The sequence below is a fragment of the Vibrio sp. EA2 genome (genome assembly GCF_033042495.1).
Lineage (GTDB): Bacteria > Pseudomonadota > Gammaproteobacteria > Enterobacterales > Vibrionaceae > Vibrio.
In genome coordinates this window covers 287,765-344,822 of sequence record NZ_JAWLID010000003.1, presented here as the reverse complement: position 1 = coordinate 344,822, position 57,058 = coordinate 287,765, and the positions used below count along the sequence as shown (strand labels likewise).

The following is a 57,058-nucleotide window of genomic DNA, read 5'->3' as shown; positions in this document are numbered from 1 at the left end:
CTTAATACGACGGTCAAAATGACGGATGGAACCAAGACGGCGATAGGAGAAATTTTCGTTTCTTTGTGCCCGTTCTCTCCCGGAATATCATCCAGCAATGACTGCTTGAGATCCGATATCAGCTCTTCCTCACTCTCGACTAAGCCTTCTTCAGACTCTTCTTGCAACTCTGATAAACGATCTTTGTAAAACGCTTTGTTTAGTTCATCACGTAATACTTCATCGTTGTTCGCTTTTTGTTTTAACAATGGCATGGCTACCAAGGCACAAGCGATCAGCGTAAGAACAACAGTAGAAATCCAAAATAGTGTCATTACTTCTTATCTCCGTCGTTCTCTTCTTCAAGCAAAGCTTTAAGGCGGGCTTCTTTTTGCTCGTCCCATTGTTCATCACTATTTGCGACGACTTTTGCCTTTGTTTTGCGACTACGTAATACGATCAAAGCAAAACCTCCCAGAACAACGGCAAGGGGCCCCAGCCATAAAATAGCCGTAGCAATCGTAAATGGCGGATTGTAAGTCACAAAATTACCGTAACGCGCGACCATGTAGTCGACTATCTCTTGCTTGGACTTACCCTCTTTGGTCATTTCATAGACTTTATGGCGTAAGTCTTGAGCAAGCTCGGCGTTAGAATCAGAAATCGTGTTGTTTTGACACTTAGGGCAACGCAACGTGTGGCTTAACTCTTTGAACTGCTGTTCTTGTTTGAGGTTGTCAAACTCGTACACTTCAATGGCAGCATGAGCCGCTAACGAAAATGTCAGCGCTGCAAATACGGCTAGAATCAGCTTTCTCATAGCTTCGCCTCCTCAACCAACTGATTGTAAAGCGGCTCTAATGTCTCAGACCAGTTACGTGGATTAACATCCCCAACATGGCGATAACGCACAACACCATTAGCATCAATAATGAAGGTTTCTGGTGCCCCATAAACCCCAAGGTCCAGGCCCAACATACCGCTGCCGTCAAACAAACTGATCAGGTAAGGGTTACCTAAGTCATTCAACCAACCCACCGCTTTTGTGCGATCATCTTTGTAGTTCATACCGATGATCTTGACACCTTTGTCAGCCAGTTCATTCAGATACTTATGCTCTGCATAACAGGTTGGACACCAGGTAGCCCAAACGTTAAGCAACAAAGGTTCGCCTTTGAAAATAGATTGATCATATTCTTTGCCTGGCTCAGCCAGATCTTCGAGATGAAACGCAGGCACAGGTTTCCCAACGAGCACAGACTCCAATTTTGTCGGGTCATCACCCTCTTGGTTACGCATCAACTGAGTTGCAAAGATCCCGGCTAAAATCATGAAAGCGATTAACGGGATAAACAAGACTTTCTTATTCATATTGCGCGACTTGCTCCTTTGACTTAGTGCTCTTCTTAGATGACGACTTACGGAAGCGGTAACGCTTATCGGAAATAGCCAGACCACCACCGATTGCCATAATCAAAGCACCGGCCCAAATCCAACGGACGAATGGTTTGTAGTAAATACGTACCGCCCATGAGCGGTTATCTTCTAAACGCTCGCCCATGGCAATGTAAAGATCGCGAGTAACACCGCGGTCAATAGCTGCCTCTGTCATCATCGATTTAGCCGTTGTGTAAAAACGTTTCTCAGCATGCAGAGAGTTAATGTAGTTACCATTATGCGTGACTTCAAAGTCAGCAATGTAGCCATCATAGTTCGGGCCATCTTTATCACGCAGGCCTGAGAAATAGAAATCGTAACCCTGGATCTGGAAATTCTCTCCCGGAGCCAAACGCACGTCACGCTCAATGCTGTAGTTTTGTACCATCGCGATACCGATAATGGTTACCGCCAAACCAATGTGACCTAACATCATTGCCCAATGACTGCGCTGCAACTTACCTACGCCTTCCACGAAGTTGTGTCGGTGAGTCGCACGTTCATGCAGCTCGAAGCCGTGCATGACGATGATCCAAATTGCCATTACCCAGCCGATATAAGCCATAATTTGGAAGAAGTCTGCGAATAGGTATACGCAAACCGCTGCCAGTACCAGAGCAGTCACGCCAGAAATCATCATAGGCTTAACGATTGAAGACAGCTGATCTCGTTTCCAGCGAATAAGCGGACCAATACCCAGCAAGAAGGCAAATGGCATCATCAGCCACGCAAATAGCATGTCAAAGAATGGCGCGCCAATCGAGACAGACCCAAGACCAATTTGCTTATGTACTAGTGGTAGCAACGTACCTACTAAGACAACAACCAGTGCTGCGATCAACAGTACGTTGTTGCCAAGTAAAACGTTCTCTCGCGATATCAAATCGAAGTTACCACGAACACGAACCGATGCGCCTTTTACCGCGAACAGTAGCAGCGAGCCGCCGATAACAAATACCAGGAAAGCAAGAATAAACATGCCGCGGGCCGGGTCAGAGGCAAACGCATGCACTGAGACCAAAATACCTGAACGTACCAAGAACGTCCCCAGTAGACTCAATGAAAATGCAGAGATTGCCAGCAGTACTGTCCACGCTTTAAAGGTTCCGCGTTTTTCAGTAACGGCCAAAGAGTGCATTAATGCGGTACCAGCCAGCCAAGGCATAAAGGAGGCGTTTTCTACTGGATCCCAGAACCACCAGCCACCCCAACCTAATTCGTAATATGCCCACCAAGAGCCGAGTGCGATACCTAATGTAAGAAATACCCAAGCCGCGGTTGTCCAAGGACGGGACCAACGAGCCCAGGCGGTATCAAGACGGCCCGTCATCAAAGAAGCAATAGCAAATGAGAACGCAACTGAGAAGCCAACATACCCCATGTAAAGCATTGGGGGATGCACGATCAGACCCGGGTCCTGAAGAAGTGGGTTCAAGTCACGACCGTCAATCGGGAAGAACGGCAAGGTACGTAGGAATGGGCTTGATGTGAAGATAATAAACATCAGGAAGCCGACAGAAATCATCCCCATCACCGCCAGTACGCGAGCGACCGACTCTTGAGGCATACCACGGCTGAACGTCGCGACGGCAACCGTCCACGCAGCCTGGATTAATACCCAAAGAAGTAATGAACCTTCGTGAGCCCCCCACACCGCAGTTAAACGGTAGTACCAAGGCAATTGGCTGTTTGAGTTACTGGCTACGTATTGCAACGTAAAATCGTTGACATAAAAGCACCAGCATAAAATAACGAATGAGAACAACAGCGTGAGAAACATCGACCACGATAGCGGGCGCGCAGTATTCATCAGCATGGTGTTGTTATTTGATGCACCCCATAATGGCAGTATGCTTAACAGCACAGCCATCGCAAGCGATAGTATGAGGGCAAAGTGACCGATTTCTGCAATCATTGGCCGCTTCCTTGTGTCTGCTCAGAGCTGTACTTCATCGGTGCATGCGTCTTTTCCATCGCTGCTGCGATTTCTGGCGGCATGTAATCTTCATCGTGTTTTGCAAGTACTTCAAACGCTTCAATAGTGGTCGCATCACGCAACACACCTTGTGCAACAATACCCTGCCCCTCACGGAATAAATCGGGAAGGATACCTTCATATACAACAGTCACTTTCGGACCGATATCGTGCAGGTCAAAACTGACTTTCAACGAGTCCGGATCACGACGAACCGAGCCATTTACGACCATGCCACCGATTCGTAGACGTTGGCCAACTTCAGGCTTAGTGCCATCTTCTTTACCGTTAACCAATTCCGTCGGCGTGTAGAAAAGGTCCATATTCTGGTTAAGCGCGTAAAGCATCAAACCAATGGTTGCACTGATACCGATAAAGATAGCCAGTACAATACCTAGCCTCTTTTTACGTCTCGGGTTCATAGGGTGTTCTCCATATTCTTCGCTGCGTCAATACGAGCTTGACGGTCAATTTTTGCTTTCACTTCATTCAATAACGCATCACCGCGACGAAGGCTGGTGATTAAGAGAATTAGCATCGATAGAAAAGTGATACCAAACGAGCTCCATACGTATGATGCGTAGCCACCCATGGCAAAAAAGTCGCTCAGAGATTCAAAATGCATAGTTAACTACCTCACTGAGTTTTTTCGGTTGCAATTTGGCGTACCCACGGACGGTGACTCTCTTTACTGATGATTTCATTTCTGAAACGCACCATAGTCACAGCACCGAAGAAGAACGCAAAACCAAAGATGTTCAGCAGCAGCGGCCAGAGCATGTCAGCTGAAATGGATGGTTGTTCGAATTTAGTGATAGTTGCGCCTTGGTGTAGCGTATTCCACCACTCCACAGAAAAGTGAATGATTGGCAGGTTCACAACACCAACGATCGCTAAAATACCTGCGGCTTTTGCTGCCGTCTTTTGATCGTCAAAAGCATGGTACAGCGCGATAACACCCAAGTATAAAAACAGAAGAATGAGTTCGGAGGTAAGGCGCGCGTCCCATACCCACCAGGTTCCCCACATCGGCTTACCCCATACTGCGCCAGTCACAAGCGCAATAAAGGTATATACCGCTCCGATTGGCGCCATCGCTAAGGCCGCCATATCAGAAAGTCGAACTTGCCATACCAGACCAATGAAGGCAGCAATCGCCATCGACAAGTAAGCGCCCATCGACCACATCGCGGAAGGAACATGAATATAGATGATACGGAAACTGTCGCCCTGTTGGTAATCTGACGGTGCGAATGCTAGCCCCCAAATGGTACCTACCGTTAAAAATACGAGGGCCAATACAGAGAACCAAGGCAGCAACTTACCACTAAGGCGGTAAGCCACTTCAGGCTTGGCATAAGGATGTAGCCATTTCCACATTTTTCAATCTCACTCTTGCTATATAGGGGCACAGTCTCTCAGGCCAAAACCATCGCTGTGCTTTAATCATTATTGAAGTCCTTTAATACCAATGGTAGTAAAGGACTATTGGTTAATGTTAGTTAACACTAACTCGCAACGCTGCACTGATTGCAAATGGTGTGAGTGTCATCGCTCCCATAAGCATCGCTCCTAACACCGCCAACTGGCCGTTATACGCTACACCGAGCGCTGCTGCATCAATGGCAGACGTTGCAAAAATCAGAATTGGGATATAGAGCGGAAGAACAAGCAAACTTAAGAGGACCCCCCCTTTTTGCAACCCAACCGTCAGTGCCACACCGATGGCACCAATAAAGCTTAATGCCGGTGTACCGATACACAATGTCAGTACCACCGCCAACCAAGTATCAAAATCTAGAGTAAGTAAAACCGCCAATAAAGGGCTGATCAAAATCAACGGTAAGCCTGTTAACAGCCAATGTGCTATGACCTTCGAAATCACAACAAGCTGCAATGGAATCGGCATCAGCATCATTTGTTCTAACGCACCATCCTGAAAGTCGTCACGGAATAGACGTTCTAATGATAATAATGCAGACAATAGTGCGGCAACCCAAACAATGCCCGCTGAAATACGTGCTAACAAATTTGGCTCGGGGCCAATACTCAGTGGAAACAGAGTAATAACAATAATAAAGAACCAAAGCGGGTTCAGAATGTCGGCTTGACGGCGGTAGGCAATCAAGAGTTCGCGACGGATAATCGTGGTCATGGACGAGATCATATCAATCACCCAATTTTATTTTTCTAAGTTTCGGGCTATCAGAAAACATATCTTGGTGTGTGGTTAGAATCACAATACCACCATTGTCCGCATGACTAGCGAACAGTGCCTCTAGCACTTTGACACCTTGCTTATCGATTGCCGTAAGTGGCTCGTCCAGAATCCATAAAATTTGTTTGCTTAGCCATAATCTCGCCAGAGCTACGCGTCGTTGCTGGCCCGCTGAAAGTTGTGCGACAGGAATATCTTCTCTTCCTGCTAGACCAACTTGAGTTAACGCAGAAAAGATTTCTTCATCGGAGGTTTGGTTATTATGAATAGACTGATAAAAACGTAAGTTTTCTAATGCAGTGAGTTCACGTTTTACGCCAGTTTGGTGTCCTAAAAACAGTAGATCTCGATGAAAGATGTCCCGAGACTTTTCAACCTCTTCGCCCTTCCATTTGATAATACCATCCTCTCTGTCGCCTAACCCTGTAACAATGCGTAACAACGTTGTCTTACCCGTTCCGTTTCGCCCTTCAATCTGGACTAGTTCGCCTGGTTTTATGGTAAATTTCAGGTTCTCAAACAGGACCCTTTCGTCACGGATCGCAGTAAGGTTAGACACTTCTAACATAGGGCTTCAACTAAATAATGAACGAGCGGCTATATTAGCACAGCTTAGTTAAGACGAAATAGGACAAGAGACCAGAGATGTAAGTAAGTTCATGAATTTTTGTTAACTTACTTACACAATTCGATAAATTTAACCATAAATGGCTATATAGATTAATGAAGATAGCGCCTTAATTTTATAAGAGGCAAAACGTGCATTTCTGGGGGTACTGAACGAAAAAAGAAGCCGAAGCTTCTTTTTCTACTCTAACGTTGTCTTGCGAGCGATGAATAACTCGTTTCGTCAGCAGGTCGGCTACTGAGTGGCGGGATTTTCTCTTTGCCAGCCAATTTTTTCTGTAGCGATAGCATTAGCTCAGCTTCCGCTTTGGGCAATTCGCACTCTTCGATTAACTCGTTGATGTCCGCGCCCAGTTGAACCATTTTAGAGGCTCGGCTGTACAAACGCCCATCCGTATCAGCATGTTCCAGCTCTCGGATACGCTCGTTCAGGTGCTGGATAACATCTTGCTGCTCGGTGACTTTTTGTCCTAAACCAACAACCACAGAGCGAATTTCCAGCAACTGCTTGCTAAGCTTTTGTACTTCTTTGTCAGCTTGACGAGCCTGTGCTCGCTGCTGATCAATTTTCTTGTGCAAACTCGATCGAATACGAAGTTGCAGAACAAGCAGCACGAGTACAACGAAAGCTACACCACCAGCGATGACGGGTACGGATAACAAATTCACTTCAGCCATGCTCATTCAACCCATCATAGATGAGCCATCTCATCCCATTCGTCATCAGTTAACAGCTTGTTCAAATCAACCAGGATAAGAAGCTTCCCATCACGATTGCTAACGCCTTGAATGAACTTCGCACTCTCGTCAGTACCAACAGAAGGGGTAGTATCGATCTCAGACGAACGCAGGTAAACCACCTCCGCTACACTGTCGACCAGAATACCAATCACCTGATGCTCTGATTCGATCACGATAATACGGGTATTATCGGTCACTTCGCCTTCCATCAGACCGAAGCGAGAGCGCGTATCGATAACCGTTACGACATTACCACGCAGATTGATAATACCTAATACGTAATCAGGCGCACCTGGAACTGGCGCAATTTCGGTATAACGAAGTACTTCACGTACCTGCATAACGTTAATGCCGTACGTTTCTTCTTCTAGTTGGAACGTCACCCACTGAAGCACTTCGTCATTTGTGGCATCTTTCTTCACTTCAACTGCAAAAGCTTGAGACATAGTTAATCCTCGTTAATGTCGTTGCCGACTTCATTCTAATTCATTGATTTCACGTCTAAACCAGCGTTGAGCATCTCAATAAGCGCTTGGACGTGAATTAAAGCACACATTTTTTCTTTCACCATGCCCGCAAGCCAGGGGCGCTTCCCCGCCTGTTCACGCCAGCGAACGTTGTCGATATTGAGTGTCTCAGTCCCCGCTAACTGGTTACTGGCTAATCCCCACATGCTTTCACCGAGCATGACGACATATTGGTAATTCTCTTTATATTCTTCATCGCAAAGCTTGTCGGCCATTACCCACTTAGCGGTATCGACCACATCAAACTTTTGCTCGCGATTGGTCTGCAGCCCCAAGTACCAGTCAGGTTTGCCAATTAAATGATTCAGTTCAGCGATACGATGAATACCACCTAACTCATCAAGCGGTACTGCGAACATGACTTGGTTAACATCGAAGTAAAGCACTTGAAAGTCTTCCGTTCGTTGCGTGCTTTGCCGTGGGTTGGGTAAAGCTGAGTTAGCCTGGGGCTCATAATCTATTGCCCGTTCTGGCTCAGTTTCGATAACCCATTCCTGAACTTCTTCCTCGACTTCAACAGGTTGCGACACCGCCACTGAACCCGGCTTAGCTTGCAGAGCAATATCCATGGTGTTCTGAGCCAGAATCTCATCGATATCTAACTCATCAACCACATTGCTCGACTCAAGCTGGCTTAATAAGCGCTCAACGTCTTCTAAGTTAGGGGCATCCAACTCCGGAGAGAGAGTTTCTCGAACTGAGTAAGGTTCCGCCTGAACTGGCTGTAACTGTAATTCTGGCTCTGGCTCTGGCTCTGGCTCTGGCTCTGGCTCTGAAGATGCGAGTTCTTGAGCAAGTAAGTCAAATTCTTCATCCAGCTCTTCAAGCTCAGTGTCTTCGTCTAGCAATGCGCAGAAGTAATCATCAAGTGCCTGTTCACTGGATATGACATCATGATTACTCATCGAGCGCTAACCTCTGCAGATAAATCAGTAACTGCTTATACGCAAAGACACCGCGACTACCAGATGCAAAGTGCGAAACGGGCAGATGCTTCAGGCTCGCATCACGAAATTTCGTATCAATAGGAACAGCCGACGACCACACTTGGTTCGGGTAGTCCTGCTTCAATTGGGTCAGCGTCTGCAACGAAGCTCGGGTCCGCTTGTCGTACATGGTTGGCACTATCGTGACGTTAAAGCCATTCGGACGTGATTTTTTCATGATACTCAGGGTGCGCATCATGCGCTCAAGCCCCTTCATCGCCAAAAACTCTGTCTGCACCGGAATCAAAATACGGTCACTGGCGGCAAGCGCATTAACCATCATCACACCAAGAATCGGCGGACAGTCAATCAGCACGTAATCATAATCTTGGGAAACCGCTTTGAGCGCTCGCTTGAGTATCAAGCCCATGCCGCTACGATTACCCATCACGCGATCCAATGTCGCCAGTGACATATGGGCGGGAATGATGTCCATACCGTCCAGTTCCGTTTTAAGAATCAACGGCCTCACGGTTTCATGTGTAAAGGCTTTGAGCTGAAAAAGGTCGAACAAGCTTGATGCCACGTTATCGGAGTCATAGCCGAGATAAGTCGTGAGCGATCCGTGAGGATCGGTATCGACCATGAGCACACGATGACCTTTCTGGCTTAAAAGACCGGCTAATGTCACAGTAGAGGTGGTTTTGCCTACTCCACCTTTTTGGTTAGCTACACTCCAAACGATCATGATCTATCCTACGCAAGCCCCACTTCCACCAGCATGCGTTCAGCAATATGGTCCAGGGGTAAATCTTCAGACGAAATACCCGCTTTGGCAACAGCCTGAGGCATACCGTAAACCACGCAACTCTCTTCATCTTGTGCCCAAATGGTTGAACCTGCCGACTTCAACATGCGTGCACCTTCCCGGCCATCTGCACCCATTCCGGTTAGCACTAACGAAAGCACTTTATCTCCGTACACTTTAGCCGCAGAACCAAAGGTCACGTCGACACACGGTTTGTAGTTCATTCGGTCGCCGCCATCAAGAATACGCAGTCGCGCCACACCAGCACGGCCATCAACCATCATCTGTTTACCGCCAGGCGCGAGATACGCCACACCCGCTTGTAGTACATCCCCATCTTGCGCTTCTTTCACTTGGATCTTACACAGCGTATTCAGACGACTGGCGAACGCGGCGGTGAAGGTCGCTGGCATATGCTGAATTAGAACGATCGGATGCGGGTAATTGACTGGCAAACGGGTCAAAATCTTTTGCAGGGCCACAGGGCCACCAGTAGACGTACCGATGGCGGTTAGCTGATATCTTTTACCGGATGCTCGATACTTCGCCACCGAAGAGCGAGGCTTTGATGTCGCCGGTATCGGATCGCGCGTTGCAAGCGGTCGAGTCAATGGCGTAGTTGCCACCGAAGATGTACGCGTAACAGGACGACGTAAGAAAGCACGCTTGGAGGCAATCTGGATCACACGTTGCTGAAGTAGCGATACTGCTTCATCACGGTTGCGTGCGATGTCTTCGAATTTTTTCGGTAAGAAATCCAGAGCGCCAGCATCGAGCGCATCCAACGTTGCTTTCGCCCCATCATGCGTCAGTGACGAAAACATCAGGATTGGCGTCGGCGACGCCGCCATAATTTCACGAACTGCCGTGATGCCATCCATCACGGGCATTTCAATATCCATGGTAATGACGTCAGGCTTCAGAGATTTGGTCTTTTCAACCGCTTCTCTGCCATTCACCGCAACGTCAATCACCTCTAGGCGCGATTCTGAGTTGATGATTTCGCTTACGCGACGACGGAAAAAACTCGAATCATCAACGACTAGTACTTTAATCGCCATTTTATTCCTTTTCTAAACGTCCGCTTCGATTAAATGCGTGAAGCCGATGCGTATCGCGTAAGTAGGTCAGGAACATCAAGAATCAATGCGATGTGACCATCACTGGTGATAGTTGCGCCCGCCATACCCGGCGTACCTTGCAATAATTTATCCAGCGGTTTGATCACCACTTCTTCCTGCCCTATCAGCGTGTCGACAACAAAGCCCACTCGCTGACTGCCTAACTGGACGATCACCACATGACCATGACCAGTGCGCTCCTGAACTCGTGGAGACTTAGCCGCCAACCAGTTTTGCAAATAGAACAGTGGGATAGACTTGTCACGAACTATAATCGTGAGCTGACCATCGACGACGTTGGTACGGCTTAAATCTAAATGGAAGATTTCACTTACTGATGCCAAAGGTAACGCGAACGGATGACCACCGACACCAACCATCAGCGTTGGTAATATCGCCAGCGTCAACGGTACTTTGATGATAATTTTAGTGCCTTTGCCAAGCTCAGAATCGATATCGATTGAACCATTAAGGGTATTGATAGCAGTTTTCACCACATCCATACCTACGCCGCGACCTGAAATATCAGAAATCTTATCTTTGCTTGAGAACCCAGGCGCAAAGATTAGGTTGAAGCACTCTTTATCGGTTAAGCGACCAGCGGCATCTTCATCCATCATTCCGCGTTTAACAGCGATACCACGAAGCTTGTTTGGATCCATACCGCCGCCGTCATCAATGATCGACAGTTCAATATGATCCCCTTCCTGAGACGCAGAAAGAATGACTTTACCAGTGCGCGATTTGCCCGCTTTCACTCGGTCATCTGGCATTTCGATACCATGGTCTACCGAGTTGCGAACCAGGTGAATCAATGGATCGGCCAAAGCTTCAACCAGGTTTTTATCCAGATCCGTTTCTTCACCGCGCATTTCCAGCACGATGTCTTTATTCAGGTTACGCGCCAAATCTCGAACCACACGCGGGAATCGGCCAAACACTTTTTTGATTGGCTGCATGCGCGTTTTCATCACCGCACCCTGGAGATCGGCCGTTACAACGTCTAAATTCGAGACGGCTTTCGACATTTCTTCATCGTTGCTGTTAAGTCCAAGACTTAACAGACGGTTACGAACCAATACCAGCTCACCCACCATATTCATGATGGTATCGAGCGTTGAGGTATCCACGCGCACTGTCGCTTCTGCTTGTGGTTTCTTGACCACAGGTGCCGAGGCTTTAGCTTCTTCCTTCACCGCGTCTGGTTTGGCAGTTGGCTGTGGTGTCGGTGTTGTAGGTTCCTTTGGCACTTCGGGTCCTGCACTGGCAGAAACTGGCTTCGTCGCCATCTCGAGCTCTTCAACCGATGGTCCTTTGCCTGTACCATGCAGTTCATCCAGCAGTTTCTCGAATTCTTCATCCGTCATCAGATCGCTGTCAGTCTCTGTTGATGGTGAAGAACTGACTGGCGCAACCGATTCCGGGGCCTCTGGTGGTTCAGCTGACGCAGATGTCGACGACGATGGGCTTTTGCCGACACCATGAAGTTCATCCAACAGCTTTTCAAATTCATCGTCGGTTATGTCACCGCTATCACTGACGGCAGACTCGGCCTGCACTGGTTTAGAAGGTTCAGGTTTAGATACACCCGGTGCACTGCCTTTACCATGCAATTCATCCAACAGCTTTTCAAATTCGTCTTGAGTAATTTCGTCTACAGAACCAATACTTGAACCAACGACTGGCTCTGGAGTGACGGGAGTTGAAGGAGTGACAGGCTCTTCTATCGCACTTGTCACTGCTTCGTCTTCTGCTTCTGGTTTACACAAGCGATGCAACTCTGCAAGGAGTGTTGGGTCAGCGGCTTCAGGCACTTCACGCTCTTGTACCGCCTGGAATTGAGTATTAACCGTATCCAGCGCCTTGAGCATCGTATCCATCAGACTTGAGGTGACGGAGCGTTGACCATTACGCAATACGTCGAACACGTTTTCCGCACCATGACACGTATCAACAAGCTCAGCTAATGAAAGGAAGCCAGCGCCGCCTTTTACTGTATGGAACCCACGGAAAATTGCATTGAGTAAGTCTTTGTCTTCTGGATTGTTTTCTAATTCTACTAACTGCTCGGATAGCAGATCGAGAATTTCCCCCGCTTCAATGAGGAAGTCCTGAAGAATATCTTCGTCTAAATCGTAGCTCATACGTTACCTTTAAAATCCAAGACTGGACAACAAGTCATCGACTTCGTCCTGCGATGAAACCGCATCTTCTCTCTGTTCAGGATGAAGAATCGGGCCCTCGGCTGCACTAGATGGTTTACTCTTTTTATCTGCCAGTGTTGCAAAAACTTGAGCCTGTTCATCTGGTTTGTTGCCAGAGAAAACGGTGAGGATGTCCACTAAACGGCCTTCAACTTCATTCACCAGCGTGATAACACGGCGAATGATTTGGCCAGTTAAGTCTTGGAAGTCTTGCGCCATGAGAATTTCGGTCAATTGACCGCGCAGTTCGGTACTGTCGCCTTCAACCTGAACCAATAGATTGTCGATACGGTGACAAAGTGCTTTGAATTCACTTAACTCAATGCGACCACGCATCAGCTCGTTCCATTGGGGACGAACTTGCAGAAGGCCTTCATGCAAGTTATCGGCAATGGGAAGGCAGCAATCGACAGCATCCATCGTTTTGTTCGCTGCCAGTTCGGTTTTCTCAATCACGTAATTGAGACGATCCCGTGCATCGGGGATTTCGTCTTGCGCAATTTCGGTCATGCGCTGATCGAAATTGAACTGCTTGAGTGAATCGTGAAGATCGCGAGTTAACGCTCCAATTTCTTGAAGCATTGGATTCTCAGCGCCGTCATATAACGAAGCAACGAGCATATTGGCTTGCTCTTGTTGCCCGTTCTCTAACATTTGAACGAGCGACTTTGCCTGCTCTAGTGAGATCATTCTGAATAGACCCTTTACGTTTAGTTCTTCTTATCGCTTTGGGAAACACGAATCGAGTCATTATTAAGGTTTTTTATTTGATATGGATGACTCGACTAACAAAGAATAAGAGAGTTATAAACGCTCGAAAATTTTCTCTAGTTTTTCTTTTAGTGTTGCAGCGGTAAATGGCTTAACGATGTAACCATTAACGCCAGCTTGAGCAGCTTCAATGATCTGCTCACGTTTCGCTTCAGCCGTAATCATGAGAACAGGAAGGTGCTTAAGCTCAGCATCCGCGCGGATATGTCTGAGCAAATCGATACCTTGCATACCTGGCATATTCCAGTCAGTTACCACAAAATCGAAGTCACCTTTTTTCAGCATTGGTAATGCAGTTAAACCGTCGTCCGCTTCTTGAGTGTTATTGAACCCCAAGTCACGAAGCAGGTTTTTAACAATACGGCGCATTGTTGAGAAATCATCAACAATAAGGATCTTCATGTTTTTATTCAAAATTGCCTCCACTGAATCGTAAAGTCAGTGTTTTTAATTATTTTGTGTCCACGCACTTAGCTTGGTGCGTAAACGTTGCATCGATTGACTCAGAATTTGACTTACGCGAGATTCGCTTACGCCCAACACATCGCCAATCTCTTTTAAATTGAGTTCTTCGTCATAATAAAGCGAAAGTACCATAGCTTCACGCTCTGGAAGCTGTTTTATTGATTCAATCAGTGACTTACGAAAAGATTCATCAGCGACACCTTTAAATGGGTTGCTGTTATCACTTTCGTCAGCTGGTGAAATTACATCATCTGAAACGCCTAAATCCTCAATACCGACTAACTTTGAGCAGTTTATATCGGTTAGTGCACTATGATATTGATCCAGAGTCATTTCTAGATGGGCTGCGACTTCTGCATCCGTCGGATCACGGTTCAGAATGCCTTCCAACGCTGCGATCGCTTGATTAATTTCACGATTATTTTTATGAACCGAACGTGGTACCCAATCGCCTTTGCGCATGTCATCTAACATTGCACCGCGAATGCGGATACCAGCATAGGTTTCAAAGCTCGCACCTTTAGTACCATCATAGTTTTGCTGAGCTTCGATAAGGCCGATCATGCCGGCCTGAATTAAATCTTCTACCTGAACACTCGGCGGTAAGCGGCCTAAAAGGTGATGAGCAATGCGCTTAACCAACACAGAGTAACGCTCTATGAACGCCTGTTGACTGTTTACTTTCCCGCGTTGGTCGTAGGTTACTGCATTATTCACCAAATGGATCCTCTGTGAATTCGCTACGATTTAGCAGCCTCTCAACAAAAAACTCCAAGTGTCCACTTGGTGTCTTTGGTATCGGCCACGTTAATGCTTTATTAGCTAAAGTACTGATAGCTAAAGCTGCTGGGGAGCGTGGGAATGCATCGACAACTATTTTCTGACGCTTCACCGCCTGACGCACTTTATCATCCAGAGGAATGCAGGCGACCAGCTCAAGACTGACATTCAGAAATCGCTCTGTGACCAGGGTCAGTTTGGCAAACAATTCGCGGCCTTCGCGGTAGCTTCGAACCATATTCGCGACGACTTTAAAGCGCTGAACCTGATGCTCTTTACTCAAAAGCTTAATCAATGCGTACGCATCCGTAATAGACGTCGGCTCGTCACACACGACCACAACCACATCTTGGGCTGCACGCGAGAAACTGATAACCATGTCTGAAATACCTGCAGCGGTATCAATCAACAAGACGTCCATTTCATCTTCAAGACTGCCAAACGCACGAATAAGTCCCGCATGTTGCGAATGGGAAAGCTCCGTCATGCTCTGCAAACCTGAAGTAGCCGGAATGATCTTAATCCCATAAGGACCTTCAACAATCGCATCTTTGAGCTCACATTCCCCAGCCAGGACGTGCCCCAAGTTACGCTTTGCACGTATACCGAGCATTACGTCAACATTAGCCAACCCTAAGTCAGCATCGAGAACCATTACCTTCTTGCCTTGACGAGCCATAGAGATCGCCATGCCTAGTGTTACGTTTGATTTCCCCACACCACCTTTACCACCAGTAACAGCAATTACTTTGGTTAATGATGGCTGTGTTAAGCGACGGAGGCCGCTTGCTTGATCGTGTATCATATTCTCAGTCATAGTCATCCGCCGCCCTAGACTCCTTCACTCTCGTTGTTCCAAAAGTGAGGTTCATTCTCTAGCGACTTCTCTAACAGTTCATTTGCTTTCGCAAGCATGTATTTTGGTTGTGCTATCACAATGTCTTCTGGCACGCGCTGACCATTGGCAATGTAAGCCACTGGCAGTACATTTTGAATCACCACACTGATGAACTCGCCCAAACTCAGGGATTCATCAAGCTTAGTCATTATACATCCTGACAAAGGAATGCGTCGGAAGTGATCCAGTGTTTCTTGCAGAACGCGACGTTGTGCGGTTGCTGGCAAAACAAGGTAGCTGTGAATGACTTCTCCACTCTCTTGCATCAGGGTATCGAGTTGCTCAGTTAGCCTCACATCTCGTTGCCCCATCCCTGCCGTATCAACCAAAATCAATTTTCTGTTTCGTAGCTGATATATTACATCGGCTAACTCTTTAGAATCTTTAGCAACTCTTACGGGACAACCCATAATTCTTCCATAAATAGAGAGCTGCTCATGCGCACCGATACGATAAGTATCTGTCGTGACCAGCGCCACATTGTCGGCACCATATTCCATCGCAGCCCGAGCCGCGAGTTTTGCTACCGTTGTGGTTTTACCGACACCGGTAGGTCCCAACAGTGCAACCACACCACCACGGGATAGAATATCTTGCTTTGGAATATGGATTTGATCGGCCACGAGTGACAGTAACGCCTTCCAAGCTCGAGCTGGTTTGGTATCTTCGGGGATATAACAGGCCATTTGATCGGCCAGTTCCGGAGACACGCCCATTCGCTCTAAGCGCTTGATCAGCATGGCTCGTAATGGCTCACGGCGTTCTACCTCTTGCCACATCAACCCCGACACCTGGTGCTCTAAAAGGCGTCGAATTGATATCATCTCTTCACGCATATTTTCCAATTCAGCGGCAGGTTCCTCTCGACCATCAGAGGACTTACGACGGTCATAGCGCGTTGGGTCTAATTTGGGCTTTGGACGTTCAAAGCGATCGTCTTGAGCAATCAGCTTAGCCAAAGGAGAGTCTGGCTGATATGGCGCTGGCTTCTCTTGGCTGTGTCCATCACGTTGCTTATTCTGACGTTTCAGTAATGCCGACAGTGAATCTTCATTTTCGGCGACATGCTCACCTGAGTCATCCGCACTGCCACTGTAATGCTTAAGCATGCTCGCAAAGCGCTGCGTCATTGAACCTGATTTTTCCTGAAATTCGGATTGATTGCTACGCAGACTGATTTTGTCTTCGTCTAAGCTGCGCTCCTGAAAGCGTTCAGATGATGAAGACATTTGGCGATGTTCGTTGTAACGATTCGGTTGAGAAGCACCACGATTGAATTGCGTAGCAGCATTGGTTGAGGACGGAGTGTTGGACTCACTATCGATCGCTGCCACGATAGCCACCCCGCCAGTCACTTTCTTATTCGACATGATTACCGCTTCCGCACCCAACTCCGCTTTTACTTGGAGTAGTGCAGTTCGCATGTCTTTGGCAAAAAATCGCTTTATTTTCAAACTATGAATCCATTAAAAAGGCGTGAGATCAGTTACCCACGGCTTGCACAATTCTGATCTGTTTTTCATCCGGTATTTCCTGATAGGAGAGAACGCGGAGATTAGGTATTGTGTTCTTCACAAACTTAGCCAATGTAGAACGCAGCACGCCAGAAGTCAGCAGAACAGCAGGTTCACCTTTTAGTTCTTGTTCTTGCGTTGCCTGGCTCAGTGACGACTGGAGTCGTTCAGCAAGTCCAGGTTCAATACCTGCAGATTCGCCGCCTGATGCCTGCATAGTTTGATGCAATATCTGTTCCAGCTCAGGAATCAAAGTAATCACTGGCAGCTCTGGCTCTATCCCATTGATTTCCTGAACAATCAGACGCTTAAGGCTGATACGAGCGGCCGCAGTTAGAATGTCAGGTTCTTGACTCTTACTGGAGTACTCCGCCAAGGTTTGCACAATAGTACGGATATCTCGAATTGGAATCGCTTCATTAAGCAGGTTTTGCAACACTTTTACCACCACACCCAATGGCAACTGATCCGGAACAAAACTCTCTACCAGCTTAGGCGCACTTCGGCCCAGCATTTCCAGCAGGTTCTGAACTTCTTCATGACCGATCAATTGCGACGCATTATTGGTTAGCAGTTGGCTAAGGTGTGTTGCCAGAACCGTGGAGGAATCCACCACTGTGTAACCCAAAGCCTGAGCATGCTCGCGCTGATCCTCACGAATCCAGACTGCTTCCAGTCCAAATGCCGGATCGATGGTTGGTTCTCCATCAATCATGCCATAAACCTGCCCGGGGTTAATCGCGAGCTCTTGATCCGGACGAATTTCTGCCTCACCGACTGCGACACCCATTAAAGTGATGCGGTAGCTATTTGGGGTCAGTTCAAGATTGTCTCGAATATGCACGGCGGGGATGAGGAAACCAAAGTCCTGAGACAATTTTTTACGCACACCTTTGACACGCTCCAACAGCTCACCACCCTGATCACGGTCAACGAGCGGAATCAGACGATAGCCGACTTCTAAGCCAATAATATCAACGGGTTGAACATCATCCCACGAAAGCTCGCGTTGTGAAGATGGCTCATTACCTTCATCGGCTGTCGCGGGTAATGCAGGCTCTTTGGCTTTCTGCTTTTGACGCTTATCGATAAAATACGCAGCCGTTCCGGCAACCACAGCCAGACTCAGGAAAGCAAAGTGCGGCATTCCCGGGACAATGCCCATCACGCCAAGAATTGCAGCGGTGATCATCAACGCTTTTGGGTTATTGAACATCTGGAAGACCAGTTGTTCTCCCATGTCTTCATCCGTGTTCTGACGCGTCACCATCATCGCAGCGGCGATCGACAACAGCAGAGATGGAATTTGCGCAACCAGGCCGTCACCAATGGTTAGCAAGGTATAGATTTGAATCGCATCGCCAAACCCTAAGCCATATTGCGCCATACCGATAGAAAGGCCACCGATAATATTGATAAACAGAATCAGGATGCCGGCAATCGCATCCCCTTTAACGAACTTAGACGCACCATCCATTGAGCCATAGAAGTCCGCCTCTTTAGTAACTTCAAAACGACGCACGCGCGCCTGCTCCTGATCGATCAGACCCGCATTTAAATCAGCATCAATCGCCATCTGCTTGCCCGGTAATGCATCCAAAGTAAAGCGAGCGCTTACCTCCGAAATACGACCCGCACCTTTGGTGACCACCATAAAGTTAATGATCATTAAGATGAGGAAAACAACCAGACCAACCGCGTAGTTACCGCCGATAACCACGTTACCAAAAGCCTCGATAACGTTACCTGCCGCATCACCGCCTTCATGACCATGCAGCAATACGACACGTGTCGACGCGACGTTTAGTGCGAGACGCAATAGGGTTGCAATAAGCAGAACAGTAGGAAATGCCGCAAAGTCGAGTGGACGTCGGGTGTAAACCGTTACCAACAACACCACCATGGATAGCGCGATGTTGAAGGTGAAAAACATATCCAGCAAGAAAGCAGGGATTGGCAACACCACCATTGCAAGGGTGGCCAAAACCATGACAGGTGCACCAATAGCGGGGATTTCACGCTGAGGAATTCGTGGCAATTTATCTGCAAATGGCAGGCTTAACTTCATACTGCAAGGTATCTCAATCGAGTTAAAGCATCGCGATAAGAACGAGATTATGCGCGAGAGCTTTGGCCTAAAAGTTTAGGTATTGTTGATAGTTAGCTCATTCTTAGCAAGCTGCATACCATGATTGACGCCAAAATAATGACTAAAGCCTCAACAGGTCACAAATCATTGAATCAAAGAACTTTTATTTGACGCACTACTCCGTCTAGTGACGATGTTCCGGTGGGATAGGCAAGTCATAGTCCTGTAGCTTAGGTCGCTGCCCCCCACGCTTTCGGTATTGCTTTAATTGGAAGACAAATGCTAATACTTGTGCCACTGCTGTAAACAAGCCATCCGGAATTTCCTGTTCGAGTTCCGTACTGTGGTACAGGGCTCGGGCCAATGGTGGCGCAGGGACAATGGTAATGTCATGCTCACGAGCCACCTCGCGGATTTTCATCGCCATATGATCGGTACCTTTGGCGATAACCACAGGGGCACGGTCTGTTTTCTGCTTATAGCGCAGTGCAACCGAAAAGTGCTCCGGGTTGGTGATGATGACATCGGCCTGAGGCACATCGGCCATCATACGACGTTGTGCAGCCTCCCGCTGTAACATGCGGATTCGCCCTTTGACCTCGGGTTTCCCTTCCGTCTCTTTGTATTCATCTTTGACCTCTTGCTTGGTCATTTTCAATTGATCGGAGTGCTGCCAAATCTGAAAAGGAATATCGATGGCAACCACAATCAGCAATGAGCAACTGATCAGTAAAATAAAGTTAAGTAAGATTTCAAGGGCATGGAAAATGTTCTGCGGATAAACATCCATACTCAATTGAATCAAGTCCGCTTGAGAAGCCTGAATCAAATAGATAGCGAATCCAGTGACCAATACGACTTTTAGGATTGACTTGATGAGCTCAACCCAACTTTGCATACCAACCATCCGCTTAAGCCCACTAAGTGGATTCATTTTCGACAGTTTAGGCATTGCCGCCTGTGCAGAAAAGCTGATCCCTCCGACGCCCGCCGCGCCAAGCATGGCCGCTAAAAACAAGGTAATCAAAATAAGAAAGAGCGGGAAAAGCAGTTCTGTCATCGCGCCCAAGGCAATATCAAACAACTTTGCGGTATCGAAAATTTCATCACGAGTCAGGTCAAATAGCCGACTCATTATGGAAAATAGTGCACGCGCTAATGTCTCACCAAACCACATCAGCGAAATGGCACCAACTATCAACACCGACGCCGACGCAAGCTCTTTAGAACGAGCAACCTGCCCCTTTTCTCTGGCTTGTTGTAACCGTCGGGGCGTGGCTTCTTCGGTGCGTTCCTGACCGTCTGACTCTGCCAAACCAGCCCCCTAACAATCCAGGCGAATGAGGCGACAAATCTGCTCCTCACCCACTGCCCAGTACAATTCGTAATGACTGTACAGGCCAGCCAGGATGTACCAACAAATTAATAAACCGACCATCAAGGCGAACGCAAAGCCGAGTGAAAAGATGTTTAACTGCGGCGCTGCACGCGTCATGACACCGAACGATAAGTTGATGGTCAACAGGGCAATAATGCCTGATAACGACATACTTAATGCCGTTTTGAACATGATGCCCAGCCAACCCGCCAACTCACGAAAATCGACCGCGGTTAAGGTACCTGAGCCGATAGGCAATGTTTTAAAGCTGAAAACCACCAACTGCAACATTTTTAAATGCCCGTCCGTAGCAAGGAAGAACATGGTGGTTAAGAACATGAACAATTGACCGAGCAGCGGCGTACTTTGTCCGTTAGCCGGATCAACCATAGAGGCAAAACCCAGACTGGATTGCATACCTAAAATTTGTCCTAACAAGACAAAGGTCTGAATCATAAATTGAGTCACCATCCCCATCGCAATGCCGATGATCATCTGCTCGGCAATGGTCATAAAACCGTGGAATGAGACCAACTCAATATCTTGTGGAACTGTGGGTATCGCAGGCATGACCGCAAACGTAATGGCAAGCCCCAAGTAAAGACGAATTCGAGGCGACACAAAACGAGCACCAGTGACTGTCATCACCATCAACATGGAAGAGATGCGGACATACGGCCAGAAGTAATTGGCGATCCATTCCAAAATGATACCAGCGGGGTAATCCATACTTATCCCTAGTACAGCACTTGAGGCAGACGCTCAATCAAGCCGTAAAAGTACTCCATCAACATTTGTGTCATCCAGTGGCCAAATAGCATCAGAGCAAGCAAAGTGATGATCAGACGAGGCAAAAAGCTCAGTGTTTGTTCGTTAATCGATGTCGCCGCCTGAAAAATGGCCACAATAAGCCCCACCAGCAAACTCGGAATGATAATGGCGCAGACCATGATCAGCACCATCCACAGCGCTTCACGGAACAGCTCGACAAACATTTCTGGAGTCATGTCTTATCCTCTAACCTGCGCTAATCTAAAGGGCAAAACTGCCGGCGAGCGTCGACAATATGAGATTCCAGCCATCCACCAGAACGAACAGCATCAGCTTAAACGGCAAGGAAACAATCATCGGTGACAACATCATCATACCCATCGCCATAAGTACTGAAGCGACGACAAGGTCGATGATCAAAAACGGCAAGAACAACATAAAGCCGATTTGAAAAGCGGTCTTCAGCTCGGAAGTAATAAATGCCGGGATAAGTACTGCCATGGAGACGTCTTCAGGGTTTGTCACCTGCTCGCCCGACATATTGACAAAGGTTTCTAAATCCTTAATTCGCGTCTGCTTGAGCATAAAGGCTTTCATCGGCACCTGCGCGGCATCAAATGCTTCTCTGGCGGTCACTTGCTCATTCAAATAAGGCTGAATGGCGTTGTCATTGATCTGGTTAAGAACCGGGGACATGACAAAGAAGGTAAGGAAAAGTGCGATACCTATAATCACCTGATTGGATGGTGTTTGCTGCAGACCCATCGCCTGACGAAGAATCGACATCACCACGACAATTCGCGTAAATGACGTCATCAAAATCACCATCGCAGGCAAGAAGCCAAGCATGGTCATTAAAGCGAGGATTTGCAGCGTGACAGAATAATCTTCGCTACCATCCGGATTGGTAGTCATAGTAAACGCTGGGATACCACCACTATTGGTGACCGACATCGTACGGCTAGCGCCTATATCACTCTGCATAGCCTGAACGGTTACGCTGTTCCCTTCTGCCAAATTAGCAGGCAGTGAAGACTCCTCCACCTGAGCAAACGACAGTGAAGAAAACAGTACGCCCGCCAGCAAAATAAAGCTGCTCATGATGAGACGAATTGGGTTAGCGTTGGTCATTTTTCTTTATCAGTTGACTAAATTGATTGGCAAAAGCACTGCTCGCCAACTCGTCCTCTTTGAGAGGCTGCTCGAGCTTGGTAAGCGTCTGGATAGAGTGACTAGTGATGCCGACCAAGAGCTGCTCATCACCGACCTGAATTACTGCAATTCGCTCTTTGGTCCCCACTGGCAATTGGCTAACAATTTTTAAACCTTTTTGTTGGCCAAATGCCGGACCTTGCATGCGTTTTAGCAACCAAGCCAGCAACAATATCACTCCGATAACCAGCACCAGTGAACCGAGTGTCGTCAGCAAATCAAAACTGCTTGGCGCAGACATCGAAGAAGAAGCAAACACAACTGGGGCACTTAGCGTCAAACTGAGTATTCCAGCAGTTTGCTTCCACTTTTTTAAACCACAAATCATTAGCGAAGCTTCTTAATGCGTTCAGTCTGACTGATCACGTCAGTGAGACGAATACCGAACTTGTCGTTGACCACAACCACTTCACCGTGAGCAATCAGAGTGCCGTTAACCAACACATCCAACGATTCACCCGCCAGACGATCGAGTTCCACCACTGAGCCCTGATTCAATTGCAGCAGGTTGCGGATACTGATTTGTGAACGACCGACTTCCATAGAAATCGTTACCGGAATATCCATGATGGTGTCGAGTTTACGACGCTCATCATCAGATATTGGACTTGAGGTGTCCTTCAGCTCCTCCAGTGGTGCTGCCAACACTTCATCTACGTCAACTGACGGTGCAGACGGGTCTTCGCCAAGAGCGGCTGCCCATTCATCTGCTAGCTTTTGATCGTCACTTGGTTCCATTTTTCTATCCTGTGCTTTGCCTTACTTATGCCGCACAAACGCGCGCTGTAAGGTGTCTTAATCTTCTGTTTGGTTATCATTCTCAAGTTCAGACATGATGTCTTTACTCAAGAAGGCTAAATCTGTTTTGACGACATGAGGACGTTCAATTTCTTCTGAGATCTGTACTGCCAGCTTGTCTTCCGCACGGCCCATTTTCACGCGATAGGTCGGCAAATCTTCGACAAACATGGTCGCATGCTCGGGCATTTCTATCGGGATGATATCTCCCGGTTGCAGTTCCATCAGATCACGCAGAGAAATGTCCTTTTCCAGTAAGTTCACCCGGAAGTTAACCGGACAATCCATGATCTCTTCGCGCAGAGCCGAGCTCCAGCGAACGTCGGTTTCCATCTTGTCTGATTGCACACCGGCATCAAGTAGCTCTCGGATCGGTTCAACCATGGAGTACGGCATGACGACGTGGAAATCACCACCGCCGCCATCGACTTCGATATGGAAAGAGCTCACTACGATCACTTCCGTAGGGCTGACGATGTTAGCCATGCTCGGGTTTACTTCGGAGTCGAGATATTCAAACTCAACCCCCATGACCGGCGACCATGCCTCTTTGTAATCTTCAAAGACGACTTTGAGTAACAGTTGGATAATGCGTCGCTCGGTAGGGGTAAATTCCCGGCCTTCAATTTTGGCGTGGAATCGACCATCACCACCAAAAAAGTTTTCTACCAGAATAAAGACTAAGCGCGCTTCCATGGTGATCAACGCCGTACCTTTTAACGGACGGAAGCGAACCATGTTCAAACTGGTCGGGACATACAAGGTATTTTGGTATTCCCCAAACTTCATCATCTGTACGCCGTTAATCGAAACTTCCGCCGTTTTGCGTAACATGTTGAAAAGACTAATACGCATGTGCCGCGCAAAACGCTCGTTAATAAGCTCGAGCGTCGGCATGCGGCCGCGCACAATTCTGTCTTGGGACGAGAAATCGAAACTGACGGCACCACCGGGATCGTCGTCGATGGACTCGTCAACGTCATCAACATCGTCAACGCCATGTAATAGCGCATCAATTTCGTCTTGGCTTAATAGATCGGTCACGTTTTACCTATTGAATAACAAAATCTGTAAACAGTACTTTTTCAATCACTGACTTTCCAACAGCGGCATTGAGTGCTGCTTTGATGTCTTCAGACGCGCGATCGCGTAACTCCACTCGCCCTGTCGGCGAGCGTAACTGTTCAACCGTTGCCGAAGCGAACGTTGACAATAGTGAGCTCTCAATCAGTGGAGAGTGATAACGTGCCAGTTGCTCATTCTCTGAGCCACGTACCATCAACTGAGCTTTGATTTGTACCAGTCTGTCACGGCTGTCTCCGGTCACGTTGAAAACAAATGGCTGGGGAAGGTTTACATACGCAACGGGAACTTCGGCTGCGGCTATTTGAACTTGTTGCGGTTCGGCATTACTCGACTTCTCCGAATCATCCGATCCCATGAAAAAAAACGCAGCTGCACCGCCTCCCAACAAAAGAACCACGACTGCGATGATAATCAGTAACTTACCTTTGCCTTTTGGTGCGCCTACCCCTTGTAACTGTTCTTCAGCCATTCTTTTCTCTTATTTTTGTTTTATTTAATCTGGCGGATAACGAGGCCATATTTGTTCTCATCATCCAAATTCAATCATGTTATGCGTAGAAACTAATCCCATCACGCGGCGAGGTTACCTTCACATTCAGTTCAACGCCGCCATCAAAGTCCTCATCAGTCTGAGCAGAGAAACCCCGCCCAAAGCCACCTTGCTTATTTTGCTCCGCCGCAGAATATCCATGTTGCTGCTGACCACTGCTTTGCTGTTGAACCGATGAGTCAGCCAGCTGCATACCCTGCTGGGCAAGCATTTCTCGCAGTCGAGGCAGTGTTTGTTCAATGATGTCACGCGCTTGCGGATTAGATACCGTAAAGTGCACATTGGCCAAATCACTGTTCATTGTCATGCGAATCTGCATCCGGCCAAGCTCCGGTGGATCAAGACGGATATCAAGATTCTTTAAATTCTTCGACATCATCATTTGCACTTTTTCCGCGACCTGATCGTTAGCCAACTCCTTGGTCAACTGTAATGGTAATTGTGCTTGCTGCGCGGCATCGATTCGGGCTTGCTGTGGCGTGGTAACGCCTTGCTGACTAACAGCGGCTTGCAACTGACCAGCTAACCCCTGTTGTGGCTCGATTTTATCCTGCTTATCCGTCGTAGCTTTGAGGATTCCGGTCGCTAATACTGAGTTCATCGCTTTGTGGCTGGCTTCTGTATTTGCCAGCGTCTGCCCAATCGCAGGATTGACAACTGCCGTCGTTAGCCCTTCCGGCATGGCAGGTAATACGGCTTTTTCAGCCACCTGCGTTGGTACTTGTCCAACCGCGGCTTTCAACTCTTGAGCCGCCAACTGCGGTGTCGGAGTCGAAGCGTTCATCTGGTGGCGCGTTACGTAGTGCTGCGCCGTTTGTGGCTCTGATATTGCGAGTTTTACTTCGTTTGGAAAAGCCACTAATTGAGAAAGTTCATCGTCGGATAACTCCGCGATAACGGCACCGGTTTTCAAACCGTCAATAATGTCAGACTCTTGGCTCGTCAGTGGTTTACCCTGAGCCAGTTTGGTGTCGATAACTTCAAGTTCTTCAATCGAGACGCGCTGAACTGCATTCGCACTCATAACACCTGGCTCATCGTTGCTAATAGCACTCGCTGTGTACCCCATAGCCTCGATATTGACGGTATTTGGTTCCAGTGTTGTTTCAGGTTGAGAGCTCAGAGGAGACGTGTCTTTCTCCTCAGCCAAATCAGAAACATGATTTTTTGCTTCAATGACAGCGGGCGTTAGCTCATCTTCAGAAACAACGCCTCTGACACTTTCGACACCTTCAACAGGCTCAAAAGGTTCAACGAGTTCTAAATCCTCTGGGTTTTTAGCGTTCTTGCTGCCAACGTGATCCAAACTATCATTCATCTTGGGAGGCAAAACCTTGCCACGCTCTAGCTCTTGATTGACAGAGTTCAGGGCTTGATTCGCTTGTTCAATTCGTCCGAGCAGTTGCTGTCCTTCGTCCATAGAACGAGTGACATCAAGGTCGACAACGTCATCAGTTTTGGCAATTTTCGGCTCAGGCTTGCCTGTCTCCACAACTGTCTGTTCAAGATCAGACGGAGCTTGTTTTTTAGGTGCGACCTGATTGTTCGTGGCTATCTCCTGACTTCCACTCTCGCGCGTTACCGACGGTATTACCTGTTCTTCAGGCTCTGCCTGCCCATTGTCTTGTTCTAACAATGCCTTGGTTGACTGAATTTCGCTTTGTCCTTCAGATACAGCGGCCTCTTCAACTTCACTTTCTGGTTCAGAGGTTTCCACGGAAGAAGCCCGAGCGTTATCACTCGTTTCAGTAGCTTCAGGAACATCTGGCGTCAATTTTTCATCAGTCACTTCAACTTTGAGTGAATCTGCGAATACTCCAGCTAAGGTTTCCATAAAACCTTTGCTTTCTGAGCCTTCTGTAGACGTTTTTGCGCCAACCTCAGAAACCGAGGTCTTATTGGCCGCAGCAACATTAGACAAATTCACATTCATATAAACATTCTCGTTTTTGGCATTGAACGACTTCGCTCAGCCAAATCACATGTCAGAGGTAAGTTGAATTAATAAAAGATGAATTTGCAAAAATCACGCCAATACAAAACGTAATTTTCCTGACGCTGAAAGTACATCAAAGTGATCGTGCAAAAGCGCTCTGAGTAATGGTCAGAACATTTTGACCTTACGGCTGTAGAGCAACGTTGAGAACTCATCCATTTGCTTTTGCTCACGCTTGGCTTCAGCGGCTTGTTTCTCTTTAGCTCGCTTTTCAATCATCCACTCATAAGACATGCGTTCTTTGCGCATTTTCAGCCAGTACTCTTTTCCGTTCTCAACTTGCTCTTTAAAGTGGCTTTCCGCTTGCCTCTGCTTGGATAAGGTTTCATCAAGTTGAGTAAGAAATCGGTTTAAATGACCATACTGACTTGCCGTTAAGCCAGCCTGACCCCGGTCAACCAACTGCTGACAGTAGTCGAGCCGATACTTTTCAATTTGCTCAACTTGGCGGTAATAATCCTCTAGCTCAGAGCGAGCTTTATTCAACGCTAATACCGCTTGCTCTTCCTGATCTTTCGCTTGTTCAAACAAGAATTCCATGGCGTTATTCATCGTGATTACCCACCTAAAATACTTCTCAACATGTTGACGCACATGTCATAGGGGACGGACTCTTTCATGCTCTGTTGCAAATATTCGTCTAGCTTCGGCTTAAGCGTAAAGGCACTGTCAATCGCAGGATCAGTACCCGGCTTGTAAGCACCAATGGAAACCAAATCCTGATTTTTACGGCAAATCGACAACACCTGACGAACGGCTTTCGACATCAGAACGTGCTCTTCGGTGGTAATTTGCGGCATCACGCGGCTGACCGATTTCTCGACATCAATCGCTGGGTAGTGGCCCGCATCGGCCATTTCACGGGAAAGCACGATGTGACCGTCAAGAATCGCACGTGACGCATCAGCAATCGGATCTTGCAGGTCATCCCCTTCAGTCAGGACAGTAAAGAATGCGGTGATTGAACCTTGCTCCCCACCTCCGTTACCGGCACGCTCGACGAGTGCTGGTAGTTTGGCAAACACCGACGGCGGATAACCTTTGGTCGCAGGCGGCTCACCGACGGATAGCGCAATTTCACGCTGAGCCTGAGCAAAACGGGTCAATGAGTCCATCAATAGCAGTACATCTAACCCTTGGTCACGGAAGTATTCTGCGATGGTGAGCGCCGTTTGACAGCCTTTTAAACGCATTAAAGGGGAGGCATCGGCCGGTGCAGCAACGACAACAGCGCGACGACGTCCTTCTTCACCCAAGATCTCTTCGATGAATTCTTTAACTTCGCGTCCACGCTCACCAATCAGGCCAACAACCACAACTTGAGCCGTGGTACCTCTGGTCATCATGCCCAATGTCACCGATTTACCCACACCAGACCCGGCGAATAGACCAATACGCTGGCCTTTACCAACGGTGAGCAATCCATTAATCGCTTTTAAACCCACATCAAGAGGTTCTGAGATAGGTTTGCGCGCTAACGGGTTAATGGGCTGCGCATTCAACGAAGCGCGGTGATCGGTATAGATAGGGCCAAGTCCATCAAGTGGATTTCCAACACCGTCAATCACGCGCCCAAGTAACTCCATTCCGACAGATAAGCCTGCCTCACTGGTCAGTGGCGTTACTTTAGCGCCGGGCAAAATACCGGTAATTTGTTCACTCGGCATCAAAAACAGGTTATCACCAGAAAAGCCTACGACTTCCGCTTCCATATGCCCAGACATCGTTTCGACCAGACATAAACTGCCGATCGGCGCGCGGCAGCCTGTCGCTTCTAACGTCAATCCAACAACACGAACAAGCTTGCCAGACGCAACAGGCCGTGAGGTTAAACCTTCTACTTTGTAATTTTTTAAACGGTCTGCCAGCGCTAACATGGGTTACTCGCCCTCTTGGTGACGGTTCGCGCCACAAAAGCTATGCAGTACGTTTTTAATCCGCTCTTCCATCCGGTAGTTGATGCTCGATTCACCGGCTTCGATCTGTACATCACCACGACTGAGTGAAGGTTCAGCGACCAAAGTCCAGTTACGACAATCTAAATCCTGCTCACCGTATGCAGAGCGAATGATGGACACATCTTCTGGATTGAGATGCAGAGTAATCGGGTGACCAGAGACAGGCAGTGCTTCCGCAGACTGCTTGACCGTGTCGAGAATAATTTGCGGGTTGGTCTGAACCTCTATATGAACCACTTCTTTCACTAGGCACAGCACCATGTCCACCAGCTGTTTCTCTACCTGAGCGTTCATCAACTCCAGTGGCTGAGCAAACTGATTAGCAAGGTTCATGAAGACTTCTACCTGCTGCTGAATAAACTCTTGTCCGGCGGTGATACCTTCTGCTTTACCAAGCTCGAAACCTTCCGCATGACCAGCCTGTAAACCTTCTTCTTTGCCTTTATCGTAACCTTGTTTAAAGCCCGCTTCCTGCCCTTGATGTAACCCTTCCTGATAGGCGCCCTGTTTGATCAGCTCTATTTGCTCTTCCGTCAGCTCAAGAATGTGCTCTTCTTCTGGTTCGTCAAGGTTTGGTATCCAGCCTGGATCGTAGTTAAATGCCGTCTGCCTGGCTTGTCTGGCTTTTGGCTCGCTATAATCAGGCAGCCCCCAGCGTTGCGGTTCGATCATCGCATCATCTTCATCAGGACGAATAAATCCACGTTTTCTATCGCTAACCATGGGTTACCTATGCATATTTGATGTGTGTTGAAGTTGCCCTGCGCTCGGAAAATAGCAGGGCAAAAGAGATTATAAGAATTCGTCAGCGCCGCCGGACAGCATGAGCTCGCCAGCATCTGCCATACGACGTGCAATTGCGAGAATCTCTTTCTGCGCAGATTCCACATCGGCGACACGCACTGGTGGCATCGCTTCAATATCATCGCGCATCATCTCAGCGGCACGTTTCGACATATTCTTAAACACTTTCTCACGCAGAGAGTCGTCAGCCCCTTTCAGTGCTCTCTGGAGAACATCTTGTGGAACATCACGCAACAATTTCTGAATACCCTGATCGTCCACTTCCGCTAAGTTCTCGAACACGAACATCAGATCCTGAATTTGCGTCGCCATGTCTTCGTCCTGATCACGGATTTGATCCATCAGGATACCTTCAACATTGTTGTCCATGTAGTTCATGATCTCGGCAGCCGCTTTCAGACCACCAATCTTGGCCGCTTGCGCACCCGCCTGTCCTGCGAACTGTTTCTCCATGATTTCGTTCAACTCTGCCAGTGCCGATGGCTGAACTTCCTCAAGGTTGGCAATACGCATCATCAAGTCCAGGCGCACACGTTCCGGGAACTGTGAAAGTATTTCTGCCGACTGATCCGCTTCCAGATACGACAGAACAATGGTTTGGATTTGCGGGTGTTCGTTGACGATAATGCTTGCCACCTGGCGTGGATCCATCCATTTTAAGGAATCCAGACCTTTTGAACCCGTTCCAAGCAGAATTTGGTCAACGAGGTTATTCGCTTTGTCTTCACCCAGCGCCGCCACCAGCGCATTACGCATGAAGTCTTCACTGCCCATACCGATGTTGGTGTATTTCTGAATGTCTTCCAAAAAAGCACGATGAACCGACGAAACTTTCTCCTGGCTCAGATCTTTTGCTCGAGCCATCGCCCCACCGACTCGCTGTACCTGTTTCGGTTCAAGATGACGAATAATACCCGCCGCATCTTGCTCATTAAGGCTTAACAGCAGGATGGCCGCTTTATCTTCACCACTGATGGTGGATGCATCAAATTCAGCCGGCATGCCTGCGCTATTTTCATTTTGAGGTACGATATCGTTAGCCATTTTCGTTCATCCAGTTTTTTACAACCTGAGCGGCCAGTTCTGGCTCGTTTGCCACCAGCGCACGGACCGCTTTCAGTACGTCTTCATCTTTATGTAAGTTAGGCAGGTCGATACTTGAACCAAACTCAAACAGTTCGCTGCTCTCTATATCACCACCAAGTAGGCTGGTTTCACCATCCGTACCGATAGGCATGCCATCTGGGCCATACATTTCATTTTCGTCATCGCTGGCTGGGTTGAGCAATTTCTTCATTGCAGGGCGCACCAGAACGAGCACAACGACGATGATGACAAGAGCACTGGCAAACCAGCGAACCCAATCGTTGAAGTTCGGGTGTTCCCAAATAGGTTGTTCGACAAGCAGTGCTTCTTCCGGCTCGGCAAACTTCACACTTAATACATTGAGTAAGTCACCGCGCGACTGGTCAAAACCAACTGTACCAATCAAGACCTGACGAATCGCGTTAATTTCGGATTCAGACATTGGTGTGTAGGTGACTTCTCCGGTATCTGGATTGACTTCTCGGCGATCTTTAATGGCCACTGAAACGGTTTGACGCGCCACGGTACCAGTCTGCTTACGCTCATGGCTAATGGTGGTATCCAGTTCAAAGTTACGTGTCGATTCTTTACGCACGGAACCTTGCCCCATGACCGAGCCATCTTTCATTTGCGCGACGTCTTGTGGAATCGACGCATCGGCTGGCGGCTGGTTGCTCAGAGCGCCTGGAATCCCAGCAACCGTATTGCTGTTATTGTAATCTTCCAATGCGTATTCACTGCGCGTCGCTGGCGTGTTTGGGTCAAAACGTTTGCGGGTTTGTTCTACCGCACTGAAGTCCATTTTAATATCGACCTGAGCGGTATAGTTGCCGATACCCAAAATTGGCAGCAGTACAGAATCAATTTTCTCGCGCAATGCTTGTTCTTGATTACGCTCTAACTCTTGCTCTTTTCGACGAGCGGCAGAGGTTGGATCCTCAGAGCCTGAGCTCAGCAAACGGCCATGCTGGTCAGTCACAGTGATACGAGAGGTTTTCATTCCCGGAACCGCGCTGGCCACCATATCAACGATTGAGTCAACTTCTTGCTGCTTGAGATTGGCGCCTGTCGATAAGGTCAGAAACACAGAGGCAGACGCGTCTTGGTTGTGGCGCACAAACACACTGTGCTTAGGCAGCGCAAGCAATACACGAGCTTTGCGAACCTGCTTCATCTCTTCAATCGCCTGAGCAAGTTGTCGCTCACGACTGAGTTTCAGACGCTCTTGTTCAAGGCGCTGAGATACCCCAAAACCCATGTCTTGCAGCAGAATGTCATCACCAGCTTCCGTCGCCTGGTTAACACCCGATCGTACCATTCCAAGTTTGATCGAGTTGTATTCATTCGCTTCAACTGAAACCGTATTGCCATCCAGCTTATAGTCGATTTTTTGTTGATCAAGGTAGTCCAGAACCGGGATCAGCTCTTCGGTCTGGTAGGCACCAAGCGGACGCATTTCCGGCTCTTTCACCCAGAAAAACAGCATCACGATCAAAGCAACACAGATGGAAATGGATAGCACCAGCACAACCTGACGAAGTAAATCGAGGTCACCTACGGCCATATCTAATTTCGACGCACTGCGCTCTTCCAAATCTGGATTCTGGCTTTCTACATCCAGCTCAGGGTTAGCCACAAGAGCGCTATCTGTACCGCCCTCTGTGACGGTTAAATCTGTAGACTTGTCTGCCACACTTTTTACCTAAACTACACGGGCATATTCATGAGGTCTTTATAGGCCTCAACGAGCTTATTGCGAATTTGGACAGTGGCGTCAAACGCCACACTGGACTTGTTACGGGCAATCATCACGTCTGAAAGGGAAACATCAGCGTCACCTTGGTCAAAACGAGTCTGAAGATCACCCGAGGCTTTTTGAAGTGAGTTGACGTTATTGATAGCGGTTGTGAGGAGATCACCAAAGTCGGCGCCAACTTTTGCCCCTGTTGCCACAGGAGCTGTATTGGTTGCTTCAACCATCATGGCGCGCATATCTGCCTGAATACCATCAATTTTCATTACCACCTCGGAGCCAATTGTTTGACTATTAATAAAACTGTTCATTATCGAAGCAATTAACGTGCCATAAGGTGGTAATGATTTGCTTGGTTTTGCCCAAGCATTGTGATTTTATGCGCAAAAAGGACCGCTACACTCGTCCGTATTAATTGGGAATGTCGATGCCTGCATCACGCATCTTCGCCAGTTTGTAGCGTAGCGTGCGTGGACTGATACCGAGTTTGTCCGCCATGTCTTTGCGACGACCGTTACACTCCACCAGCGTATCAAGAATGATCGCATACTCCTGATCGCGTAACTCACTCCCTAAGCCTTCACCACCAGACGCAACACGGCTCACGCTTTCTGCCTGAGCGACGGGCTTGACATCCGGTACCAAGGCTTGTGCATTTTGCACCACACGTTGCAAGCTGTTGGCGTCTTGCCAGTCCACACCTTCAAGCAAAATATGTTCGCCATCAATGTCGCCATTTTCACTTAGAATCAGTGCACGCTGCACCACGTTATCTAACTCGCGCACATTACCCGGCCAAGGATAGTTAAGCAGTTTATCGACCGCAGACGCAGAAAGCTTCGGCACTGGCATCCCCATCTTGCCGCAGTGACGCTCAACAAGGTGTTTGGCTAGCGGCTCAATATCACCTTTGCGTTCACACAGTGCTGGCCATGCAATTGGGAAAACATTAAGGCGGTAATATAAATCTTCACGGAAGTTACCTTCCGACACATATTGTTTAAGGTCGCGGTTACTGGTTGCCAAGACGCGAACATCCAGTTTGACACTCTTGCGGCTGCCCAAACGCTCGACTTCACGCTCTTGCAGAACACGCAATAGCTTGGCCTGAAGATTCAAGTCCATTTCGCTGATCTCATCCAGCAAAATAGTCCCACCTTGAGCTTGTTCGAATTTCCCCGGGCAAGGTTGTACAGCCCCGGTAAAAGCGCCTTTTTCGTAACCAAATAACGTCGCTTCGAGCATATTGTCAGGAATGGCAGCGCAGTTGATCGCAACAAAAGGGCCATCTTTGCGGTTGGAAGCATTATGGATGTAACGTGACATCACCTCTTTTCCCGAACCGCTTGGCCCGAGGATCATCACATTGGCATCAGTACGTGCCACTCGATCCGCCAAGGCTAATAGTCGCAAGCTTTTTTCATCCGCAACCACAGCGTCACCACCATCATCACTTTTGATTGGCGCATAGCGGCTGACCATATTAAGTAAAACTTCAGGCGCGAATGGTTTCGCCATATAGTCAATCGCGCCGTCTTTCATCGCGGAAACGGCATCTTCAATATTGGCGTACGCCGTCATCAATAAAACAGGCAAATTCGGCCAGTTTTGTTTGATGTTTTTTAGCAATGCTAAACCGCCCATTCCGGCCATTTGTACATCAGAGACAACGATGTCGACCGTATTTGACTTCAGCTTAACCAGTGCCTGTTCCGCACTGTCAGCTTCCAGCCATTCATAGCCAGCCAGAGCGAGAGTATCCACTAGGGCCTCACGCAGACCTTCGTCATCTTCTACGATAAGAACTTTGCTTTGTGCCATTATGATTCTCCTTATTGGCAGAAGCCGCTTATTGCGTTTCTGCTTGCACTCGCTCTAGCGGAATGCACATAGTAAAGCAGGCTCCATCACCCTGCTCTGAGATAAGTTCCAATCGACCGTCATGGGCACGGCAAACCATTTGAACCACTGCAAGACCTAACCCTGTTCCCTGAGAACGGGTGGTAAAAAAGGGCTCTAGAATCTTGCTTTGTAGCTCTTTAGGTACTCCCGGTCCGTTATCCTGCACAGAAATACGCAGTTCACCGTTGACCGGGCGGAAAAAAATATCAATTTGCGATTCTTTACCTGACATCTGAATCGCATTCATGACTAAGTTGCTCAAGGCTGATGCGATGGCATTGGCATTCCCAAACAGCTCAGTGTGGTCCTCTTCGACTTCGAGAAAATAATCAATACTGTTACTTTTTAAGGCAGCTTCAACCATTGGCTGATATTCAGCGACCAGCTGAGCAATCGTAAATGGCTTGATAACTTTATTGTCACCACCTTTGGCAAAAAGCAGCATGTCATTGACCTGCTTTTCCAGATCGTGCAATCGAGCCATCAATTTACTTTGAAATCGCTCTCTCGTATTCGACGGAAGGTTAGGAGCTGCCAGATTGGACGCATACAGCATAGCGCTGGATAATGGCGTTCTGACCTGATGGGCTAGAGAGGCCACCATACGCCCCAAAGACGATAATCGCTGTAAGTCACTGACTCGGGACTGCAATAAACGTGTTTCGGTTAAGTCAGTAATCAGGATAAGCTGACCCGTTTCAGAGGCAGAAATCGCCAAACGCACTTTGCGACCATTGCGCAGTGATACTTCGTGGCCGTCATCTTCACGCGGATCGAATGCCGCCTGAATGACGTTGAACCACTTTTCATTCACCAAGGGGATTTCCAGAATACGGTGTGCTTCCGGGTTCGCTTCGCGCACGACACCGAACGTATCCAGCAGGATGACTCCCGCAGGCATAACATCCAGGACCTGTTTATAACGTTCGACTTGGTTTTCAACTGAGTCCAGATGGGATTGGTTGGTGTTATCTTCCATTAGCTGCCTGTCGAAATATCGCCACTAAATAGTAAAACAGCTTAGTAAGCAATAAGCATACCAAGATATTTTAATCTATTTATCAGCAACTTACATTATCGACAATAAGTTGACACCAAATTGACATAAGAATTTGAGCGGTTTTGTCTTGGAGAAAACCACTCATTGGGCGTGCAGAGTTAGCGTTGCAAGTTGTACTTGCGCATTTTCTCAACCAAAGTCGTGCGGCGCATTCCCAGCATATCGGCTGCTCGTGCTACCACACCACCTTGGGCTTCAAGCGCCTGACTGATCATGTTGATTTCCAGATCTGCCAATAGCTCTTTAAGGTTGACGCCTTCAGGAGGAAGTTCCTGCGGTGCATTTGCGTTGTTATCTAAATCATCAAGCTCATCAAAGCTGAAGTCTTCCGAGAAGATATCCTGAAATACATCGCGTTCTTGCTCTTCAATTGAGACAAAAGGATTCCCTTCAGGCTGGAACTCGGGAATATCACTGTAGCGATATTTTGTTGGCAGGTGATTCACATCGATCAAGCTGTTCGGGTAGAGAATCACCATACGTTCGATTAAGTTTGCCAGCTCACGTACATTACCTGGCCAGTCATGCTCCATCAAAGAGTTAATAGCACGCGACGTAAAGCAGATTGGCTGTCCACCTTCTGCTTCTAAACGCGCCATCAATTCTTGCAGCAACAGAGGAATGTCCTGTTTGCGAGCTTTCAGCGCCGGCATTTCAATTGGGAATACGTTGAGGCGATAGAACAAGTCTTCACGGAAAGTATCTTCTTCAATCATATTCTCGAGGTTACGGTGCGTAGCAGCCACAATACGAACGTTGACTTTAATCGTGTTGTTGCCACCCACTCGCTCAAAACAGCGCTCTTGAAGCACTCGTAGTAGCTTTACCTGCATCGGCATCGGCATATCGCCAATTTCATCCAGGAACAAGGTGCCACCATCAGCCAGCTCAAAACGACCTTTACGAGACGTTAAAGCCCCGGTAAACGCGCCTTTTTCATGGCCAAACAATTCACTCTCTAAAAGCTCAGGAGGAATCGCACCACAGTTAATCGGCACAAATGGGCCATTAGAATATTTGGAATGGTAGTGGATATTACGTGCAACGACTTCTTTACCCGTTCCTGATTCACCCAGAATTAAAACGCTGGCTTCAGTTTTGGCGACTTGCTCAATAAGGTGACGAACTTCCTGAATGCCACGGCTCTGGCCCACTAGACTGCGGAAAAGCGTGTTTTTTCGTTCACTTGCGAGTACGTTCACACCTTTGCGACCCAGAAAGTCTTTGCAATGACGCAAGGCGTTACTCAGTTGCGGGTAATTTAAAGGCAGTTCTAACTCACCGACATAGCTCGGCAAGTCATCAACCGATAGCGGAAAACATCCCATTACGAGCAATGGAATGTGATAGGCATCACGAAGATGAGTCACGACGGTGGTCGCTGCTGAACCTGATGAAATATTGCCGATAATGCAGCCAGACCAGAGTTCAGACCAATCAACATCATCTAGCTGTTCAGAACTGACAGCTTCGCAACTTTCTCCAACAAATTCCAATATATTGCTTAAATTTAAACGACTTGAAGCATCGTCATCGATTACAAGCAGTTTTGCCAAACCTTGCATAACTAAGAATGATTGCCTTTATTTTTGGATGTGTTGCGGCCAAACCTTGATTAGCTCAAATGAGTGTTTAGAAAGGCGGAAACGCCACACTCAATGCACGAGAGACAAAGGGGAAATCAGCAACAAAAAAAGCCATTAGGGCTACTAATGGCCCTTATTTTATTTGAATATAAAAATAAGGCAACCAAGCAATCAAGCACTCTGATCGTGATTGTGACTTTGGTGCACAACTTGTTTCTTAAGCGCTCAATATATATTCACTCAATATAACACTTTGTTTTATTTGTTAAATGCCGACTTCTTCAGCCGTTAAATTATGGAACTCCGTCGGGATCTGATCCCACGCTGATTTTATCTCTCGAATAATATCGATAACGTCATCAATAGCTTGTGGATCATTTTTATGATTGGCCGAAGAAATTTGTGTAATCATAAACTCATACAGTGAATCTAAGTTTGAGGCAATCTCGCCACCATCATCCATCGACAAGCAGCTACGCAGCGCGATGATAATGTCTAGCGCTTTACTCAAGCGCTCACCTTTTACTGGAATGTTGCCTGCTTGCATGGCTGCTTTACCTTGAATAAGGCGCTCAATTGCACCAGCCATTAGCATTTGAATGACTTTGTGCGGAGAAGCCGCGCTTAGCTGGCTGTCGACTGATACCTTTTTGTATGCTTGCAAAGATCCGCGCATAGTAATCCTCTTTCTAAATAAACTTTTTGTACTGCTGAAGCGAGCGTTGGCCATAGCGCAATTTGTGCAGCGCTTTTCCGGCCTTTGACGTCTCTGATTGCATCAACTCTACAATTTTTTGGGTCCGAGCGAGCAAGTCTTGCCACTCGACTTCTTGCTTAAGCAATGGATTTTCCTGAGCTATTGGCAGCAAGTTTTGCAGTAAGCTTTCTCTGATATCGACCAAGCGAAGAATTTCTTCAGTATTAATGTCTACTTTTTGCAGTTCTTGGTTAATGCGTTGATCCACATTATTAATTTCAATCAGTTCACTTCGCATCGATTAGCCCAGAGCACTCATTAGAGCCCCTAACTGGCCTTGCATCTTACCCGTCGCATCTTGCATGGCGGAAAATTTAGCGTGGGTACGCTGCTCTAAACTCTCCATGCGGCGATCGAGCGCCACTTGATCGTCATTCAAACGGTAGTTCTGCTCAGTAAGGCTTTTCTCTCGAGTACGAATGCTGCCGGTCATTCCCGTAATACCGTGGATGGCATCTTCGATTCGTTTCGCGAAGCCAGTGTTACCACCAAAGAACATTTCTAGCTCGTTGAAGTTGTTGTTTAACTGACGGTCAAGCATGTCGTAGTTAATCTCGAGCGTGCCCTGTCGTGTCGTGGTAATACCAAATTCAGTGAGTGACTTGAGGTTTTCTGGCGCTTTGTCAATTTGGGAGGAAAACACTGATTTAAGTCTCGCATCAGCGCTTCGTACTGTACTGTCTCCAGATAACGGACCTTTTTGCCCGGTCAGCGGGTCGACGCTCGCCAGTGCCTGTGAGGTTTGATAGAACGAGTTGTAAGCCGCCACAAAATTCTCTATATCACTGCGTACGCCCTGACGGTCATATTCAACACCTATTTCAGCTGGTGTCTGATTCGGTTCAGACTTACCTTTCAATGTGAGATCAACGCCTTCGATGGCATCTTCAATAACGTTGTTGTGACTCGAAAGTTTGGCGACGCCATCTAATAATACGACGGAATCCTGCCCCGCCTGAACTTCGGTCATGCCGCTATAGCCTTCGAACAACGACTCGGCCTGAGCAATTTTGGCTTCGGCTGCATCTATTTTTTCAAGTCGCGTACGCTCTTCTGGTGAGAACTTGGATCGGTGGATTTGCTTCGCTTGCTCTTCGGTCAATTCACCACGCTTCACTTTCGCGTCAAGTGCCTGCTTTTCATCAGCCATTTTCTGCTCGATTTCGGCTTTCTCTTGATCAAGCAGTTGCTTGGCTTCTTTGGCGGTGACATAAGAGTCGGTCAGCGTACCAGATGCAGCATTGCTCCAACCCGGAACATCGGGCGCTTTTTCAATCGCCTTCTCATCCAGCTCGAGTTCTGGCTCTTGGTATGAATCAAGTAAGGTACCTGAGGCCGTTTCTGTCCAACCAGGAATACGATCTTCGGGGCGCCAACTTGCTCGTTCTTGCGCTTTTTCGAGCGCGTCTTGTCCCGCTTTGGCAGCGGCTGCGCCGGCAGCAGAAATCGGCTCATTAGTCGCACCGTTTTGCTTAGCCTCGCGATCCCCTTTGGCAGGTTGCATTTCAGGTGGTAGAGGATTGCCGCTTTCATCGAGTAGGACGGAATCCGTTGGTGGCTCTTCAATCTGCAAAGGACCTAGCACTTCTTCTGCTGCAGTGCGTGCTTCTTCCAAAGCTCGTACTCGCTGTTCAAGTGTTTGGTAAGCGAATTTTTTGAGTGGGTTACCTTGTTCGGCGTCTACTGTGACGGTAATTTGGTGATCCTTACCGGAGTGATTAGAGGCAAGGATAAGGCGTGGTCCTTCGGTATCGTTGATAACAGAAGCACGTACACCCAGATTGTCTCTCGCACCATTGATGCTACGTACCACATCAACGAGCTTAGATCTTGAACGGACATTGATGTTAAAGCTGTCTTCACCAAGCGAAATTTGCAGCTTACCCGGACCAAACTTTGCGTCTTCTGGTAGGACATCAGACGCAACTTTATGGCTTTGTGCAAGCTGCAACACATCGATAGCATACTTACCAGCTATAGCATCAGTAGTTGCAGTGGCAGATACGATTTTATCGTCAGTGGTATCAACCGTCCGGGCAGCAAAAGCTTTTTCCTGACGAAAGTTCATCATGAGATTTTTCATCGTATCCAGCGATTCTCTGAGTCGCCCATAAGCGCTGATGCTGGCGTCTATCGTCGTGCGTTCATTGTTAATGCGTTGCTGCTTTGGTACACGCTCGGCATCGACAATTTTGCTGACCATGGAATTAATATCCATGCCACCAGACATCCCCAACGGGCCTAAACTCATTAAATCACCTCTAAAAATGACTTATACCAATCACAGTAAGTAAGTGATCAGAAATAGCGTAGGAAAAATGCTTGAGAACAAGGCAAAATTTTTCGATAAGTAGTTATTCTACAATCAAACTTCTTTTACAACGAAACGTTAACGCCGTTATCGAGTGTTTTAACAAGCTAGAATGACCAGTTATTTACTACGATTGGTATTAAACTTTTTCAACTAACAAACCGCTGTTAGCTGTGTGCTCAGCTAGGCGACGCAAAACGATCAGCATGTCCTCATCAGGAATTTGACGAATCACGTCGCCCGTTTTGGCTTCGTAAATCGTCACCACGTCTCTGCCAGATTCTTCATCCACGCGAAACGCCACTCCTTTGTTTATGGACACAACAAACTCATTCATTTGTGCGACCATTTTTTCACGTTCTTCTCTGTTCAGCTCCTGACGGCTTTCCGCCATCTTGATCGCAGCTTGAACAGAGAGGTCGTGCTCGGTGCCTTTCACTTGTTGCAGAGAAATATCACCGACTGAACTTGCTGGGTCCGGCACACCTATGCCATAGCCATTTTTACTAGCAACTTTGGTGCCATCCTCTGCACCGTAAGACTGGATGTTCGATGTGTAGGAGGCTATTTCCATTACAATCTCCCTTCCAACTTATGAGCTAACGATAGGGTCTATCGCTTGACTTAGCTAGCCTAGTTAGCCCAACAAGCTTAGCGCTGCAGATGGTGACTGCTTCGCTTGTGCCAGAATAGAAGTACTCGCTTGCTGAAGGATTTGCGACTTAGTCATTGCCGTTGTTTCCTTCGCGTAGTCAGTATCTTTAATACGGCTCTTAGACGCATTAACGTTTTCATTAATGTTGTCTAGGTTGCTGATCGCATGATTGAAGCGGTTTTGGAACGCACCAAGCGACGCACGCTGGCTGTCCACTGACTTAAGCGCACCATCGATAACAGCGACAGCTTCTTGAGAGCCCGCTACCGTTGTAACGTCGATGTCTTGAACCGTCACATCTTTGGCATCACCGAAACCAATTTCACCAGCCAGGTTGCCTGAGAATTCAACTTCACCGGTTACTTTCTGAGAAGAAGCAAAGACTTGCAGCTTACCATCTTCGCCAACTGATGCTTTCACATCGTCATTTTGACCATTGATGTAAGTCGCTAACTGTTCAATATCATCGCCTTGTTTTGCATCGATAGTCAGCTCTTTCTCTTCACCGTGCGTGTTGGTGTAACTCATTTTAAGCTGAGTTTTTTCACCGACAGCCCAAGAGGCATCTTTGCCTTCTTCTGCAGCGTAACTTTTGCCACCCATAGCAGAAGTGTCAGAACGCAGGTTACCCATAGAAAGCATGACTGCTTCACCTGAGTCCGCGCCGATTTGGAAAGACTGTGTACCGTAAGTGCCGTTGAGAAGCTTGTTACCACCAAAAGAGGTGGTTTCCGCAATACGGTTTAACTCATCGTTGAGCGCCGTTACTTCTTCCTGTATCGCAACACGTTCTGCTTTTGAGTTAGAACCGTTGGCAGACTGAAGTGACAAGTCACGCATACGTTGCAGGATATTCGACGATTCATTCATTGCACCTTCAGCAACCTGTGCAACAGAGATACCGTCGTTGGCGTTTTTCACTGCCATGTCCAGGCCACGGCTTTGAGCGTTCAAACGGTTTGAAATCTGTAGGCCCGCAGCATCGTCTTTCGCGCTATTAATTTTATAACCCGAAGACAAACGTTCCATTGATTTTTGTTGACCATCAGCGGCCTGGTTCAGGTAACGCTGAGCGGTCATTGCAGAAACGTTAGTATTAACGTTTATCGCCATAGTTGATCTCCTTAAGGCATTTGTGAATGTACCTTCGTGTCTCTCACCTCACTTAGGTACATCTCATTTCTCTCAATCCCTTTAACGGCGATCAAGACTGTTCCTTTAGGAGAATTTCCCATTTTTTTGCGATTAGTTTCGTTGACTTAGAGAAGTGTGACCGTCATCCAGTGTGGCCAAATAGCCCATCAACGTACTTTCTATAGATAGAAAAAAACCCGGCCGAAGCCGGGTTTACTCGCTCATCTCTCACCACGAGCCAATGAGGTTCTCGTCTGGGGTTAATGTTGGTATAACGCTTAACCTAGCAGACTTAGCGCTGAGTTCGGCGCTTGTTTCGCTTGCGCAAGGATTGAGCTTGACGCTTGCGATAGAATTTGAGACTTGGTCATTTCTGTCGTTTCTTTGGCGAAGTCAGTATCTTTAATACGGCTCTTCGACGCATTCACGTTCTCGTTAACATTATCCAAGTTGTTGATTGCATGCTCAAAACGGTTTTGGAATGCACCTAACTCTGCACGGTGGCTGTCTACGTATTTCAGAGCTGCATCAATGATTGCTACTGATTCTTGCGCTCCGCCCACAGACGTGACATCAATAGAATCAACCGTGACGTTATTGCCTTCATCCAGACCTAATTCACCAGATAGGCCACCAGAGAATGACAATTCGCCCTCTACTTTGTTGTTTCCGGCGAAGACTTGCAATTGGCCATCTTCATTGACTGATGCTTTTACCAGATCCGTTTGACCGTTGATGTAGGTAGCCAACTCTTCAATGTCATCGCCCGCTTTTGCATTGATTGAGATTTCTTGCTCTTGACCAAAGCTGTCTGTCAGGCTGATTTTCAGGTCTGATTTATCTGCAGACACATTCCAGTCTTTACCTTTGCCATTTTCAGCTTGGTAGCTAAGACCACCCATCATTTTGTTGTCAGAACGCATATCTTTCAGCTCAAGCATGACGGCTTCGCCATTATCTGCGCCGATTTGGAATGATTTGGTGCCATATGTGCCGTTAAGAAGCTTATTACCGCCAAAAGAGGTGGTTTCCGCGATACGATTAAGCTCGTCGTTCAGTGCCGTCACTTCTTCCTGAATCGCAACACGTTCTGCTTTTGAGTTAGAACCGTTTGCTGATTGAAGTGACAGATCACGCATACGTTGTAGAATATTGGTGGTCTCGTTCATCGCACCTTCAGCAGTTTGTGCAACGGAGATACCGTCATTCGCGTTGCGAACAGCCACATCCAGGCCACGGCTTTGCACATTCAAACGGTTCGAGATTTGAAGGCCAGCTGCGTCATCTTTTGCGCTATTGATTTTAAAGCCAGAAGACAGTCGCTCCATAGACGTTTGTTGAGATGAGTTTGCATTGTTTAGGTAACGCTGAGCGGTCATCGCTGATACGTTTGTGTTTACAGTCACTGCCATGGTGATTTCTCCAATTGATTTTCCGGTGTAGCGGTTTCCGACGTCTCGGAAAACCAAGTAGTTCTCTCAAAGTTACTTTTATTAACGACGCAAGATCTGATTTCTTTAGGGAAAATGTTCGATTTTTTTAGAAAAAGTTCATTTTTAGGGGCGATCGTGACGAAATAGATAAAAAAGCAAAAAAACGTCAAATTTTCACTAAAGCTTCTTTTTCACCTGTCGATACAGGCAGTTTTTTCTGATTTTTAGCGGGATGACATTAGCCAAGCAAAGACAAAACAAGATTTGGTGCTTGTTTAGCTTGAGCAAGAATTGAAGTACTGACCTGCTGCAAGATCTGCTGTTTGACCATCTGGGTGGTTTCTTTGGCATAATCCGTGTCTACGATTCGACTATTGGAAGCCGCCAGGTTCTCATGAATACTATCTAAGTTATTAATCGCATGGTTAAAGCGATTTTGATAAGCACCAAGCTCGGCACGATGACTATCGACATACTTCATCGCCGCATCCAGAACCGCCACCGCTTGCTGGGCTCCACCAGCGCTGCTGATGTCGATGTTATCGACCGTTTGATAACCTTTCAGCCCCAACCCTAACTCGTTCGCCAGATCGCCGGAAAATGACACCGTGCCAGATGTCTCTTTGCCAGCCATAAAGAGCTGTAATTGCCCGTCTTCATTGACTGAAGCAGAAACTTTGTCGGTTTGACCATTTATGTAGGTGGCTAAGGTTTCAATGTCGTCACCGGCTTGCGCGCTAATATGGACTTGCTCTGTTTCACCCAAGCGGTTAACAAAGGACATGGTAAGCTCGTTTGAGTCATTCTTCACTTTCCAATCAGACCCTGCTCTGCCCCGCGAAATGTAACTGAATCCACCCATATCTAGCCCATCAGTGCGCATAGACTTCAATTCGATTTGTACCGCTTCTCCTGAAGCCGCGCCAATCTGAAACGCTGATTTACCGAAGTTGCCATTGAGCAATTTGCGTCCGCCAAACGAGGTGGTTTCCGCGATACGATTCAGCTCATCATTCAATGCACTGACTTCTTCTTGCAGTGCCATACGTTCTGCTTTGCTGTTTGAACCATTTGCCGACTGGAGGGAAAGATCGCGCATACGCTGCATAATGTTGGTGACTTCGTTCATTGCACCTTCTGCGGTCTGCATGATCGAAATACCATCATTCGCATTTCGTACTGCAACATCCAAACCACGCATCTGCGCCTGTAAGCGATTAGAGATTTGCAGACCTGCCGCATCATCTTTTGCGCTGTTAATACGCTTCCCTGAAGACAAACGCTCCATGGATTGATTCAGCATATCAGTTGCGTTGGTCAAATTACGCTGCGCAACCAAAGCTGAAACATTGGTATTAACGGTGATCGCCACAAGAATGTACTCCCGAATTATGAAGGCAGTGAATATTTATCGGCCAGATTTGAGGAAGGTTTAGTGTTTTTAGAAACAGGATCACGAGTAAAAAGACAGGAAGAGGGAAAGATACAGAAAATAAAAAGCTCTCCGGTTGGAGAGCTTCAAAATGACGGGCTTAGAATTACTTAATCGCAAGTTCCGCCAGCATTACCTGAGACGGTGCAAAGAAGTACGCACCAGTAACGGCTTTAGTAAAGCGCAGAAGCTGGTCAGTCTTACCATCCGTCACACCGTACATGCTTTCAAGCATCACTTTGATGTTATGCAGTGTATGACAGTAGCAGATAAACAACAGGCCGTGAGCGCCAGTCACTGTGCCGTATGGCAAGCTATGACGAACGATTTTAAGACCTTTGCCTTCTTCTTTGATATCGACACGACCAACGTGAGAGGCGGCTGGCACATCATCCAACTCAATAGAATCTGGCTTGGTACGGCCAATCACTTTCTCTTGCGCTTTTACGTTCAAACGGTTCCAGGCAGGAAGGTTATGCTCAAAACGCTGCGCCATTACGTAGCTACCACCAGCAAATGGGCCTTCTTTAATCAAGGCAACTTCAGCTCGCTCTTCGCCTTCTGGGTTTTCTGTGCCGTCGATAAAGTCAGTCATATCACGGGAGTCTAGGTAACGGTAGCTATATGTTTCATCAACAACAGTGACATCTTCTGCGGTATCAGTCAGGAACTTACGCAATACGTAAAAATGTAAATCATGACGAGTTGAGTGGCAGTGAATCAACACATCAACATCGCTCGCTGGCGCAACGGTGTCACCCTCGCCAAGCTGTGGGAAGTCAATTAACTCCTCAGGCGCATCAACATTTAGATGCTGCCAAAATGCTTTTGTGAATGCGATGGACAGTGTGAGATCAGCACCTGGCTGGCTGTTATTCAGCTCTTCAACCAATTTTGGAAGCGCTTTAAGTTTTGCCAATACGTTATCACGGTTCTGGTTTACTTTTAGTTGAGTGTACAGTGCAAATGGTCCTGCTTCTGGCACGATAGCCGTTTGAGCTTGTAACATTGAGGTTTCCTCTATACTTTGCCCCTGTGCGGGAAGTTATTGATTTTTAATTTTTTGAAGCCTGCTGTTTATTATGCTCAAAATGTGGCACATAAAAACAGTCTTTCACCCACCTTCCATTCAGAAAGTAGATCATAAACCAAGCGAGTAAGGTGATGGTCAGCGCGTTTGCCCAGTTGAATACACCATGCTCTAGATAAACATGATACAAAGTCTGAGCAAGTTGAATGCCGCACAAGATCAAAGTCACCTCTCGCCCGTAGCTCATTATTTTATTCACCCGTTTTCGATCAGGTTGGCGCAAGCCCATCAGCCACATCATTAAAAGGCTGGGAATGCCCATCGATAAACCTAAATATAATGTGCTCGAGTCTGGATAGACAATCGACAACAGTTTACTGCCACTTTCCCGGCTTACCCCTGCCATGGCAAATACCACCCAAGATCGGGCAAGAAACATCCACCCTAGCCAAACAAAAATAGGCGCTTTTAAAAACCCATGAGCGTCATATTGATCCAATGCGTAGCGCACAATATCTTCTTCTTTAATAACTTACTGCAATCACTTTACCTGATCGCAGCGAAACTGCAACGCAACCCCGACAAGCACCCATAAGAGTCTTCACCTCGTACAAAATAAGCGAAAGCTTGTTCAGAACTTGCGTTAGGCGGTTCATTTCAATCCACGTGGCGAGTACACTAGTCTTAAGTAATTTCAAACGCAGGCTCCTAGCGCCGAGTAGATAAAAACATGAAAAAGAAAAATACAGCAGCTCCCGTTCCTTCCCAAGAAACTCAGAACGAAGCAATGAACATTGCCAGAGCAACTCAGAAACCTGGGCAAACAAAGGAACAAACCAAACTCATTGCTCAGGGTATCGAGAAAGGCATTGCGTTATATAAAAAACAACAAAAAGAACGAAGCCGACAAGCAGACAAAGCTAAAAAGAAACAGCAAAGAGAAAAGCAACGCCAGACAGAACAACAGCCGCAACACGAGCCTCAAGCTGCGGCTGAGCCCTCTACGTCGAAATCATCAGCGCTACCATGGGTACTCCTGGTTCTTAGCTGGATTGGCTTCGCCGCCACCATGTTAATGGGTAAATAATTTTGTATCGCCTACCGCTGCAAGTCATTCATGCAGTGTCTCGCCGACTTCGATAGATAAAAAAAGCCAGCGATTGCTGGCTTATGCACGAAATCCAAGGCTACTAGCGATATCTCGCTCTCGCTCCAGAACCCATTGACTATCAAAAGGTCCCCAATCCGAAAGTTGGTAATAGCCATCATTATGGCGTCGACCATCTTGAACAAATATAAGCTCGATGCCGATACCCGGTAATGCCTTGAGTACATCTTGAATTGTACGTCGAGGCCACCCCGTTTGTTCGATTAATTTTGGTACATTTGGCCTTTCCAGGCTTTCGACCAACAAGGCCAAATATAACCGCCTTGCAAAAACAGGACTCAACTCCATTGACACCTCCTAAACTTGTGCTGAATCATTATTTCGTTTTTGCACAGCGAGATGTTGCGTTTGATCAATAACTCGACTTATCCACCCTTTTTTGGTGTCTTTTTACTCAAATTCCTACAAGTTATTTCCCATTTACACTCATTCTGTAAGTTATCAACGTTTCCAACTCGGCAATTTGGCGTACTTCGAGGTCATAAATTATTTTATTTCGCATTTTGTCAGTTTGATTGCTTCTTGGTAGGATGCGATAAACAGCCCAAAATAGCTTGAGCACCAGAGAATCACAGCCTCTGTGCATAAGAACAAAGTAAAAGAGAAAAGGAAACATTATGACGATTACCATGTTCGGTATCCCAAACTGCGACACCATTAAAAAAGCCAAGAAATGGTTAGAAGCGGAAGGTATCGCGTATGAGTTTCATGACTTCCGCAAACAAGGCGTAGATGAAGCATTGGTGACAGAATTTTGTGATGCTCTAGGCTGGGAAATCGTGCTGAACAAACGTGGTACTACTTTCCGCCAGTTAACTCAGGAACAGAAAGATTCTCTGAATGAAGAAAATGCTATCAAGCTGCTAGTGGAAAACCCAGCGATGATTAAGCGCCCAATTTTAAAAGTGAATGATCAGCTCCATATTGGTTTTAAAGCAGATCAATACACAACGATTTTTAACTCATAAATTAAGGAACACTCAAGGATGACAGACAGTCCAGTACTGGCTCTTGCGAAAGACCTAATCAGCAGACAATCCGTAACGCCTGAAGATGCGGGCTGCCAGGACTTAATGATCGAGCGATTAAAAGCGCTTGGTTTTGAAATCGAAGTCATGGTGTTTGAAGATACAACCAACTTTTGGGCTCGCCGCGGCACCGAAGCACCGTTATTTGCCTTTGCAGGCCACACTGACGTTGTGCCTGCGGGTAAGCTTGAACATTGGGATACACACCCATTTGAGCCAACCATAGTTGATGGTTACCTTCACGGTCGCGGTGCGGCTGATATGAAAGGTTCTCTGGCTGCGATGATTGTAGCCGTTGAACGTTTTATTGCAGACAACCCGGATCACAAAGGCTCTATCGGCTTTTTGATTACTTCAGATGAAGAAGGCCCTTTCATCAACGGTACCGTGCGTGTCGTAGAAACCTTGATGGAACGCGGCGAAAACATTGACATGTGTATCGTTGGTGAACCTTCAAGTACCGAGATCGTCGGAGACGTGGTGAAAAATGGCCGTCGTGGTTCGATCACAGGTGATCTGACTGTAAAAGGTACTCAGGGGCACGTGGCGTATCCACATCTAGCTAATAACCCTGTGCACTCTTCTCTGTTAGCCATTCATGAATTAGCGACAACCGAGTGGGATAAAGGCAACGACTACTTCCCACCGACAAGTTTCCAGATTCCAAACGTATCGGCAGGTACCGGCGCTTCAAACGTCATTCCGGGTGAATTCAACGTTCAGTTTAACCTGCGTTTCAGCACCGAACTGAGCAATGAGATCATCGTTGAGCGTATCACTGAAACACTGAACAAATACGACCTTAACTACGAGCTTGACTGGACATTCAACGGTGACCCGTTCTTAACCGATACCGGTGCGTTACTGGATGCCGTTGTCGCTGCCGTTGATGAAGTCAACCATACTAAACCAGCGTTGCTGACAACAGGCGGTACTTCGGACGGTCGTTTTATTGCTCGTATGGGTGGCCAGGTCGTAGAGCTTGGGCCTGTAAATGCAACCATTCACAAGGTGAACGAGTGCGTGAAAGTTGACGACTTAGAGAAGTTGACCGACATGTACCAAAACACGCTTAAGCATCTGCTGGCGAAGTAATTCATCCTAAGCAGCGCGTTCATTAACGAGATCAACATGACACCATCGCAACTTACAGGAACGACCGACTCTCATCTTCAATCCATCATGGTGGGTAACAAAGCCTTTTTGCTTCATCCCGAAGTAGCGCCCGACCTGCTGAGAATGATTGAGGCCGCGACGAATGCTGGGTTTAAAATGGAGATTGCCAGCGGCTTTCGCGACTTTTCACGTCAGCGCTCAATCTGGAACGGGAAATTTTCTGGTGAGTTGCCAATTCTTGATTCAGACTCGAAACCACTGAATAAGTCGGCTTTAAGTGATGAAGAAAAGTTAATGGCGATTCTGCGGTGGTCTGCTCTACCCGGGGGAAGTCGCCACCACTGGGGATGTGATTTTGATGTCTATGCTCGTAACTTGTTACCTAAAGGTACCTCTCTGCAACTGGAGCCTTGGGAGTATCTAGACGGCCATCAACATGAGTTCTATCTGTGGTTGAAAGCACATCTCGATGAATTTGGTTTTTTCTGCCCTTATAAAGAAGATCTAGGTGGCGTCGCGATGGAACCGTGGCATATTAGTCATAAAGCTGTTGGTCAGCAATGTTGCTCACAGTTAACGCCCGAGCTGCTGAGAAGTGAACTGATGAAACAAAATCAGCAGCATAATATTGCGGGAATAGATTCAATACTAAATAATTTAGATAAGATTGTGTCTACGTTTATTCGTAACATTACGCCACCGCCGGAGGCGCTATGATAGAACTGCTCACTAACCCATGGGTTATCATCATTGTCGTGTTAAGTGTCATCATCGGTAACATTGCCGCACTGAAATACACAGCCAAAATGAAGTTTGATCAAATGGATAAAAGCCGTAAGAACGACTTGGATAAATTGAATGAACTCGACCAGGAACGCTACGGGGAAAAAGACAAAAAAGACGATCCTTCTCGTTAATGAATACCAACTAAAAAGGGACCAAACGGTCCCTTTTTTCTATCAGTAGCAGTCGCTTATCAATTACTGCTTAACCACTTCGGCCAGAACTGGCGCCAGTGATTTAAGGAATGCTTCTTCAACAGGCTTACCTGAAGAGTCAGTAATATTGATGGATGTACGGTTACCCAGGTCGCCGAATAGGAAGGTGTATTTACCCGCATCCAAATCAACGGGTTTAACGCCAATCTCATTCCAGAATTCATCATCCGGTGAGGCGTATCTCGCTTCGACCGTACCTTGAGATTGGGTGCGGTCCTCAACAGTGAAGCCCATCTTAGGCAAAATCACTGGTAGACGCGGCCACAGTACATCATATTGAGCACGAGCGATAATGACAGGAAGTCCACTTCGGTCTGTACCCATCGTAATAGGGATCTGTTTTACCAACTCCTGAGCTTTACGCTGCGCATCTTCACGAACGAGTTGATCATAGCGCGCGGTCACCAGGTTAGTCATGAACACATTGTAACGTTCACGGTTTGTCGGAGTGACTTCTTTAATTTGACCACCTTCACGCCAGTCGATCAGACCCACTTTAAATCCATAACGATTACCAGCCTGTGTACGCAAGATCTCGTATCGGCTGCCAATCTCCATGTCTTCATCAGCAGAGTCCCAAGTTACCCAACCCGTTTCGATACGAGAATCGGTTTGGCTCTCAACCGGAATTTTTCTGGCCTCAACCATGCCTTGTACCGTTTGCCAAACTTTGTCTAATTCGTTTTTACGGAGCAGCCATAGCGTCACTTCACCATCTTGACTGCGATCCAAACGAGCACCAGGAATCAGTTCTAGCACTTGCTGTGGTGGACGAATATCAACGTTTTTACCCACACCACCAGCATAAGCCCCCTGAGGGATTTCGTAGTTAGGATAGAGCTGCGGTTGAGCACCTTGCGGCGTATTCCACTCACCCAGCGTAGGGGTGTTTAAATACTCGAAATCGTCCTTTGCCTGACGGCGTTGGGTGGCACCACCTGTACAGGCAGTCAATACGAATACAGCTAATGAACTTAACACTAACTGACTTGAAAGCTTCATTTATACTCCTAAAACACTGAGGGCTCATTAGCCCCCAGTATGAACGTCAATCCTAGTAACTCAATCTTTATAAATACGGGCGTCGATTAACGCCTGTTCCACGATCGGCTGCATTTTTTCAGAAAGCGTGGTTAGAGGAAGACGCAAGTTACCATCGTCGATCAAACCCAGCTTTTCTGCTGCCCATTTGACTGGGATCGGGCTTGCTTCAACGAATAGATTCTTATGCAGAGTCATTAAGCGCTGGTTAATCGCTTCTGCTTCTTCGTACTTACCTTCACTTGCCAAATCGAACATGTCTGCCATATCTTTAGCGGCGATGTTATTGGTTACAGAAATAACCCCATTACCACCCAGCTTAACAAAATCTAAGCCAGTCGCATCATCACCACTTAGTAAGATAAAATCTTCGCCACAAAGTTCACGATGAATTGCAACTCTGTCCAAATCGCCTGTCGCGTCTTTTAGACCGACTATATTATCAAGCTTTGACAAACGTGCCACTGTCTCTGGCTGCATATCGACAGCCGTGCGACCCGGTACATTGTACAGAATGAGTGGTACATCACTCGCTTCCGAAATAGCTTTGTAGTGCAGGTACAAACCTTCTTGCGTTGGTTTGTTGTAGTAAGGCGTTACACTTAGGAAGCCAGCGATACCAGAATCAGCCAGTAATTTACTGAATGTCACCGCTTCGTGAGTTGCATTTGCACCCGTACCTGCTATCACAGGGATACGACCGTTAGCAAACTCTACCGCCTTATTAACAACCTTTACATGCTCTTCAATCGTCAGTGTCGCCGACTCTCCGGTAGTGCCTACTGCCACAATGCCATCTGAACCAGATTCGATATGGTATTCCACCAGGTTCTGTAGACCATCAAAGTCTACTTCACCATCCGCTTTGAATGGCGTAATCAGCGCTACGATACTTCCTGAAAACATGTTTATCTCCCTTATTTAGTTCTTTCTGCATGGTACTGTAATGCGATTGAAAAACACAAGAGCGTAAACTCGCTTACAAAGTACAAATGAGTGAATAATTATCAGATGTTAGAGATCTCGCAACTTAAATGCTCGCTTTGGACTGATTCCCGCAAATTTGATAGTTGTGTTAGTTAACTGATTCAATTGTTGAAGAACAAGACATGAACACCTGAGAGACCTCGTTTTTACTATGCTCAGAAATATACTCTTCGGCGCGCTGAATCAAGTCAGACCTGAGTGAATAAAAAAACCAGGTTGTAAACAAAAACGGACTGACTCGATATTTCTCTGCCGTATCTGTGCTAACATCTTTCTATTGAAGAAAGGACAAGAAGCTCATTTATGAAGCAACATCTGGTACTTACAGCAGTTGGAACGGATCGTCCAGGCATCTGTAACCAAGTCGTAAAGCTCGTTACGCAAGCTGGCTGTAATATTGTCGATAGCCGAATCGCTATTTTTGGCAATGAATTTACCCTAATTATGCTGCTGACGGGTAGCACCAGTAATATTACTCGTGTCGAAACACAGATGCCTTTACTGGGACAAGAACACGACCTGATCACGATAATGAAGCGTACCGCCACTCATGAGTTACTCGACAACAGCTACACCATGGAAGTGTTTATCGAGTCGGAAGACCGTCCAGGGCTCACGGAAAGGTTCACTCAGTTCTTCGCCGACCAGCAGATTGGACTGGACTCGCTGAGCGCACAAACTATCAGCAAATCAAAAATTCAGGCCGATGTCGATCAATTCCACATCGCCATTACTGCATCGGTAAGTGCCGATTGCAATCTGATGCAATTACAAGAAGATTTCGATGAACTTTGTCAGTCGCTCAACGTACAAGGTTCTCTGAATTTCATTAAAAACACACTATAAAGTAAAGGAAATCATAATGAATACGCTGACAGCAGGCTCGCCAGCGCCAGCCTTCTCTTTGCTCGACCAAGACGGCAACACAGTGACACTTGGTGATTTTAAAGGCAAGAAAGTACTTTTCTACTTCTACCCGAAAGCGATGACCCCAGGCTGTACAACGCAAGCAAAAGGCCTGCGTGACATTAAAGCAGAACTCGACGCACATAATGTGGTTGTGCTTGGCGTGAGCATCGATCCAGTTAAACGTCTGGGCAAGTTTATCGAGCGTGACGAGCTTAACTTCACGCTACTGTCTGACGAAGACCATGCGGTCGCAGACCAGTTTGGCGTTTGGGGTGAAAAAAAGTTCATGGGTAAGATCTACGATGGACTGCACCGTATCAGCTTTCTGATCAATGAAGAAGGCGTGATTGAGCACGTGTTCAATAAGTTTAAAACCAAAGATCACCATGAAGTGGTTTTAAACTATCTCAACGAAAACGCGTAATAACGCCTGATTCCCCTAAATACACGAAAGCCCAGTACATACTGGGCTTTCTTTTTTCTCTCAGACAGTGCGAATTGATTCACTCAGATTGGTATCACTATTCCTGCTCAGCAGGTTCACTGTCTTCTGTACTTGGCAACGCATTCCAAACGGCTTTCACTAACGTAGCCAGCGGGATAGCAAAGAATACACCCCAAAATCCCCACAGTCCGCCAAATACCAGAACTGCAATAATGATAGCGACTGGGTGGAGGTTTACTGCTTCAGAGAATAGCACCGGCACCAACACGTTTCCGTCCAGTGCTTGTATGATTCCGTACGCGATCAGTAGCGAATAAAACTGAGGGGTAAGCCCCCATTGGAACAAGCCTACAATCGCAACAGGTACAGTGACTGCCGCTGCGCCAATATATGGGATAAGAACGGATAACCCAACCGCGACGGCTAACAATACAGAGTAACGTAAATCCAGAATCGCGAAGGTGACATAACTCACCCCACCGACAATCAGAATTTCGAGCACTTTACCGCGAATATAATTCGAGATTTGTTGGTTCATCTCGTGCCAGACTTTATTAGCTAGCCTACGGTTTTTAGGCAGAATTCCGCTGGCCATTCCGAGCATCTCCTCTTTGTCTTTTAGCAAAAAGAAGATCAGTAAAGGAACCAGAATTAAATACACCGCTAATGTCGCTAAACTAACTAAAGAAGCCAGGGAGCCCTTAACCACGCTTTCTCCTAAGCTCAATGCCTGGTTTTTCGCATTGGTTACGATGGTTTCCACAATCTCCATGTTCGCGAGTTCCGGGTGGCGCTGTGGCAGGGTGACAATAAACTTCTGTAAGCCATTGTACATATTCGGGATATCGTTGATTAGATTTCCAACCTGAGTCCAAATGGTTGGCACTAAACCAAACAAGGCGATCAGCATCAAACTAATAAAAATCAGTAATACGATGATGACGGACAAGGTGCGCGGCATTCCCATACGGCACATTTGCACTACCGGCCACTCCAGCAAGTAGGCGAGTACAATCGCCACTAAAAGTGGTGCAATGAGATGGCCGAAAAAGTAAATCGTGATAAAGCCAAACAGTAGGATCGCTACCAGGCTCACGGCATGAGGGTCTGAGAATCGACGTTGATACCAACGACTTACCATTTCGAACATCTAAGCGGATTCCTTATTGAAAACAGTCAATGTGTAGTGATCTGATGTTGGTTGGCAATCAACCACGTACCCTTGGGTGTTTAGGTATTTCACAATATCTTGTTTAGAGCTGTTATCCGTTATTTGAATGACAAGCTTATGATATTGATGATTTTCTCCTCCAAAAGCCTCTGCAGTGTGACGCTTTGCAAGTAACAGTGCTAAAGGGCAGCGTTGCTTGCGTAAATCAAGTAACATGGATTCCATTGTATTGCTCTGCACTTATGATAGGGTTGTATTGTAACGGCTTTTTACGTTGGTGCTAGCACTTCTGACATGATTTAACCAGATACTGAAATCACTCAGATATAAACAATTTACGAAACCAATTCGTTTATTCTCGGTCTTATTGCTAGCATATACCCAAATGACGCTAAGGTGTCATGGTACCACGAGTTTCTCGAGGTTATTTGGGCCATACTTATCCAACAGGATGACCGTACAGTATAGTGGTGACGTTGTGATGTACACGGCCTCCTACCACATGCTCAGGTATTTGGGAGAACCTTTAAAACGTATGTTAAAACGCACTCGATCGCTAGTTTGCTTATGTATTGCTGCTGCAATTAGTTCGCCAACAACCTACGCCAATAGTATCGACTTACCAGATATTGGAACCGCCGCAGGTAGCACTCTGTCGATAGACCAAGAGTTGATTTATGGTGATGCCTACATGCGCATGCTCAGAGCGAGTAAGCCGCTTGTTAACGATCCTGTGATTAATGAGTATATTGATTCCCTCGGTCACCGTTTGGTGGCCAATGCCAATGATGTAAAGACGCCATTCCACTTTTTCATGATTCGTGATCGCAACATCAACGCCTTTGCGTTTTTTGGTGGGTATGTTGCTTTGCATTCCGGTTTGTTTCTACACGCTAATAGTGAGAGTGAACTCGCTTCGGTAGTTGCACACGAAATCGCACACGTGACTCAGCGCCATCTCGCTCGTAGTATGGAGGAGCAAGCAAGACGCTCACCAGCATCTTTGGCCGCATTGGCAGGTGCGCTACTGCTTTCCATCGCCGCACCAGAAGCTGGCATTGCCGCCATTACAGCCGCTACGGCAGGCAACATGCAAAGTCAGATAAACTATACACGCGCTAACGAGAAAGAAGCCGACCGTTTTGGCATCTCGACACTGGCCAAAGCAGGGTTTGATGTACAAGCCATGCCACGCTTCTTCGGCCGGCTCGCTGACGAGTATCGTTATGCCAGTAAGCCGCCTCCGATGCTGCTTACTCACCCGCTTCCTGAAGACCGGATCACAGACAGTCGACAACGAGCACGGGCTTACCCACCGCTGCGTATACTTCCGTCGATTGACTATCACCTCGCCCGCGCACGTATCGTCGCCCGTTATGCAGGTATTGATGGACAAGCCGCGTTAGGTTGGTTTGAGCGCACGCAGAAGAAAGCCACAGCGGACATCATGCCAGCGTTTGATTATGGCCGAGCTCTGGTTCACTTAGACAGAAAACAGTTATCAAAAGCAGAACCGATACTGAACAAACTGCTGGCACAAGATCCGGGTAATCCGTTTTATCTTGATGCGATGAGTGATCTGTATATCGAAAAGGAACAACCAGAAAAAGCGATAAACATGCTGAGTAAAGCACTCACGCGTAACCCACAGAATAAAGTTCTGACAATTAACTATGCGAATGCCCTGCTTGACGCCAATGAAAATGATCAAGCGGTGCGTATTCTTCAACGTTACACCCATGATAATCCTGAAGACAGCAATGGTTGGCAGCTATTGTCGAAAACCTATCACGAGTTAGGACGTAACGATGAGGAATTGGCTGCACGCGCCGAAATTTTGGCGTTACGCGCGAATTGGAATAAAGCGATTCAATATTATAGTGAAGCAAGTAAAATGGCCAAGTTGGGCAGTTTAGAGCAAGCACGGTACGATGCTCGTATTGACCAACTCATGATCCAAAGAGATCGATTCATGGCATTACAATAACGAAATGGAGAAAACCATGTCAGTCGTGATTTATCACAACCCTCGTTGCTCAAAGAGCCGCCAAACTCTAGAACTACTGGAACAAAATGGTGTTACACCAGAAATCGTCAAGTATTTGGATAACCCACTTAGCGTGGAACAACTGAAAGCACTTTATGCTCAACTCGGCTTCTCAGCGGTTCGTGACATGATGCGTACCAAAGAAGCCGACTACAAAGCGCTGGGTTTAGGTGATGCGTCAGTCAGCGATGAACAACTGTTCGAAGCAATGGCACAAAATCCAAAGCTGTTTGAGCGCCCTGTTGTTGTCGCAAACGGCAAAGCGAAAATCGGCCGCCCACCAGAGCAAGTGTTGGATATTCTATAAATGGATTGCCAGATCCTTATTTTGTACTTCAGCCGTCACGGCGCAACAAAACAACTGGCAAGACAGATA

63 protein-coding genes (2 of these 63 cut by a window edge) are annotated in these 57,058 nt (G+C 47.1%); 10 read left to right on the top strand and 53 right to left on the bottom strand.

Features of this window, described 5'->3' with window-relative positions; translation table 11 throughout:
* The 48 genes from ccmI to RXX31_RS09365 form a co-directional block, all read right to left on the bottom strand.
* Nucleotides 1-314: the start of a c-type cytochrome biogenesis protein CcmI gene (gene ccmI, locus RXX31_RS09600; protein ID WP_317588988.1), read on the bottom strand. 901 nt of this gene lie to the left of the window's left edge; the window shows 314 of its 1,215 coding nt (coding positions 1-314); the start codon lies at nt 312-314; the stop codon falls past the left edge of the window.
* Nucleotides 314-799, bottom strand: a complete 486-nt coding sequence (locus RXX31_RS09595; protein ID WP_317588987.1) for a cytochrome c-type biogenesis protein — start codon at nt 797-799, stop codon at nt 314-316. Before RXX31_RS09595 ends, ccmI begins: the two co-directional genes overlap by 1 nt.
* On the bottom strand, nt 796-1,350 hold the full coding sequence (locus tag RXX31_RS09590; protein ID WP_317588986.1) for a DsbE family thiol:disulfide interchange protein: 555 nt from the start codon (nt 1,348-1,350) through the stop codon (nt 796-798). Before RXX31_RS09590 ends, RXX31_RS09595 begins: the two co-directional genes overlap by 4 nt.
* Nucleotides 1,343-3,331 (bottom strand): heme lyase CcmF/NrfE family subunit, encoded by a 1,989-nt coding sequence (locus RXX31_RS09585; protein WP_317588984.1) that lies wholly within the window; start codon nt 3,329-3,331, stop codon nt 1,343-1,345. Before RXX31_RS09585 ends, RXX31_RS09590 begins: the two co-directional genes overlap by 8 nt.
* Nucleotides 3,328-3,813 (bottom strand): cytochrome c maturation protein CcmE, encoded by a 486-nt coding sequence (ccmE, locus tag RXX31_RS09580; RefSeq protein ID WP_317588983.1) that lies wholly within the window; start codon nt 3,811-3,813, stop codon nt 3,328-3,330. The genes RXX31_RS09585 and ccmE overlap by 4 nt, the downstream gene beginning before the upstream one ends.
* Nucleotides 3,810-4,016 (bottom strand): heme exporter protein CcmD, encoded by a 207-nt coding sequence (gene ccmD, locus RXX31_RS09575; RefSeq protein ID WP_317588982.1) that lies wholly within the window; start codon nt 4,014-4,016, stop codon nt 3,810-3,812. Before ccmD ends, ccmE begins: the two co-directional genes overlap by 4 nt.
* 11 nt (nt 4,017-4,027) lie before the next feature.
* A complete protein-coding gene (locus tag RXX31_RS09570; protein WP_317588980.1) occupies nt 4,028-4,771 on the bottom strand; it encodes a heme ABC transporter permease in 744 nt (247 codons plus the stop codon).
* 118 nt (nt 4,772-4,889) lie between these two features.
* Nucleotides 4,890-5,558, bottom strand: coding sequence for a heme exporter protein CcmB (gene ccmB, locus RXX31_RS09565; RefSeq protein WP_317588979.1), 669 nt, complete (start codon nt 5,556-5,558; stop codon nt 4,890-4,892).
* A gap of 1 nt (nt 5,559) precedes the next feature.
* Nucleotides 5,560-6,177: a cytochrome c biogenesis heme-transporting ATPase CcmA gene (gene ccmA / locus RXX31_RS09560; protein ID WP_317588977.1), complete on the bottom strand. Its 618-nt coding sequence runs from the start codon at nt 6,175-6,177 to the stop codon at nt 5,560-5,562.
* Between the two features lie 245 nt (nt 6,178-6,422).
* On the bottom strand, nt 6,423-6,914 hold the full coding sequence (locus RXX31_RS09555) for a DUF2802 domain-containing protein (protein WP_317588976.1): 492 nt from the start codon (nt 6,912-6,914) through the stop codon (nt 6,423-6,425).
* Between the two features lie 14 nt (nt 6,915-6,928).
* Entirely contained in the window at nt 6,929-7,423 is a 495-nt protein-coding gene (locus tag RXX31_RS09550) for a chemotaxis protein CheW (RefSeq protein ID WP_317588975.1), read from the bottom strand.
* A 35-nt stretch (nt 7,424-7,458) separates the two neighbouring features.
* Nucleotides 7,459-8,409 (bottom strand): chemotaxis protein CheW, encoded by a 951-nt coding sequence (locus tag RXX31_RS09545; protein WP_317588974.1) that lies wholly within the window; start codon nt 8,407-8,409, stop codon nt 7,459-7,461.
* Nucleotides 8,402-9,178 (bottom strand): ParA family protein, encoded by a 777-nt coding sequence (locus RXX31_RS09540; protein WP_317588973.1) that lies wholly within the window; start codon nt 9,176-9,178, stop codon nt 8,402-8,404. The genes RXX31_RS09545 and RXX31_RS09540 overlap by 8 nt, the downstream gene beginning before the upstream one ends.
* 8 nt (nt 9,179-9,186) lie before the next feature.
* On the bottom strand, nt 9,187-10,299 hold the full coding sequence (locus RXX31_RS09535; RefSeq protein WP_317588972.1) for a chemotaxis response regulator protein-glutamate methylesterase: 1,113 nt from the start codon (nt 10,297-10,299) through the stop codon (nt 9,187-9,189).
* Between the two features lie 29 nt (nt 10,300-10,328).
* The gene (locus tag RXX31_RS09530) at nt 10,329-12,503 is read right to left on the bottom strand and encodes a chemotaxis protein CheA (protein WP_317588971.1); all 2,175 of its coding nucleotides are present in this window, start codon (nt 12,501-12,503) and stop codon (nt 10,329-10,331) included.
* 9 nt (nt 12,504-12,512) lie between these two features.
* Nucleotides 12,513-13,253, bottom strand: a complete 741-nt coding sequence (locus RXX31_RS09525) for a protein phosphatase CheZ (RefSeq protein WP_317588970.1) — start codon at nt 13,251-13,253, stop codon at nt 12,513-12,515.
* A gap of 114 nt (nt 13,254-13,367) precedes the next feature.
* Nucleotides 13,368-13,736, bottom strand: a complete 369-nt coding sequence (cheY, locus tag RXX31_RS09520; protein ID WP_020333593.1) for a chemotaxis response regulator CheY — start codon at nt 13,734-13,736, stop codon at nt 13,368-13,370.
* Nucleotides 13,737-13,781: 45 nt separating this feature from the next.
* Nucleotides 13,782-14,516 carry an RNA polymerase sigma factor FliA gene (locus tag RXX31_RS09515; protein WP_317588969.1) on the bottom strand — a complete coding sequence of 245 codons (735 nt, stop codon included), beginning with the start codon at nt 14,514-14,516 and terminating at the stop codon, nt 13,782-13,784.
* The gene (locus tag RXX31_RS09510) at nt 14,509-15,396 is read right to left on the bottom strand and encodes a MinD/ParA family protein (RefSeq protein WP_317588967.1); all 888 of its coding nucleotides are present in this window, start codon (nt 15,394-15,396) and stop codon (nt 14,509-14,511) included. The genes RXX31_RS09515 and RXX31_RS09510 overlap by 8 nt, the downstream gene beginning before the upstream one ends.
* Nucleotides 15,397-15,410: 14 nt before the next feature.
* Nucleotides 15,411-16,931 carry a flagellar biosynthesis protein FlhF gene (gene flhF / locus RXX31_RS09505; RefSeq protein ID WP_317588966.1) on the bottom strand — a complete coding sequence of 507 codons (1,521 nt, stop codon included), beginning with the start codon at nt 16,929-16,931 and terminating at the stop codon, nt 15,411-15,413.
* Between the two features lie 28 nt (nt 16,932-16,959).
* Nucleotides 16,960-19,059: a flagellar biosynthesis protein FlhA gene (gene flhA / locus RXX31_RS09500; protein ID WP_317588965.1), complete on the bottom strand. Its 2,100-nt coding sequence runs from the start codon at nt 19,057-19,059 to the stop codon at nt 16,960-16,962.
* A gap of 205 nt (nt 19,060-19,264) precedes the next feature.
* Nucleotides 19,265-20,395 (bottom strand): flagellar biosynthesis protein FlhB, encoded by a 1,131-nt coding sequence (gene flhB / locus RXX31_RS09495; RefSeq protein ID WP_317588964.1) that lies wholly within the window; start codon nt 20,393-20,395, stop codon nt 19,265-19,267.
* 9 nt (nt 20,396-20,404) lie between these two features.
* Nucleotides 20,405-21,187 (bottom strand): flagellar biosynthetic protein FliR, encoded by a 783-nt coding sequence (fliR, locus tag RXX31_RS09490; protein ID WP_317588962.1) that lies wholly within the window; start codon nt 21,185-21,187, stop codon nt 20,405-20,407.
* A gap of 8 nt (nt 21,188-21,195) precedes the next feature.
* Nucleotides 21,196-21,465 carry a flagellar biosynthesis protein FliQ gene (fliQ, locus tag RXX31_RS09485; protein WP_176291689.1) on the bottom strand — a complete coding sequence of 90 codons (270 nt, stop codon included), beginning with the start codon at nt 21,463-21,465 and terminating at the stop codon, nt 21,196-21,198.
* A 25-nt stretch (nt 21,466-21,490) separates the two neighbouring features.
* Nucleotides 21,491-22,360: a flagellar type III secretion system pore protein FliP gene (gene fliP, locus RXX31_RS09480; RefSeq protein WP_317588960.1), complete on the bottom strand. Its 870-nt coding sequence runs from the start codon at nt 22,358-22,360 to the stop codon at nt 21,491-21,493.
* Nucleotides 22,347-22,769: a flagellar biosynthetic protein FliO gene (gene fliO, locus RXX31_RS09475; protein ID WP_317588959.1), complete on the bottom strand. Its 423-nt coding sequence runs from the start codon at nt 22,767-22,769 to the stop codon at nt 22,347-22,349. The genes fliP and fliO overlap by 14 nt, the downstream gene beginning before the upstream one ends.
* Nucleotides 22,769-23,179 carry a flagellar motor switch protein FliN gene (gene fliN / locus RXX31_RS09470; RefSeq protein WP_317588958.1) on the bottom strand — a complete coding sequence of 137 codons (411 nt, stop codon included), beginning with the start codon at nt 23,177-23,179 and terminating at the stop codon, nt 22,769-22,771. Before fliN ends, fliO begins: the two co-directional genes overlap by 1 nt.
* Before the next feature lie 57 nt (nt 23,180-23,236).
* Nucleotides 23,237-24,283 (bottom strand): flagellar motor switch protein FliM, encoded by a 1,047-nt coding sequence (gene fliM, locus RXX31_RS09465; RefSeq protein ID WP_317588957.1) that lies wholly within the window; start codon nt 24,281-24,283, stop codon nt 23,237-23,239.
* 7 nt (nt 24,284-24,290) lie between these two features.
* Nucleotides 24,291-24,794 (bottom strand): flagellar basal body-associated protein FliL, encoded by a 504-nt coding sequence (fliL, locus tag RXX31_RS09460; protein ID WP_317588956.1) that lies wholly within the window; start codon nt 24,792-24,794, stop codon nt 24,291-24,293.
* A gap of 79 nt (nt 24,795-24,873) precedes the next feature.
* Nucleotides 24,874-26,808, bottom strand: a complete 1,935-nt coding sequence (locus RXX31_RS09455; RefSeq protein ID WP_317588955.1) for a flagellar hook-length control protein FliK — start codon at nt 26,806-26,808, stop codon at nt 24,874-24,876.
* 171 nt (nt 26,809-26,979) lie between these two features.
* On the bottom strand, nt 26,980-27,423 hold the full coding sequence (gene fliJ / locus RXX31_RS09450) for a flagellar export protein FliJ (RefSeq protein WP_317588953.1): 444 nt from the start codon (nt 27,421-27,423) through the stop codon (nt 26,980-26,982).
* A 5-nt stretch (nt 27,424-27,428) separates the two neighbouring features.
* On the bottom strand, nt 27,429-28,748 hold the full coding sequence (fliI, locus tag RXX31_RS09445; RefSeq protein WP_317588952.1) for a flagellar protein export ATPase FliI: 1,320 nt from the start codon (nt 28,746-28,748) through the stop codon (nt 27,429-27,431).
* Between the two features lie 3 nt (nt 28,749-28,751).
* Nucleotides 28,752-29,552, bottom strand: coding sequence for a flagellar assembly protein FliH (fliH, locus tag RXX31_RS09440; protein ID WP_317588950.1), 801 nt, complete (start codon nt 29,550-29,552; stop codon nt 28,752-28,754).
* Between the two features lie 69 nt (nt 29,553-29,621).
* Nucleotides 29,622-30,677: a flagellar motor switch protein FliG gene (gene fliG, locus RXX31_RS09435; protein WP_317588948.1), complete on the bottom strand. Its 1,056-nt coding sequence runs from the start codon at nt 30,675-30,677 to the stop codon at nt 29,622-29,624.
* Entirely contained in the window at nt 30,670-32,412 is a 1,743-nt protein-coding gene (fliF, locus tag RXX31_RS09430) for a flagellar basal-body MS-ring/collar protein FliF (RefSeq protein ID WP_317588946.1), read from the bottom strand. The genes fliG and fliF overlap by 8 nt, the downstream gene beginning before the upstream one ends.
* Nucleotides 32,413-32,426: 14 nt before the next feature.
* Nucleotides 32,427-32,738 (bottom strand): flagellar hook-basal body complex protein FliE, encoded by a 312-nt coding sequence (gene fliE / locus RXX31_RS09425; protein ID WP_317588945.1) that lies wholly within the window; start codon nt 32,736-32,738, stop codon nt 32,427-32,429.
* 145 nt (nt 32,739-32,883) lie between these two features.
* Nucleotides 32,884-34,293 (bottom strand): sigma-54 dependent transcriptional regulator, encoded by a 1,410-nt coding sequence (locus tag RXX31_RS09420; protein WP_317588943.1) that lies wholly within the window; start codon nt 34,291-34,293, stop codon nt 32,884-32,886.
* 28 nt (nt 34,294-34,321) lie between these two features.
* On the bottom strand, nt 34,322-35,353 hold the full coding sequence (locus tag RXX31_RS09415) for a sensor histidine kinase (protein WP_317588942.1): 1,032 nt from the start codon (nt 35,351-35,353) through the stop codon (nt 34,322-34,324).
* Nucleotides 35,354-35,532: 179 nt separating this feature from the next.
* Entirely contained in the window at nt 35,533-36,999 is a 1,467-nt protein-coding gene (locus tag RXX31_RS09410) for a sigma-54 dependent transcriptional regulator (RefSeq protein ID WP_317588940.1), read from the bottom strand.
* 286 nt (nt 37,000-37,285) lie between these two features.
* Entirely contained in the window at nt 37,286-37,696 is a 411-nt protein-coding gene (gene fliS, locus RXX31_RS09405; RefSeq protein ID WP_317588939.1) for a flagellar export chaperone FliS, read from the bottom strand.
* Nucleotides 37,697-37,709: 13 nt separating this feature from the next.
* Entirely contained in the window at nt 37,710-38,015 is a 306-nt protein-coding gene (locus RXX31_RS09400) for a flagellar protein FliT (protein ID WP_317588937.1), read from the bottom strand.
* Nucleotides 38,016-38,018: 3 nt separating this feature from the next.
* Nucleotides 38,019-40,028, bottom strand: a complete 2,010-nt coding sequence (gene fliD, locus RXX31_RS09395) for a flagellar filament capping protein FliD (RefSeq protein ID WP_317588936.1) — start codon at nt 40,026-40,028, stop codon at nt 38,019-38,021.
* A 199-nt stretch (nt 40,029-40,227) separates the two neighbouring features.
* Nucleotides 40,228-40,662, bottom strand: a complete 435-nt coding sequence (flaG, locus tag RXX31_RS09390) for a flagellar protein FlaG (protein WP_317588935.1) — start codon at nt 40,660-40,662, stop codon at nt 40,228-40,230.
* Between the two features lie 63 nt (nt 40,663-40,725).
* On the bottom strand, nt 40,726-41,856 hold the full coding sequence (locus RXX31_RS09385) for a flagellin (protein ID WP_317588933.1): 1,131 nt from the start codon (nt 41,854-41,856) through the stop codon (nt 40,726-40,728).
* Between the two features lie 299 nt (nt 41,857-42,155).
* Nucleotides 42,156-43,289 carry a flagellin gene (locus tag RXX31_RS09380; RefSeq protein ID WP_317588931.1) on the bottom strand — a complete coding sequence of 378 codons (1,134 nt, stop codon included), beginning with the start codon at nt 43,287-43,289 and terminating at the stop codon, nt 42,156-42,158.
* A gap of 259 nt (nt 43,290-43,548) precedes the next feature.
* A complete protein-coding gene (locus RXX31_RS09375) occupies nt 43,549-44,682 on the bottom strand; it encodes a flagellin (protein WP_317588930.1) in 1,134 nt (377 codons plus the stop codon).
* 166 nt (nt 44,683-44,848) lie between these two features.
* Nucleotides 44,849-45,751: a Dyp-type peroxidase gene (locus RXX31_RS09370; protein WP_317588929.1), complete on the bottom strand. Its 903-nt coding sequence runs from the start codon at nt 45,749-45,751 to the stop codon at nt 44,849-44,851.
* A gap of 46 nt (nt 45,752-45,797) precedes the next feature.
* Entirely contained in the window at nt 45,798-46,283 is a 486-nt protein-coding gene (locus RXX31_RS09365) for a DUF2919 domain-containing protein (protein WP_317588928.1), read from the bottom strand.
* Nucleotides 46,284-46,502: 219 nt separating this feature from the next.
* Between RXX31_RS09365 and RXX31_RS09360 the strand changes: the two genes are divergently transcribed.
* Nucleotides 46,503-46,859: a DUF2956 domain-containing protein gene (locus tag RXX31_RS09360; protein ID WP_317588927.1), complete on the top strand. Its 357-nt coding sequence runs from the start codon at nt 46,503-46,505 to the stop codon at nt 46,857-46,859.
* An 81-nt stretch (nt 46,860-46,940) separates the two neighbouring features.
* Here RXX31_RS09360 and RXX31_RS09355 read toward each other — a convergent pair whose 3' ends face one another.
* Nucleotides 46,941-47,228, bottom strand: a complete 288-nt coding sequence (locus RXX31_RS09355; protein ID WP_014232685.1) for a helix-turn-helix domain-containing protein — start codon at nt 47,226-47,228, stop codon at nt 46,941-46,943.
* Between the two features lie 329 nt (nt 47,229-47,557).
* Here RXX31_RS09355 and RXX31_RS09350 point away from each other — a divergent pair, with 329 nt between their 5' ends.
* Genes RXX31_RS09350 through RXX31_RS09335 form a run of 4 tightly spaced genes read left to right on the top strand, consistent with a single transcriptional unit; the run spans nt 47,558 to nt 50,001 of the window.
* A complete protein-coding gene (locus RXX31_RS09350) occupies nt 47,558-47,908 on the top strand; it encodes an ArsC family reductase (RefSeq protein ID WP_317588926.1) in 351 nt (116 codons plus the stop codon).
* Between the two features lie 18 nt (nt 47,909-47,926).
* Nucleotides 47,927-49,063: a succinyl-diaminopimelate desuccinylase gene (dapE, locus tag RXX31_RS09345; protein ID WP_317588925.1), complete on the top strand. Its 1,137-nt coding sequence runs from the start codon at nt 47,927-47,929 to the stop codon at nt 49,061-49,063.
* A gap of 36 nt (nt 49,064-49,099) precedes the next feature.
* Nucleotides 49,100-49,801: a M15 family metallopeptidase gene (locus tag RXX31_RS09340; RefSeq protein ID WP_317588924.1), complete on the top strand. Its 702-nt coding sequence runs from the start codon at nt 49,100-49,102 to the stop codon at nt 49,799-49,801.
* Entirely contained in the window at nt 49,798-50,001 is a 204-nt protein-coding gene (locus tag RXX31_RS09335; RefSeq protein ID WP_264904895.1) for a DUF2897 family protein, read from the top strand. The genes RXX31_RS09340 and RXX31_RS09335 overlap by 4 nt, the downstream gene beginning before the upstream one ends.
* A 63-nt stretch (nt 50,002-50,064) precedes the next feature.
* Here RXX31_RS09335 and bamC read toward each other — a convergent pair whose 3' ends face one another.
* Entirely contained in the window at nt 50,065-51,084 is a 1,020-nt protein-coding gene (gene bamC / locus RXX31_RS09330; protein ID WP_317588923.1) for an outer membrane protein assembly factor BamC, read from the bottom strand.
* A 60-nt stretch (nt 51,085-51,144) separates the two neighbouring features.
* On the bottom strand, nt 51,145-52,029 hold the full coding sequence (gene dapA, locus RXX31_RS09325; RefSeq protein ID WP_317588921.1) for a 4-hydroxy-tetrahydrodipicolinate synthase: 885 nt from the start codon (nt 52,027-52,029) through the stop codon (nt 51,145-51,147).
* Nucleotides 52,030-52,413: 384 nt separating this feature from the next.
* Between dapA and RXX31_RS09320 the strand changes: the two genes are divergently transcribed.
* Nucleotides 52,414-52,956, top strand: a complete 543-nt coding sequence (locus RXX31_RS09320) for a glycine cleavage system protein R (protein WP_317588920.1) — start codon at nt 52,414-52,416, stop codon at nt 52,954-52,956.
* A 16-nt stretch (nt 52,957-52,972) separates the two neighbouring features.
* Entirely contained in the window at nt 52,973-53,443 is a 471-nt protein-coding gene (gene bcp / locus RXX31_RS09315) for a thioredoxin-dependent thiol peroxidase (protein ID WP_020333623.1), read from the top strand.
* Between the two features lie 97 nt (nt 53,444-53,540).
* Here bcp and RXX31_RS09310 read toward each other — a convergent pair whose 3' ends face one another.
* A complete protein-coding gene (locus tag RXX31_RS09310) occupies nt 53,541-54,614 on the bottom strand; it encodes an AI-2E family transporter (RefSeq protein WP_317588918.1) in 1,074 nt (357 codons plus the stop codon).
* On the bottom strand, nt 54,615-54,851 hold the full coding sequence (locus RXX31_RS09305) for a sulfurtransferase TusA family protein (protein ID WP_317589338.1): 237 nt from the start codon (nt 54,849-54,851) through the stop codon (nt 54,615-54,617).
* Between the two features lie 319 nt (nt 54,852-55,170).
* On the opposite strand from RXX31_RS09305, the gene RXX31_RS09300 reads away from it, so the two are divergent.
* The 3 genes in view from RXX31_RS09300 to wrbA are tightly spaced (at most 16 nt apart) and all read left to right on the top strand, a layout consistent with a single transcriptional unit that may run on beyond the window.
* Nucleotides 55,171-56,622: a M48 family metallopeptidase gene (locus RXX31_RS09300; RefSeq protein ID WP_317588916.1), complete on the top strand. Its 1,452-nt coding sequence runs from the start codon at nt 55,171-55,173 to the stop codon at nt 56,620-56,622.
* 16 nt (nt 56,623-56,638) lie between these two features.
* On the top strand, nt 56,639-56,989 hold the full coding sequence (gene arsC / locus RXX31_RS09295) for an arsenate reductase (glutaredoxin) (protein ID WP_317588915.1): 351 nt from the start codon (nt 56,639-56,641) through the stop codon (nt 56,987-56,989).
* Nucleotides 56,990-57,058, top strand: partial view of an NAD(P)H:quinone oxidoreductase gene (gene wrbA, locus RXX31_RS09290; protein WP_317588914.1) — the 5' end (the start) only. The gene runs 501 nt beyond the window's last position; the window shows 69 of its 570 coding nt (coding positions 1-69); it begins with the start codon at nt 56,990-56,992; the stop codon falls past the right edge of the window.

Excerpts from the sequence above, each read along its gene's own strand:
- RXX31_RS09595 (WP_317588987.1), bottom strand. The coding sequence starts at position 799 with ATGAGAAAGCTGATTCTAGCCGTATTTGCAGCGCTGACATTTTCGTTA.
- RXX31_RS09590 (WP_317588986.1), bottom strand. The coding sequence starts at position 1,350 with ATGAATAAGAAAGTCTTGTTTATCCCGTTAATCGCTTTCATGATTTTA.
- RXX31_RS09585 (WP_317588984.1), bottom strand. The coding sequence starts at position 3,331 with ATGATTGCAGAAATCGGTCACTTTGCCCTCATACTATCGCTTGCGATG.
- ccmE (WP_317588983.1), bottom strand. The coding sequence starts at position 3,813 with ATGAACCCGAGACGTAAAAAGAGGCTAGGTATTGTACTGGCTATCTTT.
- ccmD (WP_317588982.1), bottom strand. The coding sequence starts at position 4,016 with ATGCATTTTGAATCTCTGAGCGACTTTTTTGCCATGGGTGGCTACGCA.
- RXX31_RS09570 (WP_317588980.1), bottom strand. The coding sequence starts at position 4,771 with ATGTGGAAATGGCTACATCCTTATGCCAAGCCTGAAGTGGCTTACCGC.
- ccmB (WP_317588979.1), bottom strand. The coding sequence starts at position 5,558 with ATGATCTCGTCCATGACCACGATTATCCGTCGCGAACTCTTGATTGCC.
- ccmA (WP_317588977.1), bottom strand. The coding sequence starts at position 6,177 with ATGTTAGAAGTGTCTAACCTTACTGCGATCCGTGACGAAAGGGTCCTG.
- RXX31_RS09555 (WP_317588976.1), bottom strand. The coding sequence starts at position 6,914 with ATGGCTGAAGTGAATTTGTTATCCGTACCCGTCATCGCTGGTGGTGTA.
- RXX31_RS09550 (WP_317588975.1), bottom strand. The coding sequence starts at position 7,423 with ATGTCTCAAGCTTTTGCAGTTGAAGTGAAGAAAGATGCCACAAATGAC.
- RXX31_RS09545 (WP_317588974.1), bottom strand. The coding sequence starts at position 8,409 with ATGAGTAATCATGATGTCATATCCAGTGAACAGGCACTTGATGATTAC.
- RXX31_RS09540 (WP_317588973.1), bottom strand. The coding sequence starts at position 9,178 with ATGATCGTTTGGAGTGTAGCTAACCAAAAAGGTGGAGTAGGCAAAACC.
- RXX31_RS09535 (WP_317588972.1), bottom strand. The coding sequence starts at position 10,299 with ATGGCGATTAAAGTACTAGTCGTTGATGATTCGAGTTTTTTCCGTCGT.
- RXX31_RS09530 (WP_317588971.1), bottom strand. The coding sequence starts at position 12,503 with ATGAGCTACGATTTAGACGAAGATATTCTTCAGGACTTCCTCATTGAA.
- RXX31_RS09525 (WP_317588970.1), bottom strand. The coding sequence starts at position 13,253 with ATGATCTCACTAGAGCAGGCAAAGTCGCTCGTTCAAATGTTAGAGAAC.
- cheY (WP_020333593.1), bottom strand. The coding sequence starts at position 13,736 with ATGAAGATCCTTATTGTTGATGATTTCTCAACAATGCGCCGTATTGTT.
- RXX31_RS09510 (WP_317588967.1), bottom strand. The coding sequence starts at position 15,396 with ATGACTGAGAATATGATACACGATCAAGCAAGCGGCCTCCGTCGCTTA.
- flhA (WP_317588965.1), bottom strand. The coding sequence starts at position 19,059 with ATGAAGTTAAGCCTGCCATTTGCAGATAAATTGCCACGAATTCCTCAG.
- fliR (WP_317588962.1), bottom strand. The coding sequence starts at position 21,187 with ATGGATTACCCCGCTGGTATCATTTTGGAATGGATCGCCAATTACTTC.
- fliQ (WP_176291689.1), bottom strand. The coding sequence starts at position 21,465 with ATGACTCCAGAAATGTTTGTCGAGCTGTTCCGTGAAGCGCTGTGGATG.
- fliP (WP_317588960.1), bottom strand. The coding sequence starts at position 22,360 with ATGACCAACGCTAACCCAATTCGTCTCATCATGAGCAGCTTTATTTTG.
- fliO (WP_317588959.1), bottom strand. The coding sequence starts at position 22,769 with ATGATTTGTGGTTTAAAAAAGTGGAAGCAAACTGCTGGAATACTCAGT.
- fliN (WP_317588958.1), bottom strand. The coding sequence starts at position 23,179 with ATGGAACCAAGTGACGATCAAAAGCTAGCAGATGAATGGGCAGCCGCT.
- fliL (WP_317588956.1), bottom strand. The coding sequence starts at position 24,794 with ATGGCTGAAGAACAGTTACAAGGGGTAGGCGCACCAAAAGGCAAAGGT.
- RXX31_RS09455 (WP_317588955.1), bottom strand. The coding sequence starts at position 26,808 with ATGAATGTGAATTTGTCTAATGTTGCTGCGGCCAATAAGACCTCGGTT.
- fliJ (WP_317588953.1), bottom strand. The coding sequence starts at position 27,423 with ATGAATAACGCCATGGAATTCTTGTTTGAACAAGCGAAAGATCAGGAA.
- fliI (WP_317588952.1), bottom strand. The coding sequence starts at position 28,748 with ATGTTAGCGCTGGCAGACCGTTTAAAAAATTACAAAGTAGAAGGTTTA.
- fliH (WP_317588950.1), bottom strand. The coding sequence starts at position 29,552 with ATGGTTAGCGATAGAAAACGTGGATTTATTCGTCCTGATGAAGATGAT.
- fliG (WP_317588948.1), bottom strand. The coding sequence starts at position 30,677 with ATGGCTAACGATATCGTACCTCAAAATGAAAATAGCGCAGGCATGCCG.
- fliE (WP_317588945.1), bottom strand. The coding sequence starts at position 32,738 with ATGAAAATTGATGGTATTCAGGCAGATATGCGCGCCATGATGGTTGAA.
- RXX31_RS09420 (WP_317588943.1), bottom strand. The coding sequence starts at position 34,293 with ATGGCACAAAGCAAAGTTCTTATCGTAGAAGATGACGAAGGTCTGCGT.
- RXX31_RS09415 (WP_317588942.1), bottom strand. The coding sequence starts at position 35,353 with ATGGAAGATAACACCAACCAATCCCATCTGGACTCAGTTGAAAACCAA.
- RXX31_RS09410 (WP_317588940.1), bottom strand. The coding sequence starts at position 36,999 with ATGCAAGGTTTGGCAAAACTGCTTGTAATCGATGACGATGCTTCAAGT.
- fliS (WP_317588939.1), bottom strand. The coding sequence starts at position 37,696 with ATGCGCGGATCTTTGCAAGCATACAAAAAGGTATCAGTCGACAGCCAG.
- RXX31_RS09400 (WP_317588937.1), bottom strand. The coding sequence starts at position 38,015 with ATGCGAAGTGAACTGATTGAAATTAATAATGTGGATCAACGCATTAAC.
- fliD (WP_317588936.1), bottom strand. The coding sequence starts at position 40,028 with ATGAGTTTAGGCCCGTTGGGGATGTCTGGTGGCATGGATATTAATTCC.
- flaG (WP_317588935.1), bottom strand. The coding sequence starts at position 40,662 with ATGGAAATAGCCTCCTACACATCGAACATCCAGTCTTACGGTGCAGAG.
- RXX31_RS09385 (WP_317588933.1), bottom strand. The coding sequence starts at position 41,856 with ATGGCGATAAACGTTAATACTAACGTTTCTGCAATGACCGCTCAGCGT.
- RXX31_RS09380 (WP_317588931.1), bottom strand. The coding sequence starts at position 43,289 with ATGGCAGTGACTGTAAACACAAACGTATCAGCGATGACCGCTCAGCGT.
- RXX31_RS09370 (WP_317588929.1), bottom strand. The coding sequence starts at position 45,751 with ATGTTACAAGCTCAAACGGCTATCGTGCCAGAAGCAGGACCATTTGCA.
- RXX31_RS09360 (WP_317588927.1), top strand. The coding sequence starts at position 46,503 with ATGAAAAAGAAAAATACAGCAGCTCCCGTTCCTTCCCAAGAAACTCAG.
- RXX31_RS09355 (WP_014232685.1), bottom strand. The coding sequence starts at position 47,228 with ATGGAGTTGAGTCCTGTTTTTGCAAGGCGGTTATATTTGGCCTTGTTG.
- RXX31_RS09350 (WP_317588926.1), top strand. The coding sequence starts at position 47,558 with ATGACGATTACCATGTTCGGTATCCCAAACTGCGACACCATTAAAAAA.
- dapE (WP_317588925.1), top strand. The coding sequence starts at position 47,927 with ATGACAGACAGTCCAGTACTGGCTCTTGCGAAAGACCTAATCAGCAGA.
- RXX31_RS09340 (WP_317588924.1), top strand. The coding sequence starts at position 49,100 with ATGACACCATCGCAACTTACAGGAACGACCGACTCTCATCTTCAATCC.
- RXX31_RS09335 (WP_264904895.1), top strand. The coding sequence starts at position 49,798 with ATGATAGAACTGCTCACTAACCCATGGGTTATCATCATTGTCGTGTTA.
- bamC (WP_317588923.1), bottom strand. The coding sequence starts at position 51,084 with ATGAAGCTTTCAAGTCAGTTAGTGTTAAGTTCATTAGCTGTATTCGTA.
- dapA (WP_317588921.1), bottom strand. The coding sequence starts at position 52,029 with ATGTTTTCAGGAAGTATCGTAGCGCTGATTACGCCATTCAAAGCGGAT.
- RXX31_RS09320 (WP_317588920.1), top strand. The coding sequence starts at position 52,414 with ATGAAGCAACATCTGGTACTTACAGCAGTTGGAACGGATCGTCCAGGC.
- bcp (WP_020333623.1), top strand. The coding sequence starts at position 52,973 with ATGAATACGCTGACAGCAGGCTCGCCAGCGCCAGCCTTCTCTTTGCTC.
- RXX31_RS09310 (WP_317588918.1), bottom strand. The coding sequence starts at position 54,614 with ATGTTCGAAATGGTAAGTCGTTGGTATCAACGTCGATTCTCAGACCCT.
- RXX31_RS09305 (WP_317589338.1), bottom strand. The coding sequence starts at position 54,851 with ATGTTACTTGATTTACGCAAGCAACGCTGCCCTTTAGCACTGTTACTT.
- RXX31_RS09300 (WP_317588916.1), top strand. The coding sequence starts at position 55,171 with ATGTTAAAACGCACTCGATCGCTAGTTTGCTTATGTATTGCTGCTGCA.
- arsC (WP_317588915.1), top strand. The coding sequence starts at position 56,639 with ATGTCAGTCGTGATTTATCACAACCCTCGTTGCTCAAAGAGCCGCCAA.